The organism is Mucilaginibacter sp. P2_D11 (genome assembly GCF_056404435.1).
The window spans coordinates 173,015-230,685 of sequence record NZ_JBFUEA010000004.1; the positions used below are offsets into that span (position 1 = coordinate 173,015).

50 protein-coding genes (2 of these 50 running past the window's edge) are annotated in these 57,671 nt (G+C 43.1%); 20 read left to right on the forward strand and 30 right to left on the reverse strand.

What is annotated here, in order from left to right; all coding sequences use genetic code 11:
• The 4 genes in view from rfbA to rfbB are tightly spaced (at most 39 nt apart) and all read right to left on the reverse strand, a layout consistent with a single transcriptional unit that may run on beyond the window.
• A protein-coding gene (gene rfbA, locus AC1DXC_RS07395) for a glucose-1-phosphate thymidylyltransferase RfbA (RefSeq protein ID WP_477458504.1) crosses the window boundary here: on the reverse strand, positions 1–772 show its 5' portion. Its footprint begins 89 nt before the window's first position; the window shows 772 of its 861 coding nt (coding positions 1–772); it begins with the start codon at positions 770–772; the stop codon falls past the left edge of the window.
• A gap of 23 nt (positions 773–795) precedes the next feature.
• On the reverse strand, positions 796–1,659 hold the full coding sequence (gene rfbD, locus AC1DXC_RS07400) for a dTDP-4-dehydrorhamnose reductase (protein ID WP_477458505.1): 864 nt from the start codon (positions 1,657–1,659) through the stop codon (positions 796–798).
• Between the two features lie 39 nt (positions 1,660–1,698).
• Positions 1,699–2,253 carry a dTDP-4-dehydrorhamnose 3,5-epimerase gene (gene rfbC / locus AC1DXC_RS07405; protein WP_477458506.1) on the reverse strand — a complete coding sequence of 185 codons (555 nt, stop codon included), beginning with the start codon at positions 2,251–2,253 and terminating at the stop codon, positions 1,699–1,701.
• A gap of 17 nt (positions 2,254–2,270) precedes the next feature.
• Entirely contained in the window at positions 2,271–3,323 is a 1,053-nt protein-coding gene (gene rfbB, locus AC1DXC_RS07410) for a dTDP-glucose 4,6-dehydratase (RefSeq protein WP_477458507.1), read from the reverse strand.
• 339 nt (positions 3,324–3,662) lie between these two features.
• Here rfbB and AC1DXC_RS07415 point away from each other — a divergent pair, with 339 nt between their 5' ends.
• From AC1DXC_RS07415 to AC1DXC_RS07430, 4 genes are read left to right on the forward strand one after another with little or no spacing between them, the layout of a single operon-like run.
• Positions 3,663–4,334, forward strand: coding sequence for a CatB-related O-acetyltransferase (locus AC1DXC_RS07415; protein ID WP_477458508.1), 672 nt, complete (start codon positions 3,663–3,665; stop codon positions 4,332–4,334).
• Positions 4,335–4,384: 50 nt separating this feature from the next.
• A complete protein-coding gene (locus tag AC1DXC_RS07420) occupies positions 4,385–5,662 on the forward strand; it encodes a hypothetical protein (RefSeq protein ID WP_477458509.1) in 1,278 nt (425 codons plus the stop codon).
• Positions 5,646–6,512 (forward strand): glycosyltransferase family 2 protein, encoded by an 867-nt coding sequence (locus AC1DXC_RS07425; protein ID WP_477458510.1) that lies wholly within the window; start codon positions 5,646–5,648, stop codon positions 6,510–6,512. The genes AC1DXC_RS07420 and AC1DXC_RS07425 overlap by 17 nt, the downstream gene beginning before the upstream one ends.
• Positions 6,512–7,699 (forward strand): glycosyltransferase, encoded by a 1,188-nt coding sequence (locus AC1DXC_RS07430; protein WP_477458511.1) that lies wholly within the window; start codon positions 6,512–6,514, stop codon positions 7,697–7,699. The genes AC1DXC_RS07425 and AC1DXC_RS07430 overlap by 1 nt, the downstream gene beginning before the upstream one ends.
• Before the next feature lie 2 nt (positions 7,700–7,701).
• On the opposite strand, the gene AC1DXC_RS07435 is transcribed toward AC1DXC_RS07430, so the two are convergent.
• The 15 genes from AC1DXC_RS07435 to AC1DXC_RS07505 form a co-directional block, all read right to left on the reverse strand.
• Positions 7,702–9,102: an undecaprenyl-phosphate glucose phosphotransferase gene (locus AC1DXC_RS07435; protein ID WP_477458512.1), complete on the reverse strand. Its 1,401-nt coding sequence runs from the start codon at positions 9,100–9,102 to the stop codon at positions 7,702–7,704.
• A gap of 636 nt (positions 9,103–9,738) precedes the next feature.
• Positions 9,739–10,599, reverse strand: a complete 861-nt coding sequence (locus AC1DXC_RS07440; RefSeq protein ID WP_477458513.1) for an aldo-keto reductase family protein — start codon at positions 10,597–10,599, stop codon at positions 9,739–9,741.
• A 4-nt stretch (positions 10,600–10,603) separates the two neighbouring features.
• Positions 10,604–11,611: a Gfo/Idh/MocA family protein gene (locus tag AC1DXC_RS07445; protein ID WP_477458514.1), complete on the reverse strand. Its 1,008-nt coding sequence runs from the start codon at positions 11,609–11,611 to the stop codon at positions 10,604–10,606.
• Positions 11,612–11,629: 18 nt separating this feature from the next.
• Positions 11,630–12,715, reverse strand: coding sequence for a DUF1972 domain-containing protein (locus tag AC1DXC_RS07450; protein WP_477458515.1), 1,086 nt, complete (start codon positions 12,713–12,715; stop codon positions 11,630–11,632).
• Position 12,716: 1 nt separating this feature from the next.
• Positions 12,717–13,979: a glycosyltransferase family 4 protein gene (locus AC1DXC_RS07455; protein WP_477458516.1), complete on the reverse strand. Its 1,263-nt coding sequence runs from the start codon at positions 13,977–13,979 to the stop codon at positions 12,717–12,719.
• Between the two features lie 189 nt (positions 13,980–14,168).
• Complete coding sequence (locus AC1DXC_RS07460; protein ID WP_477458517.1) at positions 14,169–14,321, reverse strand: hypothetical protein; 153 nt, start codon at positions 14,319–14,321, stop codon at positions 14,169–14,171.
• 399 nt (positions 14,322–14,720) lie between these two features.
• Positions 14,721–16,220: a glycoside hydrolase family protein gene (locus AC1DXC_RS07465; RefSeq protein WP_477458519.1), complete on the reverse strand. Its 1,500-nt coding sequence runs from the start codon at positions 16,218–16,220 to the stop codon at positions 14,721–14,723.
• An 84-nt stretch (positions 16,221–16,304) separates the two neighbouring features.
• Entirely contained in the window at positions 16,305–17,249 is a 945-nt protein-coding gene (locus AC1DXC_RS07470; protein ID WP_477458520.1) for a glycosyltransferase family A protein, read from the reverse strand.
• Positions 17,250–17,276: 27 nt separating this feature from the next.
• Complete coding sequence (locus AC1DXC_RS07475; protein WP_477458521.1) at positions 17,277–18,491, reverse strand: glycosyltransferase; 1,215 nt, start codon at positions 18,489–18,491, stop codon at positions 17,277–17,279.
• A 6-nt stretch (positions 18,492–18,497) separates the two neighbouring features.
• The gene (locus AC1DXC_RS07480) at positions 18,498–19,841 is read right to left on the reverse strand and encodes an O-antigen ligase family protein (protein WP_477458522.1); all 1,344 of its coding nucleotides are present in this window, start codon (positions 19,839–19,841) and stop codon (positions 18,498–18,500) included.
• 96 nt (positions 19,842–19,937) lie between these two features.
• Positions 19,938–20,846: a polysaccharide pyruvyl transferase family protein gene (locus AC1DXC_RS07485; protein WP_477458523.1), complete on the reverse strand. Its 909-nt coding sequence runs from the start codon at positions 20,844–20,846 to the stop codon at positions 19,938–19,940.
• A gap of 12 nt (positions 20,847–20,858) precedes the next feature.
• The gene (locus AC1DXC_RS07490) at positions 20,859–22,406 is read right to left on the reverse strand and encodes a lipopolysaccharide biosynthesis protein (RefSeq protein WP_477458524.1); all 1,548 of its coding nucleotides are present in this window, start codon (positions 22,404–22,406) and stop codon (positions 20,859–20,861) included.
• A gap of 149 nt (positions 22,407–22,555) precedes the next feature.
• Positions 22,556–23,953 carry a UDP-glucose 6-dehydrogenase gene (locus AC1DXC_RS07495; RefSeq protein WP_477458525.1) on the reverse strand — a complete coding sequence of 466 codons (1,398 nt, stop codon included), beginning with the start codon at positions 23,951–23,953 and terminating at the stop codon, positions 22,556–22,558.
• A gap of 121 nt (positions 23,954–24,074) precedes the next feature.
• Entirely contained in the window at positions 24,075–26,474 is a 2,400-nt protein-coding gene (locus AC1DXC_RS07500; protein ID WP_477458526.1) for a GumC family protein, read from the reverse strand.
• A gap of 9 nt (positions 26,475–26,483) precedes the next feature.
• A complete protein-coding gene (locus AC1DXC_RS07505) occupies positions 26,484–27,260 on the reverse strand; it encodes a polysaccharide biosynthesis/export family protein (RefSeq protein ID WP_477458527.1) in 777 nt (258 codons plus the stop codon).
• Positions 27,261–27,636: 376 nt separating this feature from the next.
• Between AC1DXC_RS07505 and AC1DXC_RS07510 the strand changes: the two genes are divergently transcribed.
• The 4 genes from AC1DXC_RS07510 to AC1DXC_RS07525 all read left to right on the forward strand — a co-directional run bounded on the left by AC1DXC_RS07510 (position 27,637) and on the right by AC1DXC_RS07525 (position 32,169).
• Positions 27,637–28,374: a carbohydrate deacetylase gene (locus AC1DXC_RS07510; protein ID WP_477458528.1), complete on the forward strand. Its 738-nt coding sequence runs from the start codon at positions 27,637–27,639 to the stop codon at positions 28,372–28,374.
• A 419-nt stretch (positions 28,375–28,793) separates the two neighbouring features.
• Positions 28,794–29,561 carry a WecB/TagA/CpsF family glycosyltransferase gene (locus tag AC1DXC_RS07515; RefSeq protein WP_477458529.1) on the forward strand — a complete coding sequence of 256 codons (768 nt, stop codon included), beginning with the start codon at positions 28,794–28,796 and terminating at the stop codon, positions 29,559–29,561.
• A 134-nt stretch (positions 29,562–29,695) separates the two neighbouring features.
• Entirely contained in the window at positions 29,696–30,658 is a 963-nt protein-coding gene (locus AC1DXC_RS07520) for a right-handed parallel beta-helix repeat-containing protein (protein WP_477458530.1), read from the forward strand.
• A gap of 149 nt (positions 30,659–30,807) precedes the next feature.
• Complete coding sequence (locus AC1DXC_RS07525; RefSeq protein WP_477458531.1) at positions 30,808–32,169, forward strand: lipopolysaccharide biosynthesis protein; 1,362 nt, start codon at positions 30,808–30,810, stop codon at positions 32,167–32,169.
• A 34-nt stretch (positions 32,170–32,203) separates the two neighbouring features.
• Here AC1DXC_RS07525 and AC1DXC_RS07530 read toward each other — a convergent pair whose 3' ends face one another.
• From AC1DXC_RS07530 to AC1DXC_RS07545, 4 genes are all read right to left on the reverse strand, one after another.
• Positions 32,204–32,704: a hypothetical protein gene (locus AC1DXC_RS07530; protein WP_477458532.1), complete on the reverse strand. Its 501-nt coding sequence runs from the start codon at positions 32,702–32,704 to the stop codon at positions 32,204–32,206.
• Between the two features lie 118 nt (positions 32,705–32,822).
• Positions 32,823–33,656, reverse strand: coding sequence for an isocitrate lyase/PEP mutase family protein (locus AC1DXC_RS07535; RefSeq protein ID WP_477458533.1), 834 nt, complete (start codon positions 33,654–33,656; stop codon positions 32,823–32,825).
• A 321-nt stretch (positions 33,657–33,977) separates the two neighbouring features.
• Entirely contained in the window at positions 33,978–34,280 is a 303-nt protein-coding gene (locus AC1DXC_RS07540; protein ID WP_477458534.1) for an endonuclease domain-containing protein, read from the reverse strand.
• A 116-nt stretch (positions 34,281–34,396) separates the two neighbouring features.
• Complete coding sequence (locus AC1DXC_RS07545; protein WP_477458535.1) at positions 34,397–35,938, reverse strand: acyl-CoA carboxylase subunit beta; 1,542 nt, start codon at positions 35,936–35,938, stop codon at positions 34,397–34,399.
• A 99-nt stretch (positions 35,939–36,037) separates the two neighbouring features.
• Between AC1DXC_RS07545 and AC1DXC_RS07550 the strand changes: the two genes are divergently transcribed.
• From AC1DXC_RS07550 to can, 5 genes are all read left to right on the forward strand, one after another.
• Positions 36,038–36,370, forward strand: a complete 333-nt coding sequence (locus AC1DXC_RS07550; RefSeq protein ID WP_477458536.1) for a hypothetical protein — start codon at positions 36,038–36,040, stop codon at positions 36,368–36,370.
• A gap of 140 nt (positions 36,371–36,510) precedes the next feature.
• On the forward strand, positions 36,511–38,121 hold the full coding sequence (locus AC1DXC_RS07555; protein ID WP_477458538.1) for a SulP family inorganic anion transporter: 1,611 nt from the start codon (positions 36,511–36,513) through the stop codon (positions 38,119–38,121).
• 14 nt (positions 38,122–38,135) lie between these two features.
• Entirely contained in the window at positions 38,136–38,870 is a 735-nt protein-coding gene (locus tag AC1DXC_RS07560; RefSeq protein ID WP_477458539.1) for a carbonic anhydrase, read from the forward strand.
• A 216-nt stretch (positions 38,871–39,086) separates the two neighbouring features.
• Positions 39,087–39,830, forward strand: coding sequence for a YoaK family protein (locus AC1DXC_RS07565; protein WP_477458540.1), 744 nt, complete (start codon positions 39,087–39,089; stop codon positions 39,828–39,830).
• A gap of 33 nt (positions 39,831–39,863) precedes the next feature.
• Complete coding sequence (can, locus tag AC1DXC_RS07570; RefSeq protein WP_477458541.1) at positions 39,864–40,529, forward strand: carbonate dehydratase; 666 nt, start codon at positions 39,864–39,866, stop codon at positions 40,527–40,529.
• 56 nt (positions 40,530–40,585) lie between these two features.
• On the opposite strand, the gene AC1DXC_RS07575 is transcribed toward can, so the two are convergent.
• Both AC1DXC_RS07575 and pruA read right to left on the reverse strand, forming a co-directional pair.
• The gene (locus AC1DXC_RS07575; RefSeq protein ID WP_477458542.1) at positions 40,586–40,912 is read right to left on the reverse strand and encodes a hypothetical protein; all 327 of its coding nucleotides are present in this window, start codon (positions 40,910–40,912) and stop codon (positions 40,586–40,588) included.
• A gap of 127 nt (positions 40,913–41,039) precedes the next feature.
• Complete coding sequence (gene pruA, locus AC1DXC_RS07580) at positions 41,040–42,677, reverse strand: L-glutamate gamma-semialdehyde dehydrogenase (protein ID WP_477458543.1); 1,638 nt, start codon at positions 42,675–42,677, stop codon at positions 41,040–41,042.
• Between the two features lie 943 nt (positions 42,678–43,620).
• Between pruA and AC1DXC_RS07585 the strand changes: the two genes are divergently transcribed.
• Positions 43,621–43,968, forward strand: coding sequence for an MmcQ/YjbR family DNA-binding protein (locus tag AC1DXC_RS07585; RefSeq protein ID WP_477458544.1), 348 nt, complete (start codon positions 43,621–43,623; stop codon positions 43,966–43,968).
• 140 nt (positions 43,969–44,108) lie between these two features.
• Here AC1DXC_RS07585 and AC1DXC_RS07590 read toward each other — a convergent pair whose 3' ends face one another.
• The 4 genes from AC1DXC_RS07590 to AC1DXC_RS07605 form a co-directional block, all read right to left on the reverse strand.
• Positions 44,109–44,510 carry a hypothetical protein gene (locus AC1DXC_RS07590; protein ID WP_477458545.1) on the reverse strand — a complete coding sequence of 134 codons (402 nt, stop codon included), beginning with the start codon at positions 44,508–44,510 and terminating at the stop codon, positions 44,109–44,111.
• Positions 44,511–44,514: 4 nt separating this feature from the next.
• Entirely contained in the window at positions 44,515–44,874 is a 360-nt protein-coding gene (locus tag AC1DXC_RS07595; RefSeq protein WP_477458546.1) for a helix-turn-helix domain-containing protein, read from the reverse strand.
• Positions 44,875–45,132: 258 nt separating this feature from the next.
• Positions 45,133–46,467: an MBL fold metallo-hydrolase gene (locus AC1DXC_RS07600; protein ID WP_477458547.1), complete on the reverse strand. Its 1,335-nt coding sequence runs from the start codon at positions 46,465–46,467 to the stop codon at positions 45,133–45,135.
• A 119-nt stretch (positions 46,468–46,586) separates the two neighbouring features.
• Positions 46,587–49,217, reverse strand: coding sequence for a T9SS type B sorting domain-containing protein (locus AC1DXC_RS07605; protein WP_477458548.1), 2,631 nt, complete (start codon positions 49,215–49,217; stop codon positions 46,587–46,589).
• A gap of 694 nt (positions 49,218–49,911) precedes the next feature.
• Between AC1DXC_RS07605 and AC1DXC_RS07610 the strand changes: the two genes are divergently transcribed.
• Positions 49,912–52,554 carry a valine--tRNA ligase gene (locus AC1DXC_RS07610; RefSeq protein ID WP_477458549.1) on the forward strand — a complete coding sequence of 881 codons (2,643 nt, stop codon included), beginning with the start codon at positions 49,912–49,914 and terminating at the stop codon, positions 52,552–52,554.
• A 109-nt stretch (positions 52,555–52,663) separates the two neighbouring features.
• Positions 52,664–54,472 carry an ATP-binding protein gene (locus AC1DXC_RS07615; protein ID WP_477458550.1) on the forward strand — a complete coding sequence of 603 codons (1,809 nt, stop codon included), beginning with the start codon at positions 52,664–52,666 and terminating at the stop codon, positions 54,470–54,472.
• 4 nt (positions 54,473–54,476) lie between these two features.
• Here AC1DXC_RS07615 and AC1DXC_RS07620 read toward each other — a convergent pair whose 3' ends face one another.
• Positions 54,477–54,935 carry a type I restriction enzyme HsdR N-terminal domain-containing protein gene (locus AC1DXC_RS07620; RefSeq protein ID WP_477458551.1) on the reverse strand — a complete coding sequence of 153 codons (459 nt, stop codon included), beginning with the start codon at positions 54,933–54,935 and terminating at the stop codon, positions 54,477–54,479.
• A 162-nt stretch (positions 54,936–55,097) separates the two neighbouring features.
• Between AC1DXC_RS07620 and holA the strand changes: the two genes are divergently transcribed.
• The 4 genes from holA to AC1DXC_RS07640 form a co-directional block, all read left to right on the forward strand.
• Positions 55,098–56,120: a DNA polymerase III subunit delta gene (gene holA / locus AC1DXC_RS07625; protein WP_477458552.1), complete on the forward strand. Its 1,023-nt coding sequence runs from the start codon at positions 55,098–55,100 to the stop codon at positions 56,118–56,120.
• A 22-nt stretch (positions 56,121–56,142) separates the two neighbouring features.
• A complete protein-coding gene (locus tag AC1DXC_RS07630) occupies positions 56,143–57,273 on the forward strand; it encodes an acyltransferase family protein (protein WP_477458553.1) in 1,131 nt (376 codons plus the stop codon).
• 122 nt (positions 57,274–57,395) lie between these two features.
• Positions 57,396–57,587 carry a hypothetical protein gene (locus tag AC1DXC_RS07635; protein WP_477458554.1) on the forward strand — a complete coding sequence of 64 codons (192 nt, stop codon included), beginning with the start codon at positions 57,396–57,398 and terminating at the stop codon, positions 57,585–57,587.
• 73 nt (positions 57,588–57,660) lie between these two features.
• Positions 57,661–57,671, forward strand: partial view of an EVE domain-containing protein gene (locus AC1DXC_RS07640; RefSeq protein ID WP_477458555.1) — the beginning only. It continues 397 nt past the right edge of the window; the window shows 11 of its 408 coding nt (coding positions 1–11); it begins with the start codon at positions 57,661–57,663; its stop codon lies off the right edge, out of view.

Here is a 57,671-nt window from a genome sequence, read left to right on the forward strand (position 1 = left end):
CCATCCGGTAAGCAACTTCTTCTATACATCCAATTTTTGTATCCTGCCGTTTTTCGATAACCCTTACAAATTCCGTTGCATCGCTCAAAGAGTCGAAAGTGCCTGTATCCAGCCATGCCGTGCCCCTGTCAATTACGCCTACCTGCAATTCGGCTTTTTCCAGGTACACTTTATTTACATCAGTTATTTCGTATTCGCCGCGCGGAGATGCCGGGATATTTTTGGCAATTTCAACCACCTGGTTATCATAAAAGTATAAGCCCGGTACGGCGTAATTAGATTTTGGCTTTAGGGGTTTTTCTTCTATCGAAAGCGCCTTAAAATCTTTATCAAACTCCACAACACCATATCGTTCCGGATCTGCCACCGGGTATGCAAATATAGCAGCACCGCTTACGTTGCTGAAGCTTTGAATTAAGGTGCTGAAGCCTGATCCATAAAATATGTTATCGCCTAAAATTAAAGCTACTTTGTCTTTACCAATAAAATCGGCGCCTATTACAAAAGCCTGGGCAAGGCCGTTCGGCACTTCTTGTACCGCAAATTCAAAGCGGCAGCCCAAATCGCTGCCATCTCCTAATAGCCTTATAAAGCCCGCCTGATCATCGGGTGTTGTGATGATCAATATTTCATTTATGCCCGCTAACATAAGTACCGATAGCGGATAGTATATCATCGGCTTATCGTATATCGGCATTAATTGTTTACTTATAGCTTTGGTAATAGGATATAAACGAGTGCCAGAACCACCGGCGAGAATAATTCCTTTCATAATAATATTTGTAATGATTTAATTTAACTGATAGTATCAAGCGCTTTTATACAATCAACTAAGCTGTCGCGCCAGTAAGGTATTTGCAAACCAAATGTCTTTTTAATTTTAGCCTTATCCATTGCCGAAAAAGCTGGCCTGGTGGCCCTGGTGGGATATTCACTTGTACGGATAGGGTAGAGTTTTACAGCCGTATTAGAAATATCAAATATCCCTTTAGCAAAATCGTACCATGACGTTACACCTTCGTTGCTGTAGTGATAGGTTCCATATTCTCCTGTGCTCAACGTAATAATATCTAATATCGCGTTGGCCAGGTCAATAGCGTAAGTAGGGGTGCCAATCTGGTCGGCAATTATTTTAAGCTCATCTCTATCGCTGCCCAACTTTAACATGGTTTTTACAAAATTGTTAGCAAACTCCGAGTATAGCCAGCTAGTACGTAATATATAGTGTTGAGGCAATATCGCAATTATATCTTGTTCCCCTTCAAGCTTGGTGAGGCCATAAACGCTTATAGGGTGGGTAGGGTCATCTTCGGTTAAAAGGGAGGTAGAGTTGCCCTCAAACACAAAATCAGTTGATACGTGCACTAACGCGGCTCCGTATGCTTTGCATTGAACGGCTAAATTTTGGGCGCCTGTTTTGTTTATTTTTCTTGCAAGGTCAATGTCATCTTCAGCTTTATCAACAGCCGTATACGCTGCGCAATTAATAGCGTAAGCGGGTTTATATTGCTCAAATACCTTGCTCAGTGCCTCTGCATCAAGTATATTAGCTTCTGATTCGGGCGGGAAAAATATCGATGTTATATTTTTTAGTCCAGCTGTTTTTTTTAAGCACTGCCCCAACTGACCGGAAGCTCCAAATACTACTATATTTTGCATATTGAGTTTTCCTATGTTTAAGTATTAATATTACTGTTTTTAAAAACCGAAATCACCGGCATCTTTTAGCAAGGGCAATTCCAAATCTTTTTCTGAAACTAACAATTCGTTTGCAGGCATTCCCCAATCGATATTTAAATCAGGGTCTGAATACAGTAGACCGCCTTCTGATGCTTTATGATAGTAATTATCACATTTATACTGAAAAATTGCAACATCGCTCAGTACTATAAAGCCGTGTGCAAACCCACGGGGAATAAAAAACTGCTTGTGATTTTCCGCAGATAATTTAACAGAAACATACCGGCCAAAAGTAGGAGAGGACTTCCTCACATCTACCGCTACATCTAATACTTCGCCCAGCGTTACTCTTACCAGTTTAGACTGCGCATGCTCGCCTTTTTGCAAATGCAGGCCCCTAAATACGCCTTTTGTTGAAAATGATTGATTATCCTGTATGAAATTAACGTCGTAACCAACGGCCTCATTAAAATTCTTTTGGCTGTACGATTCGAAAAAGTATCCTCTATCGTCATTAAATATCCGTGGAGTTATTATTAAACATCCCTCGAGTGCTGTAGGTGTAATTGTCATGTTTTAGTACTTATGGGCTAATTACTGGCGTATTGTTTATCATAGTAGCTTGCGTAGTTGCCGCTTGTAACATTATTTAACCAGGTTTCGTTGGCCAGGAACCAGTCTATCGTTTCGGAAAGCCCCTCTTCAAAAGTTACTGATGGTTTCCAGCCAAGTTCTTTGTTTATTTTACTCGCATCGATGGCGTACCGTCTGTCGTGCCCGGGGCGATCTTTTACGTAAGTAATCAATTTGTTACTGGTGCCTGGTTCACGGCCCAATTTTTCATCCATTTGCTTGCAAAGTAACAGTACCAAATCAATATTCTTCCACTCATTAAAGCCGCCGATGTTATAGGTATCGCCTACTGTACCCTTGTGAAATAGTAGATCGATAGCAATAGCGTGGTCTTTGACGTATAACCAGTCGCGTGTGTAATTTCCATCACCATAAATCGGTAGAGGCTTACCATTAATGATATTATTTATCATAAGTGGAATAAGTTTTTCTGGAAAATGGTACGGCCCGTAGTTATTTGAGCAATTTGAAACGAGCACTTTAATACCATAAGTATCGTGATAGGCCCGCACAAAATGATCTGAAGCGGCCTTGCTTGCACTGTAAGGCGAATGCGGATCATAACGGGTTTCTTCTGTAAACAGCCCTTCTGCACCCAACGCCCCGTATACCTCGTCTGTTGAAATGTGGTAAAACATATGCTCAGCATAATTTGCTTTCCACTTTTCTTTGGCAGCTTCTAAAAGGGTTACCGTACCTATAACGTTGGTAAGTACAAAGTCAAGCGGATTGGTTATAGACCTGTCGACATGTGATTCTGCAGCCAAGTGAACAACATCGGTGATGTCGTATTTGTCAAAAATTGCATTTATTTCTTCCTTGTTCCTAATGTCGGCTTTCTCAAACCGATAGTTCGGAAAGTCTTCAATATCAATCAGGTTTTGCAAATTCCCGGCATAGGTTAATGCGTCTAAGTTAATAATTAAGTAGTCGGGATGTTGTGTTACAAATCTGCGCACTACGCATGAGCCAATGAAACCCGCACCTCCGGTAATTAATATTTTTTTCATAGATAATGATATTTGTAAATTGTGGTGTTAAATTTATTAACATTGCAATAAAAGTAAGCTAGCGATGCAAGTATAGTTATATTTTTTGTGATTTTATAAAATTTATGTGCAATAAGCCCTGATTGAATATCAGAGCAGGAGTGGGCCTGGGCCTTAATGAAAAAGAGTTCTCATAAATAATAAGTGCATTGGTTTTAAAGTAAATAGCTTTATGCGGTTATTGTATTAATTAACAAATATTTTGCAGCACCGTTAACGCAACGAAAAAAAATCTACGACTTGCTATCTTTAGCGACCTTTAATGCACTAAAATATTTATGTTTACCGTACAAAATGAGGATGAGGAATTGGCTCAAGCGGAACTATTACAGGTTGCTTAACTTCAATAACAATGTAAAAATTGGCAGCGGCGTGGTATTTAACATGCATAACGCTTTCGAAGGGTTTAATGTTATAGGCAACCAGGTAGTTGTGGGTACATCGCATATAGGACGGGGCACTTATATATCAGATGGCTGTGTTATAAAAAACACGTTCATTGGCAGGTTTTGTTCAATAGGCAGCAACATACAAACGGGTCTCGGCACACACCCCTCGAGGATATTCGTATCAACGCATCCGGCTTTTTTTTCGGTTGAAAAGCAGGCGGGGTTTAGTTTTGTTGATGAAAATTGTTTTGAAGAGTTTTTGTACGCCGATGCTGAAAAAAAGCTGATTGCGATAATAGGAAACGATGTTTGGATTGGCAATAACGCAATTATTACCGATGGCATCAAAATTGGCGATGGAGCTATAGTGGCCGCAGGGGCTGTGGTTACCAAAGATGTGCCGCCTTACGCCATTGTTGCCGGCGTGCCCGCAAAAGTATTGAGGTACCGTTTCGAACCTGCTGAAATAGAACACCTCTTGCATATAAAATGGTGGGACTGGGGCCTGGAAAAACTTAAGCACAACAATGCTTCTTTTAAAGATATAAAACAGTTTATCAACGCAACTCAAAATATAACTTAATTGCCTTTTTGGCCGCACTTTAAATATTCTTTCAAAAAAAGCTCATCTGCATGGCGCGTAAACAAAAGAAAATAGACATCAATTATTTTATAATGCTGGTTTTTTTGCTGTTATCGGCAAATGCCAACATCATTTCATCCACAGCGATAGCATGGGCGGCCATAATAGCGTCATTGCTTTTTTACGCCATAATCAACAAAATGATTAGCCGTAAGGACGTTAACAGTTTCGGCATATTCTCTGGCGTCTATGTGTTGTTTGTAACCGTCCGGTTTTTTCTTTTTAACGATCTGGAGACCGATTATTTGTATAGCGATTACCTGTTCCTTTTCAAATATTTACTGGTTAGTTTTCTGGTATGCGTTGTGTTGAAAGAGAAGCTGCTGGCTTATTTTGTTAAAGTGATGGTGCATTTAACCATCATATCACTAGTTTTCTATGCTTTACAGCTGCTGTCGGCTCCAACCATGTACAAATTATTTACTACGGTAAATTTCCCAACAGGCAACAACATACCGGGTTATACTAACGCTTTGGTTTTTACCTACACGCAAGGCTTTCACGAGTTGACCAACTCTGGCTTTGTTTGGGAACCCGGCGCATTCGGCTGTTTCCTGGTAATTACACTGATGTTCCATTTCTACTTAAATAAATTCAAGTATGATAATATAACCGTGTTGCTTATCATTGCCAATATCACCACATTTTCTACAACAAACTATCTGGGTTTGCTAGTGCTGATATTCCTTTCGTACAGGTATAAGGTCCCCAAAATCAATATCTACGTTTTGATATTGGTGCCCGCCATTATCGTGGCACTTATTTTTATCCCCTTTTTGGGCGATAAGATAATCGAAACTTACAATGAAGATATGCGCGACCTTAACCGGCTTGGGGTGCTCAAAACATATTATCACCGCATCCACATGGATATCCCTCTAAACCGTTTCTCCAGCTTGTGGCACATCATCAATAGTTTTGGCGATAAACTTATATTAGGCGTAAGCAACAGGTATAACGATGTGCTTAACAAGCAATACCCGATAAATATCTCAAACGGCGTGGGCGATTTTATTGCCAAATTTGGCCTTGTGGGCCTAATATTTTTATTGTACAAATACGGCAAATTTTGCTGGCAATATGTGCTTACTGCAGAAAACGTTGTGTACTGTGTGCTTATTTTGCTGATACTGAGCTTTGGCGAACCAATATTGTTTTTACCTATCGTAATGATATTCTTGTTTTTAAAGGACAAGCAAAAGGCGTTTAACAGATATGGCCGCGACGAAGAAGATGAAGCCCCGAACCGTTATGCAACAAAATATTAATTGTGCAGTATTAATTGCCTGCTATAACCGTAAACAAAAAACACTCAGTTTCCTTAAGAGCTTAACCACGCAACTGGGTTTCGATAGCCTGGATCCGGATATTTATTTGCTGGACGATGCCTCTACCGATGGTACCGCGCAAGCGGTGGCAGCTGCTTTCCCCAAAGTGAAATTAATCACCGGCACGGGCAGTCTGTTTTGGGCAGGGGGCATGCGTACCCTATGGCAGCATGCCATAACGCAAAAAAAATACGACGTGTTTTTGCTTTATAACGACGATGTTGTTTTGCTGGCGGGTTCCTTGGCTCGGTTGATTGATTGCTATAAAGCGCAGCCAGCTACAGGCACAGTGCTGGTAGGCTCAACGCTGAGCCCAAACAGCAATAGAATTAGTTATGGCGGGCACGCACTATATCAGCTTAACCATGCAGCCTATTACGCCCTTAAACCGCTTGATAACGGCACGCTGCCATGCCAGCTGGGCAATGCCAACGTTTTTTTGGTAGATGCTGCAGTAGTAGAGAAAATTGGCATCTTCTGCGATGCCTACACGCATTATCTGGCCGATTACGACTACACCCTTACTGCATTCAAGGCTGGCCTGCATGTTTTAGTTGCCCCGGGGTTTTACGGTTATTGCGAAGACGACCATGGGGTTAATTGGTTATCGGGTAAATACTCCCTTAAAAAGCGCATAAGTTACTTATACAGCCCCAAAGGACTGGCTTATAAAGAATACCTTTTTTACATAAAAAAGCATTTCCCAGCCGATTATTTTGGTGCATTCGCTAAATTATGGATGAAAACTTTGTTCCCTGTGATATGGGATAAGTTTAAAAAAGCCACCTAATGAAAGTAGTGATATTAAATAATGATTTTAGGGTTTACTGGAAAGGCCGTTTGGTTTATTTACGCACCTATCTGGCAACGCAAGGCATCGAACTGAACGCTATAGAGTTGTTTGGCAAGGGGTCGCCATACGCTTTCGACACCGTTGACAGTGCCCACAGTTGGTGGAGTTGCCTTTACCTGGATAAAAGCGCGGGCGATATCCAAAAACAGGAGCTGAAAAGAGATCTGTTTGCCCAACTGGATAAACTTGTGCCCGATGTAATCATAGGCCCATCTATTGTTTTTTTTGCGGGTGCCCTGGGCATAGCCTGGGCAAAAACCAACAAGAAAAAATTCATCATGTTTGATGATGCCCGCCCTGCTCAGGTAAAACGCAACGCCGTGGTACAATGGGTGAAAAATCTTATTACCAGCCGTGCCGATGCGCTTTGGTTGCCAGCAAAAAGCTATGATACCGATTATGCCGTGTTTAAGGCCCAGGGCGTACATTTTTTCTATGGTTTTGCGTGTATAGACAACGACCTTTTTAAAACAGACAGGGCAACCCGTATTGCTGATAAAACCATTATATGCGTGGCCCGGCTAGTACCCATAAAGAACCTTCACGGGCTATTGCATGCCTGGTACGATATAGAAAAGCAGGATACGGGCTATCGCCTGATGATTATTGGCAACGGCCCAGAGGAGGAATTGCTGAAAGACGATGTGCGGAGGATGGGCCTGGCAAGCGTTCTGTTTGTCGATGCAGTAGGCAATGATGAGTTGCCAGCTTATTTTGGCCGGGCAGAAGCATTCATACTGCCCAGCTTTTCTGAAACCTGGGGCTTGGTAGTGAACGAAGCTATGGCTTCGGGCTTGCCTGTGCTGCTTAGCCGTGCGGTAAATGCAGCTAACGATTTGCTGATAGAAGGCGTAAACGGCTTTGGCTTCGATGCCTTCGATATAAAGGATATAGCAACTGTTATCTTACGATACATCAACCTGCCGGGTGACGAAAAAAGGCTGATGGGCGAAAAATCGCTGGAAATCATAGATAACATGAACTACCAAAAAATGGGGCGGCAGCTTAAAGACACACTGCGGCACATTACCGGCAAGCCATACAAAAAACCGGGTTTAGTAGCTGCGGTTATTATAAGCCGTTGGCATGGCCGGTACAACACGGCAGGCTGGGATAAATTGTAGGCCTAAAAAGCATTTTCTTCGCCTTTAAGGGCATTCCAAACGGTAAGGAAAATTATCTTCATATCAAACAGAAACGACCAATTCTCCAGGTACCATACATCGGCTTCTACACGTTGTAGCATAGCTTCGGTAGTGCGGGTTTCGCCACGCAGGCCTTTTACCTGTGCCCAGCCGGTAATGCCCGGTTTTAGGAAATGCCTCACCATAAACCGATCTATCAGTTGCGAGTACTGTATAGTGTGGCTCAGCATGTGGGGCCTCGGGCCAACCACGCTCATATTGCCTTTTAGTACGTTGAAGAATTGTGGTAGCTCGTCAATGCTGGTGCGGCGCATAATGGCGCCCAACCTTGTTACACGCCTATCGTTACGCACGGCCTGCACGCTGTCGCTATCGTTATTTACACGCATGCTGCGGAATTTATAGCACCAAAACGGGTTGTTATCGCGGCCGGAACGCAGCTGTTTAAACAGCACAGGCCCTTTAGATTCCAGCTTTATCAATATGGCCAGTATAGGGAAAAGCCAGCTGAAAAAGAATACGATGATGAATATAGAAAAGCAAATATCAAACAAGCGTTTTACAAACCGGTTGAGCATATTCTCCAGCGGCTCCGCCCTTACGGATATTACTGGTATGTGGCCAAAACTTTGTATAAGCACTGGCTTTATGCCGTAATCGTAATACTCGGGGATGATGCGGAAACGTATCAGATTTTTTTCTGCATCTGATAAAAGTTTCTCTATCTTTTGGCTTTCGGCAACGGGCAGCGTGCAAAATATCTCATCTATTTTGTTGTTAAGTACATAATCTATACAATCGTCGGTAGAGCCAAGGTGTTTATCTACATCGCCTACCGAATCGGGATTATCGTCAAAAAAACCTACCAGTTTATAGCCCCTGTCGGGGTTGCCTCTAAAAAAATCATGTAAATCATTGCTTATGCGCCCACTCCCTACGATGATAACCTTGCGAGAATCATAAAGGGAGGCTCTGTCGCTTTTACGGATGCTCAGGAATATCAGCTTCCATATCCATAAGATTACGCCAAACAGCGCGCAGGAATACACGAGGTAGCCCCGTGTTATGTAATAAGCTTTTATGCCTATTATGGTTACGATCATGCAGATCAGCGCAATAAAAATCAGGTATGTTTTTATTACGTTGCGGTAGGTGTTTACGGCATCGCGGTTAAGTACCTTATCGTACAATCGGGTTAAATTTGCCGAAAGTAGCCACGTGAGGTTAAATACTAAAACAATGGGGAGGTAGTTTTTATTGGTTGCCCACAGTATGTGCACTTTATCAACAATGTAATAAGCTATAACCATACTTGCGTTTAAAACTAGATAATCAAAAGTAAGATTGATAGTTTTAATGAAGGTAGCGTAGCGGTGAACCATGTTATAAATGCTTGTTAATTAACTGAAAATATCAGTTTCTTAAGTCTTAAAATACTTCTGTTTAAAATATGCACTAAACAAAATTATGCAATAATATTATATGCGATAAACTTATTCGGTGTTAAAACAATAACGATTGTTGATTGCCCAAGGTACCCTGCTTGCCGTGTCTATAATATTTGAAAGCTGCGAGGGAAATAGCTTATTAGTAAATATTCTATTCAAATTATATTAAATTAAACACTTAACAAACAATGTCGCTAAATTATACAAATTTCTCAAATTATCGGTCAATTGTTAGTTTATTATCGTAAAAAGTAAAAGTACTTTAAGAGTTACCCCAGCTGTTAATAATGTATATTATTAATCAATAGGAAATTAACAATTTCCTCCCAAATGATATTAATTGCGCAAAAATAAGTTTATTATTTAATAGTTTAGCAAGGTTGCCTAGAACGCATTTTTAGCTGATGCCGGATGATTAAGATGGTTTAGGTATTAGCGTAAGTCTCGCGCAGTTATGAAGCGTGCAAAACGAAACAGCCTTTGCAATTTTTATAATATAAAAGCTGATTGTTGGGTTTAACCAATAGTCAGCTTTTATATATGCAGCAACGTGCGTACGGTGCTTATCTGTTATTTTTTATCGAACAGGTGAATATTTTCAACAGTGTTTGCAATGTTGGCTTTTGACGATGCACCAAATAATATCGATTCGATATTTGGCAGCCCGCAAACGTATTCAATTGCTTCCTTAGGCGAAATAGCACCACCACCCAATACTTGCATCGCTATCGCCCTTACTTCGCGCGTACGCAAAGTTTCTTCATAAATTTCTTTGCCACCACTCATACGGAACCCTACTTTGTTGATGGATGAGCAAATGATTGGGTTTTTAATTCCCTGGCCCTCCAGCGCATCAAGCAGTTTAGGCATATTCATCGTTATAAAACCAGCGTCCGCGTTGTATTTTTTCTTTACATAATGCTGAAAAGCCGCCAAAACCTCGTAAGCACGCAAGCCAAGGAAAAGATCGGTAATAACGTTTTGTAAAAAGATTACCGGAGTATTAATACCTTTAAACATTTTCATTTCGGCATCCACTAAAAGCTCCATGATAGAAAGGTAATCTTTTGACAAAAATGCCATGCCCCCTTTAAACATCGATCCGAAGAAATTGCCCGGTACGTATTGCTTTAATGTGCCGGCTATACCTAATTCGGTTACTGCATTGGCATATTTATGTGCATACGGCATACAAGGGAATATTTTAAAATCCTTGTATTTTTCAGGCTCTGCACGTATAGTGTTGCAAATGCTGGCAATCCTGTCATGCGTAGTGCACATAAAGGTATTAATCCCTACAGAACGGGCTTCGTCCAGAGTTTTAATAATTGCACTATCTTCTCTGAATTTAATGGACTGTGCCCGTGATTTTTCGTCAGAAATATGGTTTACCGCAAAGAATTGATTATCTCCAAATAAAATTCGTTCCATAATATTAAATAGCGCTTTGTTTTATCATTTCAATTGCTCTATCTGTATTCCAGGCAGAATGAAATGTGTTTATAGTATTAGGCACCTTGCCTAAGGCTGCTTTTATAAAATAATCTAATTGTGCCGAATACTCTTCTCCGCGTAGGTAGAAATCAACTTCTTCAGTCAAATCGGTAATGTATTTTACCGTCCAGCCTTTTGTGTACCCATCAATCGGGTTGTCTTTTAAATAAACCTTAAGCTCGTTGGCATCAGAAACAATTTTGCCGTTTGTGCCAACAATCGTAAGTGAGGTCGTCATTTTACGATGGGTTTCATCGCTCCAGTTAACAGATAACACGCCGCTAATTTTGTTCTCCAGCTCTAACGTAGAATAAACCGCATCTTCAACCGTGGTAGAAAATACCTTTTTTAACAAACTTGCCTTTGCGGCAGCTACCGGTGAAAGAATATCGTTTACTAAATCAATAACGTGTGATGCGTAATCCATTAAACAGCCACCACCTTCAGAGGGGTCAGACCGCCAAGTATCCTGCTGGGGCCTAATTACCACGGGGCCGTAGCTTTCCGCAACAAAATGGTATATTTTACCCAATACGCCGTTTTTTACAAGGCGTTTTACTTCTCCAAAGGTGCCTATGAACTTGTTGTGATAGCCAATTTGGTTTACGATGCCTTGTTGTTTGGCCAGATTTACTAATTCTTCGCCCTGCGAAGCGGTAAGGCAAAAGGGCTTTTCGGCAAAAATGTGGACCTTACTTAGCAGCAGTTCCTTGATCATGCTGTAATGAAACTTGGTAGGCACGGCAACTACTACGGCATCAGGCTTTGTTTCGCTCATCATTTTTTTAAAATCAGTGAAAACATTGAATTTACCGTATTTAGATAGAAAGTCGTTAACCATTTTAGAGGTGTCGCATACCCCTACAACATCAACATCGGGATGAGCACCCAAAATTGACAAATGAGATATTCCCATTTTCCCGGCACCTATAATTGCAACTTTAAGCATATGTATAGTGTATATAAGTTATTTTAAAATTATTTTTTTATATTTTGCAGCAATATCACTCCATCTATACTCTTTGTCTGCAATCATTTTTAAATCTAAACCTATCTTTTTCAATTCTAGGTTCTTATAATTGCGAATCAAATCAGTTAATTCTTCTGAGCTTTTAAAATATGACGCTTTAAAACCTGTGGTGTTTTCATTGTAGCCAGATGCATAAGCAAAAACCGGCAAGCCTAAATACATCGCTTCAGCAAGTGAGGGATTGGTACCACCGGCCGAATGCCCATGTATGTATATTGAACAATTGCTGCGCAATACGTCTAATATTTCTCGATCATAAATTGCATCCAGCAATATTAAGTTGTGCGTGCTAATATACTCTTCTTTAATATCTTCGCCAAATTTAGAATTCTGCCAATTGCCAACCATTACTAATGGGAGTTCGTTTTGTTGGCTGAATGCGTCTAAAATCATGCGAATATTATTGTCTGACTGTATTCTGGTGACAATAAATGCATATTTATCCTTTAAAAAGGGATAGATATTAATTAAATCTTCTGTAATCGGGCGATATTCAGCCTGATCTCCTCCGTAGGCAATCAAGTCGCTATTTTTATTATATTCTTGCTTAATATAAGTTTGTATTCCAACATTATCAGAAATAATTTGCCCGCAATTTAATATTAATAGCTTTTCGGCGGCTTTTATTACCTTTTGAGCATTTTTTGACCACTTATCGCGTTGCCAATCTAACCCACCTATATTTAAGGTGATTTTTGATTTGACTTTCTTAGTTAAAAAAGGCATCATAAAACCTGCGCCAAACCCTAAAAATAAAATCTTATCAAATTTATAGACAGCTTTTAGCAATGATACGCTGTCATATAAAATACCTAATGCCCCATGCGAGGTGATAGGAACGTACTTTAGCCTGGCGCCCTTATAGTCCGATTGTTTGTTGGGCATGTCTGTAGAAGAACAGAATACAGTTATGTCAAAATCATTGGCTAAATATTCAACCAGGTATTCTGCAAGTGTTTCAAAACCACCATAATTGTTTGGCAAGCCTCTTATTCCTACAATAGCTAATGTTGTTTTATGCATATTATGATAATTGCCTTATCGGTAGCTTTTCTATTATATTTTCAAGTATCTCCCAATGTGTATCGAAATTTACTTTGTTGTAAGCATACTCTCTTCCGTTGGCACCAAATTCTACTGCTAATTCGGGGTTTTGCCAAAGGGTTAACAGCTTATCCTTCAATTCTACGGCGTTACCCGGTTCAAACAAAAAGCCGGTTTGGTTATCTATCACTAATTCTGGTATCCCGCCTATGCTTGCTCCAACAACAGCTTTGTGTAACAGCATGCTTTCTATCACCGAAAAAGGATAATTTTCATACCATTCGGACGGGCAAACAACACACAGCGCATCTTTGGTTAGGCGATATACGTCTCTTTTGTTTTGTAGCCCCAAAAACTCGATATTGTCAAGTTTTTGATTTCTTACGTAGTCGGTAACTTCCTCAAATAAGTTGCCGGTGCCTGCTATTTTTAGTAAAATATCGGTCCCGGCAACGGCCTCTATAAGCGTTATGATACCTTTAACTTTTTCTATTCTCCCAACGTAAAGTATATACTTTGATGGAGGCGATGGATACTCTAATTGTAATTCCTGTAATTGCCTATCTAATGAAGCAATGTCATAACAGTAATTAGTAAGCAATAACTTCGATTCAGGAAAATTAAATTGCTTATACTTTTCAAGCAAAAATTGCGATGGGCACAAAAAGTAATTAACCTTACTGTATGTTTTTGTAAAATGATAAACATAAGCATCAATACTGGCTAGCAAACTTGCCAGGAATGATTGTTTTTTGCATTTATTTAAAGCACAATTATAAAATTTATGATCATAACATTTTTCACAAACAACACCATTAGATACAAATGTATTTTCCGGGCATATTAGTTTATACTCATGCAATGTCCAAATAATCGGGATGCCCGCTTTTTTTAATTTCCAGATAATAGCGGGTGTAACATAATGCTGTATAATATGAAAGTGTGCAAAATCAATTTGATGGTCTTTTATTAACTGTTCAATTTTGTCCAGTGCATCAAAAGAAACCACGGAGTTTTTTACAGCTCTGACGCCGTTTAATAAACTCTTTTTTTGATTTAATTCTTTATAGTTAAAAGTAGAAACAAAATATTTATCGTACTCGGTCTCTAAATTATTTTCACTGTGGGTACTGAAGGGTATTACTTCATGTCCTTTATCTTCATAAAGCCTCTTAACATTCTCAACATAAGTCCAATCACCACCGATGGGATACCACGTCCAGGTGGCCAATAATATTTTCATTTGCAGAAGTAACAGTGAGTATATTAATGTTTAATTGAAAATTCACAAAGAAAACACACAATAATTAGTTATTTAGTATTGATTGTTTGTTTGCGTTGCTAAAGTACAATTTTTACTCCAAATTTATATAACAATTAACGCAACTCTTAATTATTTTTAGCCGGCTGTTTTTAGCGCAATGAGTTATTACTAATACGGAACATTTTTTTTATAAAGCAATAACTGAACAATCGCCAAGGAAATCGCTTTTAAAAATCCGCGATCAAAATTTTCAACAACATAGTGAATGAGGGCCGGGCCTGCTTTGATAATTGTTATTATAGCGATGGGTTTGAAACTCATCGCTATGAAAAAAGCCTCCAAAAAGTTTAAAAGAGATTTTCCTGAACAATCGCTGATTGCAATTAGCAGGTGGGAAAAATATAGCCTTTGGAAATTACCACTTTAATTCAAATTTGCGGCTAATAGCAGATTGCTGTTTAGTTAATGGTTTTTCGCACAGGCGATAAAACAAATTTCTGGTAATGATAGAAGTTATAACACTAAGAAAAACCGACACTCAAAATGAGTTATGGTGGTTTATTTTCATTGGCGTTGATTCGACTAGGCAAATATAAAGTATAAAAAATCAGAAGAAGATCCTGCACTAACAAACGACAATGAGTGGCTACAGTGAATTTACGTATCGCAAACACATTGCCAACGCAGGTTTAAACACCTTTTAATCGAGCTTTGCTACTGCTATTTAACTGTCAAATTTTTTATGCTTTTCACATTAACAATTGAACTGTCGCTCAAATTTCTTGAGCTTTTTATGTGATTAAAATATATGTTTTCGAACGTGAAATTTAATAGAGGGTTCTGGGCGCGCTGCCCGTGTAAAAAGAACAAAGGATGCTTGCTGGCCGTTTGAACGAAGTAGATATTTGAAAACCGGAAATTCTTATAAACCCAATTCATAGGTGCTGAAGCTGCCGAGTAGCTCGAAACATATTTTCTGTCGCCCCTGATATCAATGAAACGGAGAATAGGGGTGTCGAAATAGATATTGCTGACGGTAACATTATCAATAATTGCCGGTTGGCTTGCCTGCATATAATTCATAGCGTTTATGAAGCCAACGTTCCCCTCCGAGTCGGTATTTTTGTCGTGCAGCACGTCGCAATTTGAAATGTTAATGTCGTGCATCGTGTGCGGCGTCCAGCCCAATTGAAACACGCTGCCTTGCAGTTGCCAAAAAACGCAGCCTGTAACCGTTAAATTCGTAGCTGTAGTTAACACAATAGCATCATCGTTGGACCGTACAAAACAATCAATAATTTTATCTCCGTCACCAATCAGGGCAATACCGTCGTTATTATACCTAAAACCGTTTATTTTAACATTCTTAATAGTGATGTTGTTCCCCATAGCGAGTATATTAAAGCCGGTGGCTTCTATTATAGTAATACCTTCTATGAGGTGGTTTTGGCCCTTCTTAATTGTTATACAACGGTACCAGTCTTTAGCATCGTTGTTGTGAAGGTTCCCCGTCATGGGGTAGTGGTAAGGGTAACCCTCATTAGATAATATGCCCCGGCCATTTATAATTATGCTATTGGGTGATTGTCTGTTTAAGTACCCCTTTACGTAAGCCCCTCCCGCCAGGTAAACATGGTTAACATTAGCCGGGATGGTCCAAAAACCAATTTTATAAATGCCCGGTTTAAAGTAAACCGTTTGGGCCGTTATCGGTACGTTATAAAGGCCTGCGGAATCTTTCACCACGTATGTACTTGCAGCAAAGGAGTCTGGTACATTCTTTTTGTTTTCTAAACTATCGGCGAATAATACAAGGGCGTTCCTGTTGCCTTTATCATCACTAAATTCAACAGAAACTTTAGCGGGCTTAGTTAAAGTGAAGTTCACTTTCCTGTTTGCGTTGCCCAAGGTAGTCCTGAGCGCCCCAATACCCAATCTCGTAGGGCGTATAATGGCTGTATCGGCAGTTGAGTTTAGTTTTTCAACTTCAACAGATACACTGCCAGAGAATGAAAAATTGGTAAAATGAAAACTGTTGTTTTGCTCCTGGCCCCATTCGCGCAAGGTGCCGTTTTGGGCGGAGGTTTTATAGACAATACTTTTCTTTACCGTGTTATTCTGTTTAATTGTGACAATAAACTTGTCAGATATTTTATTGAAATTTTTGTCGGGGCTTGGATAAACAATAATTTGCTGCGCGATACAATTATTAATTAGCATTAATAATTGGCATAATAAAACGACTTTTTTCATGGCGACGATTTTTTACCTGTACGCCTATATAACTATTTATATCTACAATTGTTATCCGGTAATTCTTTTTTTCAGGTACGCCAACCTAAAAATTAACCTGTTCATGCGTTCTTTATTAAAAAACGAAAGAAAATAATGAGATGAAAAACCGGCAGGGTAGGCTTTCAGCAAGGCTGTTTTCTTCAGCAGATCCACATCTTTAGCGTAATAGAATTTCTGCATGGTATGTGCCACCTTAATATCTTCGGCATTGGTTTTATTTAATTGGGTTTTTTGCTGCAGGTAGTCTAATACGGCAATGGAAGAGTTTATCATTTCGCCTTTATTGTTACTGTAATTGGTGGAATGCAGGCAATATACAAACAGTGGAGTACTAATATATTTTTGCGACACGGAATCGTTTAAGTCGATCAATAAATTCAAGTATGCAGCCCAATCATCACAACCTTTATATTGTTCAGACGTATCGATAAATAAATTGTTAGGAGCAACAAATTTAGAATTCAAAATAAGCAACCCAGGGGTATAAATAAATGTGTTCTTCAAAATCAGGCTTCGGAAACTGAACTTGGGAGCAAAGAAATAAATTGGTACCTCAATATTGTTGCCTATGTACAAAATTGTACCGTTTATTATATGAATGGCTGTGTTACTATCCAGTTCTTTTTCTAAAACTGAAAAATAATCCTCCTTCACATAGTCGTCCTGGTCTATAACTGTATAAAACTGATATCTTATTTCATTTAATGCAACATTACGCGATGCGGAAACCCCTAAGTTTTTCGCGTTTTTTAAAATACGCAAGGGGCGCGCATCGTATTTTTCTTTTAATAAACCTTCAATCCGTTCGGCATCGCCCATAGAATCTATAATAAGGACAACCTCGTTTTGCAAAATCTTGTTAGACTTATCGTAAGATTGAAAAATAGAGTCAAGGCATTTAAAAATAAAACTTTCGCCTTTATAGTAAGTAACAATTATTGAAAGTCCATCCATAATATCCGGTAATATAAATTACAGCTTTTAAGAAGTATATATTTTCTCGCGAATGTGCATCAACTTATCATAAGACGAATTTTCGCGTATTAACGATTGCGAGTTGCTTATAAACGTTTTCTGCAGGTTTTCAGAATTTACCAATTCGAGGGTTTTGGCTGTGAACTCCTCAGGAGAATCTGCAATGAAACAATCCGTATCGGTTTTAAAATCCAGGCCCTCTACACCAATTGTTGTGGTTACAAACGGCACGCCATAGTTTACGGCATCAATTATTTTCATCCGCATACCGCTGCCAATTCTCATTGGTACAACCAATATCCCGTTTTTAAACACTGTTTTTAAATCGTCTACAAAACCCAAAAACTCAATGCCGCTTTTACCAGTCGCTGCGGTGGCTTTCTTAATATCCCAGGAACCTATCACAATAAGTTTAAGATCCTTTTTAGCTGAAGATAGTGCCGGCCAACAGTTCTCTAAAAACCAGTTTAACGCATTTACGTTAGGGGAGTGGTCTGAGCCACCCAAAAAAAACAGAGAATTTTGAAAGTTGTAATTGATGTTATCAGCCCCCGCTGATTTTATTACCAATGGCGAAGAGTAAAGTTTTAACGGATCGATGTATTCCGACAATATGGTTTTATCGGTATCTGATACCGTGACAACTTTTTTATAGCGCTTTAACAGTTCAATTTCCTGCCCTTTACCCGATGCTAAAATGAAATTTGTTAAGATGGAGTTATCGCCCGAGGCCTCAACACCGCGTTGATTGCGGACGTAACGTATTTCGTGATGAATAAAAATACTGTTGATTGTCCCAGGCAAAAAGCAAACAAGTGGCAGGTATTCATAAAATTCTACCTGCACATAATCAAAGCTATCGGCGTTTATTATGCCATTAACAAACCCTATAAAATCGGCGCTAATTTCAAAAAAATAATTGCTGCTGAGGTCTACGCTGCTGCTGGCTGTTTTATATAACGAACTGTATAATTTTTGAAAAGCGTTTAAGGTAAGTATTGATATCTTTTTTATCACCTTAGTTTGCACGGCTGGCGTAAAGGGGTGTATAACAACATCAGGCCAAATTTTACCAAGTTCGTTTAAAGCCTGGCCTTGAGGAACTATAATTGAAATTTGGAACTTGCTGCGCAAGTAGTTTATCATTTCGAAAACAGCTATTTGGCCGCCCGACTGTAATGGATAGGGCACGTACGGTAATATGATCAATATTTTTTTCATCAAAAATTAAGCCCTGGCTTTTATTGCAAAAAAGGTAAAGAAGAAAAAAAATGGTAATATCTCTAAGGAAAACGGGGACCACCCCGTTAGGCCGTAAAACGAAATTGTTACAAGTACCCCAATAAAACTTAGCGAGAGTATTTGATTCCTGCTTGATTTTATTTGACGGGCGCTGAGGTATATGTTCCTTAAAATAAAGGTGATCCAGGCGATAAACCCTAAGAGACCGGTTTCGGCAAGTATTATTAAATGGATATTATGTATGGGATTCTTTTTATAAAAATCGCTTTTCGCATCGTAAAGAAATGGCCCCAGAATTGCAGGATGTTTGTTGATGTATGCCACATGTGCGTTTAAACCAACTCCTACTACAGGGGAAGTTTGAAATATTTTATACCCTATTTTATAGTGAATAGTGCGGTTTAATACTTGTGTTTGCGAATCACCTTTTAGAAATATATCGCTCATAGGAGAAAGGAAGATGACATATCCTATAAGTAAACTGCTGGGTAACATGAATTTTAATATGTTTTGAAGCGCGAAAACATTTTTATGTTCATTTTTTTTGATAAATCCCAGAAGTACAACAAGTATTACAATGCCAACGTAGGATGTTCTGGAATAAGTAAGAAAAAGGGTTATTGCATTAATTATCAATAAAATTAAACTAATTTGCTTTTTGTAATTATAAAGATACGTTGACAGAAAATAACTGGACGCAATAAGAGTAAAGATGGCCAGGCGGCCCGGGTGATTAAAGAAGCCTACTGCACCTTCCCTTGTACCCGCCCTGGTAGCCCCGATAGCTGCATCTGCAGCGTGGAACATAGAGGTTACTTGTACAATATTAAGTACGGGGAAACATATAGCTAAACCAAGCTGAATGATGCAAAGGACCGCCAAGCCATCGAATAATCCCTTAAGCAGTTGTATTGCGCTTATATAGCTACCTATAACGATCAAAAATAAAATGTTGGATACGAAGAAGATTCCATAAGAAATGGATGCGGCATAATCTTCGTTATAAGGGTTAAATACTGATATAATTATAAATAATGATGTTATGACCATCCAATTTTTAAAACTGAATTTAAACACATTTTTAAAGTTACTTTTAAAAACCAGCAACGCAGCTAACAACAATGGGATGGTAAACCTGAATGATGCCGGTAATGTACCGGTTGCCGCTATATCTGCTTCGTTACCGATTACCTTTGAAAACGTTAATGGCGTTGTTATTAAATAGAAACTTACCCATAAATATGTTATATCTCGACCTTTTAAGTAAACAAAAAGACCTCTCGCCGTTTGAAATGCAACTATTACTGCTATAATAATTAAAAGATTCATGGAGATATATTAAGTAATATTTACAGAAAAATTAAGCTTGGTGTTAAAGCTGTTGCAATGCATAAAATATCTGTTAGATATCCTGTTATAATTAAACTATTTATTAACAGCTAATTCATTTTTTAAAATTTGAATTTCGTTGCCGATCTCGTCATCAATTTCTTTTACAATATTGTCGTCAGAAAGAAAGAAATTATTTATTGCAGAAAGCGACTTGAGAATTTCCTTTTTTACAACATTTTTAATTAAAAATTCCGCATTGATGACACTTGAGCTAAATTTTAAAATGTATTCGTTAAGAAATGATTTCCGGTAGAACTTTATGAATGTGGTATCTATATTGCCTAATTGTACGGAATGCAACCAATCCATCCACTTAAATTCGGAAACCATCGAACCCTCCGTAAATGGGGTGGATAACACGTATCGATTCCATGGCACCCTCAATATATCAGCAACTATAGCACCGTGCATCGCTTCGGTAATTAAAACTTTACATGAAGCTATCTCATCTATGGTATGTTGTACACCTAATTCGGAATGCGGGGATATAAAATGAAAACCGAGCTCGGAACATATGCTTTTCCAATCGAAATAATCCATTGATTTAAAGTAAGGCATAAGCCCAACTTCGTGTTTTTTGGGTGTATTTACGCTTGCATTAAAGCCGGTGGTTAAGCGCATAGCATAGGCCGCATCGGCAATATATTTAAACTTGTTTTTTAAAGTAGCGGATGATAAGGGGCCTCTTAAAAATCGTATATCCCAAGTATCATCAACTTTGAAATTATTGTAACTTGGTCTAACACCAGAACCGAAAACGATTTTTTTTTGGTTTTTTTGAAGCGATTGTATTAATGGAATATCGTTATGCAATATTGAGCCTATCCCTAAAAATGCAATTGAATCATTTTCATTATTTTCACCAAAGAACTGCTTCCAAAGCCACGGGTTTAAATCGTCACCAAAATTTCCCCTGACGGACTCATAGTAAATATACTTCATTGCGTGATGATATTAGGTTAATACAACGTCCTTTTTTTTGAACTTATTAATTATTGATGATAATGCGGTAGTAACTAAGCTCTTTTCATCTCTATCTATTCCTGTTAGATATATACCTAAACAAAAAATAAATACAGAACTGATGATTGTAAACACAAATCTGAAATTAAATGTTAAATAATGGGTACAGATGAAACAGTAAACTACTACGATAAGCGTTGGAGCAATTTCACGTAAGATCACGTTTTTAAAATACAGGTTAATGGATAGACCTGCTATTTTGTTTGTGAAATATAGCCGGAATATACACGCAATAAGTTCTACTACAGAAAAGGTAATAATAGCAGTGTAAGCGGGGTAGCCAAGCTTTAATATAATATAGGCGATGGGGATGTTGAGCAGTATAATTGTACCAACCACTATTTGATACGATTTAATTTTCCCGGTGGCTTGTATTGCCGATTGCAGGCCAATAGTTAATTGATTGATAAGGATACCGACTAATATAAGATCACAGAATATAATAGTATGGTTAGGTACTTCTTTTAACCAAAATTTCAAAATAGCCGGCATCTCAAAAATGCATGGGATAGATACCATGGCCATCAGGAAAAAGCTAAACTTACTTGCTATCATTGATAAGCGCAGCATTCTTTCGGTATCACCGCCCCCCTGGCTTTTCATAATTTGAGGATTGATCGCCTGTAATAACGCAGCAGACAAAAAATTTAACTGTGCGGCTACTTGGTTGGCGATACCGTATGCAGCATTTATAATTGTGCCAAAAAATAAATTTAGTATAACGGCAATTCCTTGTGTTTTACCCAAAACGCATAAGGAACCAAACAAATTCCAACCTGCAAATGATGCCAATTGCTGTATTAACGATTTGTTTGCTAATTTCCAGTTCTTTAAAGATGCTTCATTGTATTTAACTAAGCAATAGGAAGCATAAAGCAAAAAGCTAAATACAGTTATACAGGGGTTCATAATGCCGTACAGTATTAATTTATCGTAGGCGGTTGCATGCGCAATAAATATTGCAAGGCATAATTTTAAAATAACCTCTATTATGCCTACAATAGCCAACCACAATATATTTTCATTGGAATTTAACGTGCCTGTAAACGGGGCTTCAAGTATGGTAAAAAAGACGGTGGCCGCCATAAAATGATATACCGCTTTTGCTGCATCCAACCTGTCGGCAGGGATTTTTAAAAACCCCTTAAAAAGAAATTGCCCTGCGGTTTCTAGGGCGAGCACAATTGAAAACCCAATTATAAGGTGTAATATTAAGCTATTAGTAAAAACAGTTTTCTGCATTGTCAGATCCTTCTTACCCTGGTAAACGGACAAAAACCGCTGAGTAGAAGTACTCATTGCTGCATTTAGGAACGACAGCATGGCTATTATGCCAGCTATTAAATTAAATATACCATAATCTCTACTACCCAAACCATTTAATACAAGCCTCGTGGAATACAAGGTAATACCCATAGTTAATATTATTCTGCCATAAAGAATAATTGTATTTAAGAGTACACGCTTAGATGAATTCATTAGGAATTAAAGTAAAAATAGGTAAAGTCTTTTTCGAATTATAGGTTATTGCTCTCCTATAGTATATTATAGTACACAAAATAATTCATCAGAATACTTCTAATGAATTATTTTGTGTATAGTTAAGATGCAGCAAATATTTGTACAATTTACTTTCCAATAGTGTACACCTTGAACCCAATCGCCGTTAGCTTTTTTCTGTCTACCACATTCCTGCCGTCAAATAAAAAGGCTGGTTTAATCATATTAACAAAAATCTGCTCCCAATCGTAGGTTTTAAATTCATCCCACTCAGTCATAATAGCTATGGCATGGGCGCCTTTGCAACAGTCGTAAGCATTTTCAGTAACGCTTACTAACTCAGCATTTTTAGTTTCGGGACGAGTGTGCAGGTAATTAAGATCACCAAGTATTTGTTGCTCAGATACCTTAGGGTCATATACGGCAACCATTGCCTCTTCATTCAGCAAATCATCAGCAACAAATATTGCCGGCGATTCGCGCGTATCATTGGTGTCTTTTTTAAACGCCCAACCTAAAAACGCTATTTTTTTCCCGGATACGGTGTTGTAAAGTGTTTTTACGATTTTATTGCCGAAGCGCCTTTTCTGATGGTCGTTCATGATAATCACCTGTTCCCAATAATCTGCAACTTGCTGTAATCCATAAGAACGTGCTATATAAACCAGGTTAAGAATATCTTTCTGAAAGCATGAACCACCAAACCCAACCGAGGCATTTAAGAATTTAGGGCCAATGCGGCTATCGGTGCCAATAGAGCGGGCAACTTCTGATATATCTGCGCCTGTATGCTCACACAGTTCAGATAAAGCATTGATGGACGACACCCGTTGCGCTAAAAATGCGTTTGCTGTAAGTTTTGACAACTCTGACGACCACAGGTTAGTAGTTAATATTCTTTCTTTGGGCACCCAGTTGGCGTAAACGTCAACCAGGGCTTGCAGTGCTTCCTGCCCTTCCTCAGTAGGGTCGCCACCTATAAGTATCCTATCGGGGGCATGCAAATCTGCTACGGCGGTACCCTCCGCTAAAAATTCCGGGTTTGATAATATTTGAAATTGGACTCCGTTACCGGTGTTTTGCAATATGTTTTTTACAGCTTCAGCGGTTCTTACCGGTAGCGTGGATTTTTCAACAATAATCTTGTCTGTGGTTGATACCCTTGCAATTTGGCGGGCGCATAATTCAATATACTTTAAGTCGGCCGCCATACCTTTGCCCGTACCATATGTTTTAGTGGGGGTGTTAACCGATATGAAGATCATTTCAGCATCGGCGATGGCTTCGTCAACTTTTGTGGAAAAAAACAAATTCCTACCCCGTGCTTCTGCCACTACCTCCGGCAAGCCGGGCTCGTAAACAGGTATATTATTGGTATCTGGGTCGTTCCATGCATCAATCCTGGCCTGGTTCAAATCAACCACCGTCACTGTAATTCCAGGGCATTTTTGCGCTATTACAGACATAGTAGGCCCGCCAACGTATCCTGCGCCAATACAACAAATTTTAGTTATTTTTTTACTCATTATATTTTACTTTTTAACCTATACGGATTTTTAGCCTATATAGAAATTCGCTATTATATGTTCTATACAAAGGTTTTAAGTGCGCAATATTTAATATAAATTGTAACCCAATTTATATTCACTAAAACCTCCGTAAGAACGTACGGATTTTTGAGCCTATCGTTTCTTTTTCTTTATCGGTGTAAGTGTTGTAAGAACTATAATAGCTATTTGTATAGCCATAGCCATAGTTAAATTGATCGCGCTTTATACCGTTAAATACCAATGTGAATTTAGGGAAACGTTTAGCTTCATCAACGCCATTAATAAATTCAAGCTCATCTTTAAGCGTATGCCCTTGCCTTATCATGTAAACAACTGCGCCAGCGGTTCGTGCAATAATATAGGCATCGGTTACCAGGTGTATTGGCGGCGAATCGATGAGAACATCATCATAGGTTTCTTTCAACGTATTTATTAATTCGTCCAGTTTGTTTTTCTCAAGTAACTCCGACGGGTTGGGTTGTATCGGGCCGCAGCCTAATACATCGAGCCCTGGTATGCCCGAAGGCTGTATCAGTTTCGAGATATCCTTATGGGTTTCTACGAGGTAATCGCTGATGCCGGGGTGCTCCGGCGATAAATTAAATACGCCTGATATCTTCGGCTTGCGAAGGTCCATTTCCAAAATGATGGTTTTTCTGGATGCGTAAGCGAGTGTAACGGCGAGGTTAGAGCTTACAAAGCTTTTGCCCTCACTGCCAATGCTTGATGTAAACAACGTTACGCGGCCCTTATCGCTATTGCCATGCAAATGCGATAAGTTGGTACGTAAAACCCTGAACTGCTCTCCGATAGCGAATTTTCCGCGGCCCTGTGTAACTACAATAGGGGTGGTGTCTTCCTGGTAAGAAAGCTCTCCCAAGATTGGTACGTTCACGGCGTCCTCAATTTGTTTACGGTTGCTTATGCGCTCATTCATGCTTTCACGTGCATACAGCAACCCTATCGGCGAGGCTAAACCTAGCAGTAATGCGATAGCATAAACTATAGCGGGTTTTGGCCATTTTGCTTTGCCTGCATGGGCATCATCCACTATTTCAGAATCTGAAACGGTAGAAGCGTACCGTAATGATATTTGCTCGCGTTTTTCAAGTAAAAAAGTATATATCTTTTCTTTACTTTCCTGTTTTCGTTTCATCGAGGTGTACAAACGGTCTTGCTCAGGTATCTTTTTCAGGCCTGTTTGAATTCCCGATTGAAATTTAGCTATCTGATCTTTAATAGCAAGTTGCGACGCTTTCATCGCTGAAATTTTATCTTTGAACGCCTTTTGCAATGCGGCTAACTGTTGGTTTACAGGATCGAACATCGGGTTAGTTTCCGGCGTAGTGGCTAGCAATTGCGCCTTTTGCAACTGAACAGCGGTAAGTTTCTCATACAAAGCCATTAAACTCGGGTCTTCCAAATGCGCGCTTGTTGGCGGTAAGGCCCCGGCATTTTTGGGATTGTTCATGGTTTTTTCTATGTCATTCAGGATTTTTAACTGCACATCAGCTTCGTTCGTAGCTTTTATATTGGCTTGGCTGATATCCCTGAAACCCTGGCTTTGCGAGTTGATGTCTGTCATGCTTTGAGCGCTTTTGAACTGCTCTATTTGCCTTTCATCAATATTTAGATCATTGTCGAGCGAATCAAGCCTCACAGTAATAAAATCGATGGCCTTTTGCGCGTCCCTGTTTTTGGATGACATTGCGTCTTCTTTATATTGCGCCATCAACTCGTTCAGTATGTCTTTGCCGCGGCTAGGCACTTGATCGGAAGTAGAAATATTTACGAACGGTGCGTCTTTATTTTCAAGTTCGACTTTTACTCTGGTTTGGTAATCATCGGCAACCTGATCGGGATCGTTAACCGTTATATCAATGGTTTTGGATTTAAACGAATTAAAATTAGCTGCGGTAGTTAATTTCCATGTTCCGAATGGGCTTTTAATCACGCTGCCATAAGCATAGTCTTTATCGCCGTTTTCATTGTCAACAAGGGTGAAGGAGTTTGCGTCTTTTAAGATTACCTCTATTTTTTCGCCTTTGCCGTCAATTGTACCTAAAGCTTTTACAAATTCAAATTTTACAGGTGTTTCTTTATAAAGGTCTTTCCCGCTCTCCTTTGCTTTATAAGTAACCCAAAGTTGAAGATCGTTTACAACTTTGTACATTAACTTTTTAGATTGCATTACCTCTATTTCGTTTTCCACGATAACGGGGGTACTTATAGGGTCTAAGTTCTGGTCCTGTCCGTTTTTGCCGATTACAGTACCTTCAGAGCTTGTTGGCCCCTTAAATTCAAGTGTAGCTAATATTGGGTAAGTAGGTTTTGTTACCTGTAGATAAAAAAAAGCCAGAATAATAAACAGGATTACCCCCAATACAAACAAGGGCCAGTGGAAAAGATATTTCTTTATGACATCTGATGATGCAGACGATTCGGCATCTCCTGTAGGTAAAGTAAACGTTGTTAATTGAGATTTTTGCTTGCTCATACGAAATAATTATCTGGTTAAAAGGACAGCAATAATTGATAAAACAGAAATGACTAAACTAGCTCTTTGAAACGTCGAGCCATCATTTGCTGCGCGTTGCTCATTGGGCTGCACATAAATAAGATCGTTTTTTCTAACGTAGTAATACGGCGAACTAAATATTTTTTTGGAGGTAAGGTCTATTGGGATATACTGGCGCTTTCCATCAATTTCTCTTACCAATATCACATTTCTTATGCCGGTAATATTTAAATCTCCAGACATGCTTAGTACTTCAGTTAAGGTAGTCCTTTCGTTATATATGTTAAATACATTGGGGCTCCTTACGTCGCCCAGAACCGATACTTTAAAATTTTGATACCTTACATTTACAGTTGGCTTACTTAAATAAGGCTGCACTTTGGCTTCAATCACTCTCGCTAATTCGGTTGTAGTATAGCCTTGTGCTTTAACAACGCCTACAAGTGGTAACGTAATGTTGCCGTCTGTATCTACATAATAACCCACTACAGCGTTTTGCTCGCTCCTGTCTAAGTTACCACCGCCGGCCGGCCGTTCTAGATTGTAATTAAATATAGCAGATGCCTCAACATTTAAACTGGTAAAATGAATACCCAGCTGATCGCCCGGTTGCACAGTTAACGGCGTGTAATTTGTGATATCTTCCGTGGTGATACTGTCTCTTCTTAAATCCTGGAAATATGGGATGTTTTTGTAAGGAGTACAAGACAGATTGAAAAGAACTAAAGCAGCAATAAAGATGGCGAATAAGTGTTTCAATTTCATATTTAGTAATTTAACGATAGATTTAAACGGTAGTAATCTGTTTGCATAAGGAAGGTGGTATGGGTGGTTGTTTTTGCGCTGAACATATTAAAATTAAGGGCGATGAAAGATATGATTTTTAACGGAACCAAATATAATGGGGCTAATTTAAAGGTGTGGGGGGGGTAAATCTCTTTAAAACAGCCAGCCATTCTTGTTGCTTATAAATTTCCTATGTCGTCGATATAATTAATGCGAAAATAACAAAAAATATGAAAAGGTGAATTTTAAAAGATTTTTTTTGCTTAAATTATAGTTTATGTACCTATATGTTTACGAATTTTTAATTTTAGCTGTTTTTTTGATCCCTGCTTTTCTTCAGTAAATATATAATTTTATGCCTTTAGACTCAAGTATCATTGCCAACGCCGACGATTTTGGCCTCAATGCCTCGGTAAACAAAGCTATATTATTTTGCTTCGAAAAAGAATATATAAATAGCGCCACCTTGTTAACCAATACTCCCGGTTTTGAGGAGGCTGTACAAATAATTAAAGAAAATGTCTGCATCAGCAATATTGGGGTGCACGTTAACCTGGCCGAAGGCCGACCGTTAACCAACGTGCCCAAGCGCCTGTTGAATGAAGATGGAACCTGGTGCCTGGGCCAAACGAACAATATACTTGCGCGATTTACCAGGCACGAACAACAGGCGCTGCTACAGGAGATACATGCACAAATAAATAAAGCTTTGCAGTATGGCGTGCCGGTAAGCCATATCGATTCGCATTATCACCTCCACACCTTGCCCTGGCTAAGCAGGTTGTTTTTGCAGATTGCCCGTCATTATAATTTAAGGGTAAGGCTGGCGCAAACCTACCGCGAAGGGAGCTACCTTAAATACTGGTATCGCAGGTATATCAATCAAAGGCTTATAGATGGCCATTTAAATTATACCGATAAATTCGAAACCGTGGGCTATTTTTTAGGCAATAGGCAAACCCGCCCTGGCCATGAAACCGTAGAAGTGATGCTGCACCCCGATTTCGACGCTGCCGGCGCCCTTACCGATCACTACGATAAGCCAACTATGGAAAATTGGATAAATTATATAAAGCAACTGCAAAACGCTTAATTTCGTAAATATATTCGAAGGCCAATTTATCGTATTTAAAGATTTGCGTTTTTAACTTATTATTTGAGGGCATAGTAAATTTATATTAAATTGTTACATTAACTGTGCGATAAAACGCCATTAATGTAAGCTATTGATTGATAATCTATTAAAAATAAATAATGTTAAATTAAAAATGAAAATTCATTTTTGTTATAAAATTTATAATTTTAACGCCGTATAAGCTGTTAATTTTAATTAATATCTTGCGGGAGGTTGATAAAAATCAAATATTTGATAATTGCCAGGCAATAAGCTGGGTGTTAATTTAAGTTTATTAGGGATATATAAAGCATTTTTCATATGTTTATCGGATGTGTTTTATATGAAAGGTATTAAACTCCATTGCATCTCAGATTTATTTACTTTTTAATGAAATAATGGATAAATACCGCACTTTAAAATTATTCGACTACAATATTTTTACCTCGAGCTTAAGCGATTTAGATCTTAAACAAGAGTCTAAGTGTGTTATTAATACGCTAAACCAATATTCTTACGTAATTGCAGAGAAAGACCCGGAGTTCAAAACGGTTCTTACAGCATCAACTCTGTTGCTCCCTGATGGGGTTGGCATAGTTGGCGCCGTAAAAATATTAGTTGGCGCAAATATCAAGAAAATAGCCGGGGCAGATTTGCACAACCATCTCCTTAAATCGTTACAGCAAGTTGGCGGCAGGTGCTTTTATCTGGGTTCTTCCCATGAAACGCTTGCCGGCATACGCGAGCGGCTGTCTATCGAGTACCCGGCTATAAAGGTTGGTGTTTATTCGCCCCCTTTCAAGGAAAAATTCAGCGATGCCGATAATGCCGATATGGTAAAGCACATCAACGAGTTTAAGCCCGATGTGCTTTTTGTGGGCATGACCGCGCCAAAGCAGGAGAAATGGGTGTACGAGCACAAAGAAGAGCTAAACGTTGATATAATTTGTTCCATCGGCGCCGTTTTCGATTTCTACTCAGAAACGGTTAAGCGCCCGGGCAAGTTCTGGATAAACCTTGGCTTGGAATGGTTCATCCGCTTATTGCACGAACCCAACCACTTATGGCGCAGGTACCTGGTTTATGGCCCGGTGTTTCTTTACCTGGTGTTCAAAGAAAAAATCGGCCTGATGACCAAAGGACAAAAGTATTTATCTGATAAATGACTGATCCTGGCCCTGGTTGGATCTTGTGTTTAAACAGGCAGGCCGCCCCCCTCGGCCATTAGCCTAAAAGCCCGCACTGTTGGGTTTATCCCCAAGCATTGTTGTACCTTCGGTTATAAATAAACGCACCTACTATGTATATTATTTGCAGATTTAAGGCGGCGTATAGTTTTGCCGCAACCTTGTTGATGATATCCTTATTGCTTGCCTGCAACGGCGCTACGCCCCCATTGGTAAGCTACCGCCCCTCAAAACCTATTAAGTTGAACGGCGCACATGATAGGGTGATAAGCGGGTTGGATATAAAAGGCGATACGCTTGATTGCCTGGAGCTGAACAACTGCTATAACATCACCGTAAAAAATTGCCGCTTCCGTTTTTCCAAAAAAAATGGCATCATACTGCTTAGTTCCCGCAATATAAAGGTGGTGAATTGTTATTTCGAGAAGCTGGCATCGGGCGTGTACGCAGTAGAGTGCCATCAGATAGATGTAAGCTACAATAATTTCAGGAATATGCAGGGGCCCTTTCCGCGTGGCCAGATGGTACAGTTTGAGGAGGTAACCGGCCCCGGCAGCAAAATAGACTACAACAATGGCGAAAATCTGCCCGGCCAAAGCGCCCCCGAAGATGCCATAAACGTATTCAAAAGCTCGGGCACTGCCGCCAGCCCTATACAAGTTATAGGCAACAGAATAAGGGGCGGCGGCCCTAGTACCATAGGCGGCGGCATTATGCTGGGCGATAACGGTGGCGCATACATCGTGGCCAAAAACAATATCCTGGTAGATCCGGGGCAGTACGGCATGGCCATAGCGGGGGGCACCCATATCAGCATCATCAACAATACCATATATGGTAAGCAGCAAAAGTTTACCAATGTGGGGCTTTATATATGGAACCAGCACACCTCCGGCTGCTCATTAAATACCATTACCAATAACAAGGTTAATTTTACCAACGCCGCAGGTGAGCCAAACGCTGGCTGGAACCAGGGCAACTGCGGTAAAGTGGCCGGTTGGGATACCAATATTTTCAATGCCAAAATCAATGCTTCCGTGTTGCCGAAAGAGATTATCCCTGCGCAACCCCAATAATTTGTGGCCGCCGGATGATGGACTTATCCAAATGGAGCCAAATAATACGCACTTTAAAGCCATAATGTTATCTGTTTATATAAATTTGCGGGAGCGGCAAACAGCTATGCAAACAAAAAAAAGCATCCGAATAAATTATCCCCTATAAAATGCTCTCCTTTATCAAAAATAAGGCGCAGGCATTCTGGAGCGCGGGCAGCGAGCGCAGCCTGAAGGTTAAAAGGAATATCGTATATACTTTCATGATACGCGGGCTAAGCGTGCTTATCGGTTTTATGCTGCTGCCCTTAACTATCAACTACCTCAACGCCACGCAGTATGGCATTTGGGTAACCATAGCATCGTTGGTGGCCTGGATAAACACCTTCGATATAGGGTTGAGCAACGGCCTGCGCAATAAGCTGGCGCACTCCCTTGCCCTGGGCGAACATGATGCCGTGCAGCACGACATCAGCACCACTTATGCCTTGCTTTGCGGCATTGCTGCCGCAGTATTTGTGGTGTTTTACGGCGTCGGCCTGTTTTTCAACTGGAACTGGATGCTGCGGGTGCCTGCTACCGTGCAATTCGATATTTGGCCGGTGCTGGTTATAACCCTCGCATCGTTCTGCATACAATTTATACTGCAGCCTGTAAACAGCATCCTTATTGCCATGCACCAGCCCTTTAAGGCATCGTTGATACTGCTGTTCGGGCAGGTGCTTACTTATGTGTTGATATGGGTGCTCTCTATTTTCACGAAGGGTAGCTTGTACCTGCTGGTGCTTGTAGCTTCGGGCTCGCCGGTGCTGGTGTTGTTGCTGGCAAATATTTACCTGTTTGCTACCAGTCTCAAGGCTTTTGTACCCCGGCTTAAGAACGTGTTGCTGCAAAATGCCAAAAGCCTGATGAACGTGAGCGCAGCGTTCTTCTTTATACAGATAGGCGCGCTGATTTTGTACGAAACAGATAATATTGTCATCAGCCGTATACTTGGCCCGCACGAGGTTACTACCTTTAATATACCGTTCAAATATTTCTCGGTTATCAATATCGTATTCTACATTATCATCACCCCGTATTGGAGCGCGTTTACAGATGCTTATGCCCGTGAAGATTTTGGGTGGATACGCGGCTCTATCCGCAAGATGCGCAAGCTTTGGGCCGCTGCTGCTGTATTGGCTTTTGTGCTGTACCTGTTTTCGGACATGGTTTACAGGCTTTGGATAGGCAAAGGTATAGTAGTACCCAACATGCTATCGTTAAGTATGGCGGTGTATGCCATATTGCAAACCTGGATGGTGATACACGCCTACCTGCTCAACGGCGTAGGCAAGCTGCGCGTTCAGCTGATTTTGGTAATTGCAACCGGTATTATCAACGTGCCCTTGTCTATATTCCTTATTAAACAGGTAGGTTTACCAGGCACCGTGCTGGCCAATATCATCGTAATGCTGGTAACCAACGTATTCATCACCTGGCAATGCAAGCTGATAATGGCTAACAAAGCAACCGGTATCTGGGCCAAATAAAGCCCTTGAATAAACTTGGGCTGTAAAGGCAATCTTATGCCACTTCCACGCTTCTCTCTGCTTTGATGTTGCGTATTTGGTAAACTACGCCCATTACGAACGCTATGATGAGCACGGTAAGGCAGCTGATTATGGCCGGAGAACTGGGGTCGGTAGCGATGGGGGAGGAGATGGGCAAGCGCGTTAATGTTTCTACTATAGCCGGTATCATCGAGAAAAAGAGCGTGCCGCTCATGAGCACGGTTTCTACATACCTGGCATTTTTGCCCAGTATGCGGAACGATTTTGCATAAATAGCCAGCGGCAGCATAATCAATATCATCACCCCCAAACCATGCGCCCCAGTGAAATGCCCCGTCTTCATGATAGGGAAGGCTGTAAGGCAGGTGAGTACCGTTAATATAGTGTACCATTTGCCCACGCCCTTAAGCGGGTTGATTTTTCCGTAACGGAACGACGTGTAGAACCCGGTAATCAAAGCTAATACACTAATAGACGTGTGGATGATGCCCAGCGTGGTAAGATGGTTTGACATGGTTGTGATGTTTAAGGTGGATGATGTAGTTAATTAATTATAGCTAAGATAGTTATAATTAATTCTATATATTAAATATATAACCACAACCCCGCTTAATCTCCGGTACGGCAATCCTTTACCTCAACAGCGCATTAAAATCGCCATAAGGGACGGTGCTGTTTGCGAAACCAAATGTGCCGCTGCCTTGTACTTCTGCCGCAGCCTTGATAAAAGCCCCATAAGCCGCCCTTGCTAAGGACGATCCCAGGCTCACTCTTTTCACGCCCAGATCCTCCAGTTGGTTGAGCGAAAAACCGCTGCCCGAAAGCCCCATTACCACATTAAGCGGCTTTGGCGATACCGCTTTTACAACCGTCGCTATATCTTCGGCCGTTTTCAGTCCCGGGGCGAAAAGCACATCGGCCCCGGCTTCGGCATAAGCTTGCAGGCGTTTGATAGTATCGTTAAGGTCTACAGCACCACGTATCAGGTTCTCGGCCCTTGCGGTAAGCATAAAAGGGAAAGGGAGGCTTCGGGCCGCTTCAACCGCCGCGCGGATGCGTTCTACAGATAATTCGAAAGGGTAGATAGGCGCATCGGCTTTGCCGGTAGCGTCTTCTATAGAGCCGCCTACCACACCGGCTTTTGCAGCAAGCAGGATGGCGTTTGCACAACCTTCCGGCGCATCGCTATAGCCGTTCTCAAGATCGGCGGCAACAGGTAGGTTAACCGCTGCGCTGATGGCCGCGCAGTTGGCCAGCGTATCATCCAAAGTCACCGCGCCCTCGCCATCTGGTTTAGCCAGGGAATAGGCAAGCCCGGCGCTTGTGGTAGCCAGTGCCTCAAAACCTAAGTTGGCCAGCATCCGTGCCGATCCCGCATCCCAGGGGTTGGGCACTACGAATATCCCGCTGCGGCTGTGCAGGGCTTTAAAGGTTTCGGCTTTTTGGTGTTGGGTGGCTGGGGACATATTTTTCTTCTTTTTGATATACATTATATATAAAGCGATATATAAAGCGGTGGCCTGTGCGACTCCGTGCCATTGGGAGGAAATTCGCGCCTTGCCCCTGCTTTTTTCGAATTTAAAACTCCCTCCCAGCGGGAGGGGTGCGGCTGGCTGAGCGTAAAGGCGGGGAGGGGTTCACGAACTATGCCTCACAAACTCAATAATCAACTATCCAAAACTTCCAAAGGAAAATTCTTCGGAAGCCTTATTGATTTGTCTTTTTTGATAATGTCGATAATAATCCCTTCTATTCCACGCAAAACATTCTGCATATCGTATTTTATTTCAGCCTCGCTGAACCGTAGAAAAGTACCCCGAACCTTCCAGTTTTTTCTGCCTTATTTCGTCCTTGTTAAAAGCTTCCTCGCCATTATGCGACATGCCGTCGATTTCTACAGCCAGCATTAGTTCCTTACAATAAAAATCTACAATGTAATTATCTATACATCGTTGCCTATCGAAATCCAAACCCCATAATTTATCTTCTCTTAGCTCGTTCCAAAGCAAAGCCTCGCCGAAAGTGATATTCTTCCTTAGCTTCCGAGCCAGGATTTTTAAGTTTGGATTGTATGGGATAATTTTAGCCATTTAATGGAGTACTTTACTTACTGCGTCGCGAAACCCCTCCCTGCACCCTCCCGTTGGGAGGGAATCGCACGAGGCCGCCGCTTTTTTGTTTGTCATCAATTCCCAAATCCGAAATCCTACAACGGAATATTCCCATGCTTTTTCCTGGGGTTGTTTACTACCTTATTCTCCAGCATCTTAAAGGCCTGGATAAGCTTGATGCGGGTTTCGGCGGGCTCAATTACTTCATCTATAAAACCACGTTCGGCGGCGCGATAAGGGTTGGCGAAAATCTCGGCGTATTGCTGCTCTTTTTCGCGCCATTTGGCTTCGGGGTCCTCAGCCGTGGTTATTTCGCGTTTAAAGATGATTTCGGCCGCGCCTTTGGCACCCATTACGGCAATCTCGGCCGTTGGCCACGCAAAGTTCATATCGGCACCAATGTGCTTGGAGTTCATTACATCGTAAGCACCGCCATAGGCTTTGCGTGTGATAACGGTAATACGCGGCACGGTGGCCTCGCAAAAGGCGTAAAGCAGTTTGGCGCCGTTGGTGATAATGGCGTTCCACTCCTGGTCGGTACCCGGCAAAAAGCCCGGCACATCTTCAAAAACCAGCAGGGGGATATTGAAGCTATCGCAAAAGCGCACGAAACGGGCCGCTTTTTGCGAAGAGTGGATATCCAACACGCCTGCAAGGAACGCAGGCTGATTAGCAACAATGCCGATACTGCGCCCGCCCAGCCGACCAAAGCCAACAACGATATTCTCGGCAAAACTTTTATGTACTTCTAAAAACGAGCTGCCGTCTATCACTTCTTCAATCACCTCGCGAATATCGTAAGGTTGCGAGTTATTCTCGGGCAGTAGGGTGGTTAGCTTGGGGCGGCTTTCGTTGCCTATGTCATACGGTAGGGCAGGAGCCTTTTCTTCGCAGTTTTGCGGCATATAGCTCAGTAGCTTTTTTACGTGCTGTATGGCATCTATCTCGTTGCTGCAGGCAAAGTGGGTTACGCCGCTTTTGGTTGCGTGGGTATTTGCCCCGCCAAGCTCCTCGGAAGTTACTACTTCGTGCGTTACGGTCTTCACTACGTTGGGGCCGGTTACAAACATGTAACTGGTATGCTCTACCATCAAGATGAAATCGGTAATAGCGGGTGAGTAAACCGCGCCGCCCGCGCAGGGGCCCATGATGGCAGATATTTGCGGAACCACGCCGCTGGCCATGGTGTTGCGGTAAAATATATCGGCATAGCCGCCAAGTGAAACCACACCTTCCTGTATACGCGCCCCGCCCGAATCGTTAAGGCCTATGACAGGGGCGCCGTTCTTAAGTGCCAGATCCATTATCTTGCATATTTTTTCGGCATGGGTTTCTGATAAGGAGCCGCCGAACACGGTAAAATCCTGCGAGAAAACGTACACCAGCCTGCCGTTTACCGTGCCGTAGCCGGTAACCACGCCATCGCCCGGGTACTTTTCTTTTTCCATCCCAAAATCGGTTGAGCGGTGCGAAACCAGCATGCCGATCTCCTGGAAGCTACCTTCATCAAGCAAAAAGTGAAGCCGCTCGCGTGCAGTGAGTTTGCCTTTTTTATGCTGGCTTTCTATACGGGCAAGGCCACCGCCTTCCATGGCCTTTTCGCGTTTTTGCTGTAAAATTTCTAACTTTTTATTCACTACGAGGGTTTATTAGGTGTGGCGTTAAAATTAGTAATTAAAATGTAAGATTGTGATCGGCTTGTTTTCGGTATCCATATTTTACTATATTTGCAACGCATGAAAGCAAGAGAGTTTAAACTTTCGGTAGTAATTTTGTTTATGAGCATCTTTGTTGCAAAGATGGCCATATCCATAGCGCCTGCTTTTTTGTGCCTGGATAATAAAGCAGTGAACGCGGTTATTATGCAGCTGGAGCACGAATCCAAGACCGAAAAAGAGGATCCGGAAAAGGACACCTTTAAAGAGAAAAAGGTTTTTGACGAAAGCTTTATGCATTTTGTGGCACACAAAACCTTTGTTGTTGAAACCAATGTGCTGCACAACCAGGAAAATACCCTTTACACGCAGGTTTATCACCCGGTAGTACCTACCCCTCCTCCCAACGCATAATTCTTTTCGCCGGTTAGCCATGCTGACCGGGTAAATAGCTGTATGCTTTTACGCATACGCTCAATTGGCATGCCCTGTACGCATTGGCTCCGGCTTGGCTACATGGCTGTTTAGTCCCCAACACATCTAAAAATTCTATTATGCAAATTAATCAAGGAGGCATCGCCGGCGGCGATCTTAACCTGAAAAAGTATTTCCTGTCTAAAAATCTAAAAAAAGACCTACCCGCAAGTATCGTGGTATTCCTGGTGGCATTGCCCTTATGTTTGGGCATAGCGCTGGCATCGGGTGCACCGCTTTTCTCCGGCTTATTGGCTGGCATCGTAGGCGGGGTGGTAGTTGGTATGCTTAGCGGCTCGCAACTGAGCGTGGCCGGCCCGGCAGCGGGCTTAACCGTTATCGTATTGAATTCTATAACCAAATTAGGCTCTTTCGAGGCTTTTTTGCTGGCGCTGATTATTGCTGGTGCCTTGCAAATGATTTTAGGCATAATTAAAGCCGGTACCATCGCTAATTACTTCCCTTCCTCTGTAATAGAGGGGATGTTAGCGGCCATCGGTATTATATTGATTATGAAGCAGCTGCCCCATGCTGTTGGTTACGATAAGGACTTTGAAGGCGATGAAGGTTTTGCGCAGCTAGACACCCACAACACCTTTTCTGGTGTGTACAGGGCCCTCGCGAGGGTGAATTATGGTGCCATCATCATCAGTACTGTATCGTTGCTATTGCTTATTTACTGGCCGAAAATTAAAAAGCTGGCCGTTGTACCTGCGCCCTTATTGGTGGTAGTAACCGGGGTGTTGCTGGCCGTTGCCTTTAAAGGCACCAGCCTTGCCCTGGATGCCGACCAATTGGTAAACATTCCGGTGGTAGCCAGCGGTGGCGACTTCTTTGGGTTGTTCAAAACGCCCGACTTCTCTATGCTTAGCAAGATTGACCTTGTGCAGCTACTAATAACCGCCGGTACTATTGCTGTAGTGGCAAGTTTAGAGACATTGCTCAGCTTAGAAGCTGTCGACAAAATAGATCCTATTAAAAGAATATCACCTACAAACCGCGAGCTGGTTGCTCAGGGGGCTGGCAATTTAGTGAGCGGTTTGCTTGGTGGTTTACCTATGACGGCGGTTATCGTGCGATCATCGGCAAACGTTAACGCGGGTGCGCGCACCAAGGTGAGCGCTGTTGTGCATGGCGTATTGTTATTACTGAGTTTGCTATTCATACCCAAACTCATCAATTTAATACCATACTCCTCGCTTGCTGCAATCTTATTATTAACCGGTTATAAGTTAACCCGCATAAGTTTGTTCAAGCAAATGTGGCATAAAGGGTTGAACCAGTTTATACCCTTCGTGGTAACTATCATAGCGGTGTACTTTACCGATTTGCTGATAGGCGTGGGCATAGGGATGCTGGTAGGCGTATTTTATATACTGCGCACCAACCTGCGCAACCCATACTTTTACCAGATAACCACCCGGGGCGATAAGAAAACAATCAACATCAGGCTTGCCGAAGAGGTTTCTTTTCTGAACAAGGCCGCCATACAGGTAACATTAACCAGCCTGCCCAAGGGCAGCGATGTTATTATAGATGGCTCTAACTCCAGGTATATAGACCCCGACGTGCTGGAAACTATCCACAATTATAAACACAATGCTTACACCAAGGGCATCATCGTTCAGCTGATTGATATTAAAGACAGGTACGATGTGCCGCCCTTCGAAGAATTGATTTACAAACCTTAATTAAAAACATCAATATGTCAACCATAGAAAACAAAAACGGCAACGGCCAAAGCCTGAAGCCAACCATAGATGTAAGCCAGATAAAGCTTGCGCAAAAACATAGCTACGAAAAATTGAAAGAGGGTAACGCCAAATGGGTAGATGCGCGCCTGCAGGAAGACCCTGAGTACTTCACCAACCTGGCGAAGGGCCAAAGCCCCGAGGTATTATGGATAGGCTGCTCAGACAGCCGCGTGCCTGCCAACGAAGTTACCGGCACCAAGCCCGGACAAGTGTTTGTGCACCGCAACATTGCCAACGTATGCAACCATACCGATATGAACATGCTGAGCGTGCTTGATTATGCCGTAAACGTGTTGAAGGTAAAGCATGTAATTGTTGCCGGCCACTATGGCTGCGGCGGCGTTGCAGCAGCGCTTACCCACAAGCAATTCGGTATTATTGATAACTGGCTGCGCCACATTAAAGATGTGTACCGCCTGCACAGCAACGAACTTGACCGTATTACCGATCAAACCCAAAAGGTGAACCGCCTGGTAGAGCTGAACGTAACCGAGCAGGTTTACAACCTGTGCAAAACATCTATCATACAAAACGCCTGGATGGAACGCCATGACCTGGAAGTACACGGTTGGGTGATAGATTTAGGCAGCGGCAAGGTTAAAGACCTGGGCCTAAGCAGCAGCAGCCCCAATAACCTGGGCTATGTTTACGAGTTTGACAGCGCAGAAGCAATTGCCGCGCATTAACGATTCTCATTGTGAGAGGTTTAAGTTTAACCCCTGGATTGCGCGATGCAACCGGGGGTTTTTTGTTTGTCTGTGACATGAATAATAGATTTTGAGATTACGCCGATTATTGCGCATCACGTAATCCTTTCATCAGGAAAATCAAGGTTCAGATATCCGGCATAATTTATATATGTTTATGGGGCACAATGCTTACTAGTCAATAGCCCTCAAAACATGCTCCGCCAATCGAAAACAGAACGTACCCTGCGCGGGAATTTGTTGCTAGCTTCGTCCACAGCAATGGTGTCGGGCATTACCAATGTGGCCGGCGTAGTAGCCTTTTTGGCTTTTACCTCCAATATTACCGGGCATGTGGCCAATTTGGCAAGGCACATGGTAGAGCAGAATTTTTGGGAGATACTCATCTTCGCCATCTGGCTGGGGATGTTCTTCTTCGGTGCATTTTTGGCCACCTATATAGTGCGTACCTATGAGGGTAAAAGCTATTATAGAGCGCATTCTATCCCCATCATCATCGAAACTGTTATCCTGCTTTTCGTGGCCATTTATGGGCATAACTTTTATAAGGAAACGCAAACCGAGCGCGAAATTGTAATAGCGGCCATCCTGTTTGCTATGGGTTTGCAGAATAGTTTGGTATCTACCATATCGGGCGGGCTCATCAAATCATCGCACCTCACCGGGTTGTTTACCGACCTTGGCGGCGACATTGCCGACTGGGTGCATGCCCGGAAAAACGTTACCGAAACTACCCGCCACAAGGTGTACATCCGCACTACGGTGCTGGGGTTTTATTTTGTGGGATGCCTGGCAGGCGGCTACCTGTTCGACTTGTTTGATTTTGCTATATTTTATTTTTTACCTGCAATACTTTTAACAATTTTGTACTACGATCTTTCGCCTATCGCGCTGCATAAACTGATGCGGCTATTTTCGCGAAGCAAAGCATCGGCATAAATAAAAACAAAAAACTACCTATTATATCATACTATGTGCGCTAAAAACCTGATACACGATACCAGCCATATCACCTACGAAAGCCTGCTGGAGGGCAACCGCCGCTTTGTTGAAGAAACCCTGCAGGAAGACCCTGATTATTTTACTACCCTGGCCAATGGCCAAAAGCCGCCAATTTTGTGGATTGGCTGCGCAGATAGCCGCGTACCGGCCAACCAGATAACCAATACCAATCCGGGTGAGATATTCGTGCACCGCAATATTGCCAATATGGTGATACATACCGATATGAACATGCTGAGCGTATTGGATTATGCCGTTAACGTATTGCAGGTGCGCCACGTAATTGTAACCGGGCACTACGGCTGCGGCGGCGTTATCGCCAGCATGAGCAACAAACAATTTGGACTTATAGACAACTGGTTGCGGCACATTAAGGATGTTTACCGCGTGCACGCCCGCGAATTAGATGCTATTAAAGACGAAACCGACCGTGCCGACCGCCTGGTTGAGCTGAACGTAATAGAAAACGTAAGTAATCTCTGCAAAACCTCCATCGTGCAAAACGCCTGGCAAAACGGGCAGGAGTTGAACGTGCATGGTTGGGTGTATAGCCTGGCTACCGGTATCATCACCGACATGAAAGTTAGCGCCAACAACAACTCAAAGCTGGATGAGGTGTTTAGGTTCGAGAAGTAGAAGCAAGAGTCAAGAGATAAGAATCAAGAGACAAGAAATAATAATCAAGACTGATTTTATTTATTGAAGATATCTTTGCTCCAGCCCCTGAATTCGTAGTATTTGGCTTTGGGTTCGCCCGTCCAGCCGTTGATGCCTTTTTTGGGGAGGACTATGCCATGAATATAAATAACCGGTATTAATGCCAATCCCATTAGTCCGAAAGCATAAATTCGCCCGGCATAATTGGAAATACAAATGATGATGGCTAAAGTGATAATATACTTTAGCAGCTTACGCCACTTGGGGCTGCGCTCTTCAAAATGCCCGAAATAAATATGCCCGAGGAGGAAAAATGTAGTCACAACGGCTACTTCTACCCAAAGTGTATCTGTATTCCACATAATTAAGGTTTGGCTTTTATGTGGTAAAGATAAATATGTTTAAAGCCAAAAGCCCAATTCCTTACCAGAATTGGGCTTTTGGTTTTTATCTTGTCTCTTGATTCTTGACCTCTTGTCTCTATGAAGACTAAACTTCTTTTTCCAAAAACGGATACCTGTAATCCTTCGGCGAATCAAAGGTTTCTTTAATCGTCCTCGGTGATACCCAGCGCAACAGGTTGATCATCGAGCCTGCTTTATCATTAGTACCGCTTCCGCGGGCACCGCCGAATGGCTGCTGGCCTACTACGGCACCGGTTGGCTTATCGTTGATGTAGAAGTTACCCGCAGCATTGCGCAGCTTGTAGGTAGCATCGGCAGTGGCATAACGATCTTGCGACAACACTGCACCGGTAAGGGCGTAGATGGATGTTTTATCGATGATGCTCAGCGTCTCGTCCCATTTGTCATCTTCGTAAACGTAGATGGTGAGTACCGGGCCGAAGAGTTCTTCGCACATGGTCACATAAAACGGGTCCTGTACCTGCAGCACGGTTGGCTGCACGAACCAGCCCTGGCTCTTATCGTAACTGCCGCCGGCGATAATTTCTACGCCATCGTCCTTTTTGGCAGCGTCGATGTATTTAGCCAGCTTATCAAAGCTTGCTTCGCTGATAACGGCATTGATGAAATTCTCAAAATCTTCGGTAGGGCCCATTTTAAAGGTGGCCATTTCGCGCTGCATGTGCTCTTTTACCGCTGGCCAAATGCTTGCCGGGATGTAAGCACGGGATGCGGCCGAGCATTTCTGTCCCTGGTATTCGAACGCGCCGCGTAACAGCGCAACGGCAACCGCATCGGCATTGGCGCTGGGGTGAGCCAGCACAAAATCTTTACCGCCGGTTTCGCCTACTATCCGCGGGTAAGTTTTGTATTTGTGGATATTGGTACCGATAGTTTGCCAGATATGCTGGAAAACCTTTGTAGAACCGGTGAAGTGGATGCCCGCAAAATCGGGGTGGTTGAATACTACCTCACCTACTTCGGGGCCGTCAGCATAAATGAGGTTGATCACACCATCCGGCACACCGGCTTCTTTAAAAATCTGCATAATAACGTTGGCTGCGTACACCTGCGTATCGGCAGGTTTCCAAACCACAACGTTACCCATCATGGCGGCACTGGCCGGCAGGTTGCCCGCAATAGCCGTAAAGTTGAACGGCGTAAGCGCAAAAACAAAGCCCTCCAAAGGCCTTTGCTCCAAGCGGTTCCAAACGCCTTTGCCCGATACGGGGGGCTGCTGAGCGTAAATCTCCGTCATGTATTGCACGTTGAAGCGCAGGAAATCTATCAGTTCGCAAGCCGAATCAATCTCTGCCTGGTAAGCATTCTTGCTTTGGCCAAGCATGGTGGCGGCGTTCAGTTTATAGCGGTAGGGGCCGCCAATCAGGTCGGCGGCTTTTAAAAATATAGCAGCACGCTGCTCCCATGGCAGTTTTTCCCAGTCGGCTTTAGCGGCAAGGGCTGCATCGATAGCGGCGGTAACGTGTGTTTTATCACCATAGTGGAACACGCCCAAAAGGTGTTTATGATCATGCGGCGGGCGAAGCTCTACCAGTTTCCCGGTGCGCACTTCATTCGCGCCAATGTACATAGGTATATCCAGTTGCTGTGCGCGGGCATCGGCAAGGGCGGCTTTAAGCGCCGCACGTTCCACGCTGCGCGGGCCGTAGTTCAAAACAGGCTCGTTTACCGGCGCCGGAACATTAAAAAATCCTTTTAACATAGGTAATAATTTAAAGGTGCAAAGATAGGGGGAAATGTGCAGATGTGCGAATATGTGCCAAATGTTCGCGTAGCAGAAAGCTTTTGTGACGGGCGAATGATAGGAACAGTTTTGCCGTAAGTGTTCCACTTCGCAAGTGGGACACTTATTTTCAAATTAGTGTTGATAATCAGATAGTTGCAGTTTTTCGTGGAACACTTTGGAACACCCCTATTGTTGATATAAACCTTGTAATTTGTTTATTATTAATAGGTTAAGCAAATGCTGCTTTGTTCGCTTTTTTGAGGTGGAACACCTTTTTGGAACAGGTAACTGTATCGTCCTGAAATAAGTTGACCCTTTTGATGAATAATCCTGATAAGGGTTTACACTTTAAATTTAGTCCGGCATTGGGTTTACAGTGTTCTACATGGACGCAACGCTCAGCACATCGTTCATTGCGGGCGATAGCGCGGCAACCGCGAATAGGATAAGTGGCCGTAAGGCGCAGTGTCTGAACCTTGATTCGCATGATTATTTGATTCCCTTGATGGCGGTACATCAGGCTAATCCTTAAATCAGGCTCATCAACGTTCAGACGTTTAGAAAAGCAAGGGCTGTGGTTCTTTTGATGCGCCGGCCCCGCTATCCACTCCAAGCCGCTGATAGAAGCGGGCTTTCCGCTGCTATCGGGTTTAGGTAACGCGGGCTTGTGCTCAGAAATCCTTGTCATGCTGAGGAACGAAGCATCTATTCGCCGCAATGCTCACCATATCGTCTTTGCAAGGCACGAAGCAATCATCGGCAAGCCAAGCCTTGCAATTGGCAAGCTTGCATACGGACCACAAAGCGGGAATTGAGAAAATCCTCCACAGTTAGGGAGAATCGGCCTATGCTCGGCGTTATCATTTCCATCACCCCTCAGAAATTTTTCCCTACCTTGCATCAACCAATCCGCCCTGTTATGGATATCGAAACCCTGCAAACTATTTGCCATAGCCTGCCCGGCGTAACCGAAGATATTAAGCTGGAAAACCACCTGTGTTTTAACGTTGGTGATAAAACCTTCCTGTTCACCTCGCCGGATAGTTCTCCGCCCTCGGCATCGTTTAAAGTACCCGATGAAGATTTTGAAGCCATTATTGCTAAGGACGGACTGGAGCCACAGCCCTACATTGCCCGCTATAAATGGGTGCTGGCAAAAGATATCAGCACGCTGAGCCACCAGGAATGGGAGCATTATATCAAACAATCGTACAGGCTGATAGCGGCGAAGCTTCCGGCAAAAATAAAAAAGGGGCTGGGTTTATAAAACACCCCGCAGCAGCGGCCAAGCCAACTCTGCCGTGTAAACCTACAGCAGGATTAATCATTAAAAGTGTAAACCGATAGCCGGATTTTGTTTCTCACTCGCGAAGCGAAACACTTACAGCAGCCCGGAGGTAGCGATTACTACTCACGGAGTTTCCGCTCCCATTCTTCTAAGGGCAAAAATGTCAAGATGAAGTTAGCCAGGCATATAACTACCCCCCAGGGCCGTGTGCGGAGTTCAGTGTCTTTATCAAATACGTAATCTTTCCGCTCCGAATAGTAAAGATTTGGTAAAATGCCCTTATCTATCTTATCATAATTAGCAGGTAGGAGGCCAACCAGATACACACTATCCTTATAGAGGATCTTCACGTCGGTGTGGTGGCCCCTGCCAGCATTCAGTACTTTTGTTACGAACGTATAGGATATCCTTTTAGATATGCTGTCTGATGATGCCCTTAACTCTAAATACGCTATGATACAATAAATAGTGCCTGCTACTGCAACCAGCCTCAAAGCCCATGTGAGCGTTTTTTTTCCCATAGGTTTATCCCGCCGCCTTTTGCTGCCCGGCAACCTGTTTAATTTCCTGCAGTTCCAGTTCATAGGCGCGCATGCGGGCGTGGAGGATATCTACCTCGGTGCGTAGCATCTGTATTTCGGTGATGAGCTTGGCCGATTCGGGCTTGTGGATATTTTTTTCGCCGGTACCCAGGATGAGCCACTCGGGAGAGTATTTAAGTTGGAAACACAGTTTGCGGATGAGGTAGTAGCTGATGTCCTGCTTTTTGTTGATTACCTTGCTGATGAACCCTTGGTCGACTCCAATAGCGTTTGCAAGTGCAAGCTGCCCGCCATGCTCCTTCACAATAACCTTAATCCGTTTTACAACTGCGTCGTCCGACATAATCTTCGGCTGCAATTATAGTAAATAGTCCATAGTCTATGGTCAATAGTCCATAGAAAAATAAAAATTGATGTTTGGCTATCGCGAAGTCCATAGTCTATGGTCGATAGTCCATGGAAAAATGAAAATTGATGTTTGGTTATAGTATAGTCCATAGTCTATGGTCGATAGTCCATGGAAAAATGAAAATTGATGTTTGGCTACAATAAACAGTCCATAGCGGAAAATGGTTTTTTGCTATGGACTATGGACCATCGACTAAATAAACTCCTTCACCGCTTCGCTTAAATCATAAACCGGTACGGCCTTTATTTTGGCGGCGATGATGCTGGCTGCGGCGGCAGAGCGATAGCCGGCGGCGCAATGCACCACGATGGGTTTGCCGGTCGGGATTTCGCTTAGCCGTTCGCGTAATTCGGGCAGGGGAATGGTCAGCGCATCGGCAAACAGCATGCCTGCATTAATCTCGGCGCGGTTGCGGGCATCGATAATGGTGTATTTAGAGGTGTCGGCCTTAAATGCTGCTTCGTCGAAAGAAGCAGATTTCTCAATAGCATCCTCCGGCATGAGCAGGGCCGCTTTGATGTTTCGTTCGTAGCCTATCTTTGCCGCCTTGCGGATCATCGTATCCAGGTCCTCATCCGTATTGGCAATCAGGTAAAAAGGTTCGTTCGGCGCAACTATGGAGCCCAGCCAGGTCTCGAATTTTTCGCCATCCTGCAGGTTGATGCTGCCTTTTACATGGCGCTTGCGGAACAATGCGTTAGCGCGGGTATCTATGATGACGATGCCTTTCTCTAATTCGGTATTGCTGTCCACCTTTTTAACATGATTTATGCTCTCCTCAAAGCCTGGTGCGCCGGTTTTGTTCAACTCAACGTCGTAACCGAAGTATTTGGGCATAAAAGGCTGGTCGGCCAAAAGGGTCTGCACAAATTTCAGTTCGTCCATCAGTTGCAGGGCGTAGTTTTCGCGCAGCTCCTTGCCAATGGTGGTCTGCAGATCAGGACTCATGCTTTTGCCGCAGAGCGAGCCGGGGCCGTGCGCCGGGTAAACGGTAACGTCTTTGGGTAGCACCATAAGCTTTTCGCGGGTGCTGTGGTACATATCGCGGGCAAGTTCTTCTTTTTTGGCGGTGATGTTGCCTGCGGTCTCGCGCAGGTCGGGGCGACCGACATCGCCGGCAAAGAGGGTGTCGCCGGTAAATACGGCGCAGTCGCGGCCTTTCTCATCCTCCAGCAAAATGCAGATAGAATCGGGTGAGTGGCCGGGGGTGTTGATGGCCTTCAGCTTGATATCGTCCAGTTGTATTACGTCGCCATCGTCGAAAGTTTGGTGCGGAAAAGTGCCGCCTGCCAGCTTGCTTACGTAGATAACCGCGCCGGTGGTTTGGTGAATCTCCAGGTGCGAGCTCACGAAATCGGCATGGGGGTGGGTTTCTATCACGCCCAAAATATCGGCGCCGTGTATGCTGGCAAAATCGTAGTAAGGCTGCGGATCGCGGGCAGGGTCTATCACCACCATGCGGCCATTGCGTATGATGGCGTATGATGCATGGGCCAAACCCTTATCGTAAAACTGGTTAACTATCATAGCGAATAATGGCCGCAAAGATAATGTTTAGCGCGAAATGATAGGGGAGGGGAATGTTGGATGGAGGTAAAGATATTTGTTACAGCAAGGCAATTCAATGGCAAAAGCGTACGATGTTGCTAATAGAGGATACTTACATACCCGCTTAGCAACTGCTTGCTATCTTTGATATTGATAACGTAATAATAAACGCCGGCCGGCAGCTTTTTGCCTTTATAGGTGCCATTCCAGGGCGTTACATAAGAATTTTGTTCAAAAACGGTACTGCCCAGGCGATTGTAAACCCTTACTGATATGGCTAAATAGCCCTCCAGTCCTGCTATTGTCCAGGCATCGTTTGTTCCGTCGCCATTGGGTGTGAAGGTGTTTGGAATATGTATATCGGTACAATTGCTGCTGATATTGATGGTTTGCGTGGCCTGGCAGCCGTTATTATCGGTTACCGTTAGGGTTACCGGCCCCAGTTTATTGGTAGAAAAAGTGCCGGTACCGGGTTGGCCATTCCAGTTATAAGTGGAAAAACCCGCCGGGGCGGTAAGCGTAACACTTTTATCAGTAAACTGGCAAAATGCGGCATCGGGCACAGAAAGCTCCGGAAGCGGAAAAAATTGGACAGGGAACAAAGCCGTGTTTGTGCAACCTGCTGCGGTTGTAGTAGTAGCCGTGTAGGTACCGCTTTGGGTAACGCTTATCTTATCGGTGGTTTGCCCGCTTGCCCAGGTAATTTTGCTGCCGGAATAGCTCGCCTGTAGTGTAACGGTTTGGCCGGAGCAAAGAGACGATCCCGATATCTGCCTGATGGTTATTGCAGGAGGCTGCTCAAATGCTAAGTTGAAAATACCTGAAGTTTTGCTGCAGGTAGTCAAATTACTGCTTATCCCAACAGTATAGTTGCCGGCTTCGGAAACTATAATAGCGGTTTTGTTGGTACTGGCGCTTATCGGTACGCCATCCTTGTACCATTGTATGGTGTAATTACCGTCGTTATTGAAATTGATGGAGAGGGTAGCATTATCGCCCGCACAGTATACAGGTTTATTGGCTGTTATCACCGGCTGGGCTATGGTAATAAAATTCACTTCCACCTCGTTGGTGCCCACCCAGTTATTGTTGCAGGCGCTTACCTCCAGTTTGTATTTACCGTTTTGGGTTACATTTAAAATAGCGGTTTGGTTGCCGTTTAATGTACCGTTGGTGTACCAGCGGTATTGATAAACCGGGTTATCATCAGTTTTTAGCGTAGCTGTGTTGCCTTCGCAAAAATCGATATGGTTGGCATAGTTAAATGCAAAAACAGGCGACGATACTACTTTTACCTTTAGCCGGTTACTTTCAAAATGTACGGTCGAGCATGGGTCGTACAAAACGGCATAGTACTCGCCGGATTGCGTTATTGTTAATTTGTTATGGCTCTCATTTGGTAGTTCCTGCCCGTTTCTGTACCACTGGAGCGCTTCACCGCTAAAGGTGTAGGGGGCTATATAGGCGGTTATAGTTGTATTATCGCATATTTCCATTTCATGCACTTGAAACGATTGCCCCTCAAACTGTGCGGCGTTTAATGTTGTAGCCGGATCTACGTAAGGGCCAAAATCGGGCGTTAATAAGTACAGTCCGTTTACGGCTGCAACCCAAATGCCATCTTCGCAAACCGGTTTTGTGTAAGAGGTAGCATTAACACATATATCGTTTATAACAGTGTTGCCCAGCGCATCGTAATGAAAAAAGGAATATTTGTTTAGCGGCCCCGGCGTAAATTTTTGATACCCGGAATTACTAAAGTACAAGCCCTCATCGGTACCTACCAATAAGTTTTCTTTAATCAAGCCGGCATCATAGCTGGTACCAAAGGCGCGCAAACCTAAAATAGAAGTTATCTTATTGGTTTTGATGCCATCCAGGTAATGCATCTGCGCCATAGAGGAATGCCTTGAATACACCCTGTTGTTTTGAAAAAGCCCATTCTCGGTACCCCAGTATTGGTTTATGAAAATCCCTATGAGGGAAGTGTATAGCTGATCATCTTTTACAACGCCGTCGGTATAATAGGCTGCGTAAAGGTTGTTGCCGTAATTGTTGTGCGGGCCGTACCATAGAAAGCCCCCGTAGGTATTGTCAGTGAGCTCAATAGCCGGGTATTGTATGGCATCATCGTCATAAGTGCCAAATTCCAGATCGCTAAACATCTCTGACCGGTAGGTGGTTTCGAAAACCCGGGCGGGCACATGCGAAGAGTAAGGCAACATCAGGCCTGTTTTATAATCGTAATGGCACATGCCGTTGTTAGTGCCTATTAATAAGGAATTTGCCTCCCATCTTCCGCCCATACCCACACTGTTATCAGCCAGATAACTTCCGGTATAATCTATACCTATCGAATTAACAATGCCGGGTACCCCATCGGCCGGGCCAATTTTTCTGAATACGCCCTTTTTATATTCTATAATATCCGGCGAGTTGGTTGCAATATAAACGGTATCGGCGCTGCGCCCTGCAATATCTATAAACTGGTATGCGTTGTAAGCGCTAAACGTGCTTGTGAAATCATCTACCGTTTTAGTGATGCTATTAATCCGATACACCTCGTTATGTTCGGCCAGCACCCACAAATACGGATCGTAGAAATTGCGCTTTACCTTGATTATATTTTTGCCGGATAAAAAAGTAGAGGTTAGGTGCAGATCCATATCCTGCTGCCCGCGCACATCAAAAAAAGAGATAAGGCATATAGCCAATAAAAGATAGCGCAACACGGGTGATAAAGTTTGTGCGCCGAATTTAAACAATTAATAGAACATAATGTGGAATTTCGACGGTTTTAGACAGCCCCCAGGAAGCGGAAATTACTTATTAAACCACCTCACCACTACCGATAACCTCGATAATTTAAGCAAAGCTGCCAGGAAACGATTTAACGGGATTGTTTTCATATCTGTGCTGCGGTATATTTTATAAACTGCCTTGCAGGTAAATTATTATCGCTGAGGTTTATAAATACTCATTCTTAATAGTGATGAGCGCCGAATGTCGAGTGTTTCAAACCATTAAAAAGCGCGGGAGTGTGCGATTCCCCTCTTGAGAGGGGTGGCTGTTGCACAACTCGACCAAGTGGGAACGGATAGCATTTTGTGAGTATTTGACCCGCTGAGATTAGCATATAGACGAACAAGCCTTCGTTGATTTTTGCATATCCAAACCTCAGGGAGTTGATCCGCATTTTTTTGAACTTTATAATTTACTCCATTAGTTGTGCAACAGCCACAGGGGTGGAGGGGTGTGTTTTACGCTATGCATTAAGCCGTTTGCATGGTGGCGAACACACCCCTGCTCTCGCTCAACCCCGCCCGCCCCCTCTCGAGAGGGGAATTAAAACCTAAAAGCCCCCTCAAACTCAATCTGCATTAAGCCCTAACAATTTGGCGCAAATACGTATTTTTGCGGGCTATGATTATTGCTAAAACATACTCCCCAAAAGAAGCCGAAGAAAAGTGGTACAGTTACTGGTTGCAACACAATTTTTTCCGCTCGGTGCCCGATGAGCGCGAGCCGTACACCATTGTGATACCGCCGCCAAATGTTACCGGCGTGCTGCACATGGGGCATATGCTAAACAATACCATACAGGATGTACTCATCCGCCGCGCCCGTATGAAGGGCAAGAATGCTTGCTGGGTACCGGGTACGGATCACGCCAGCATCGCTACCGAAGCTAAAGTGGTAGCCATGCTGAAAGAGCGCGGCATCAACAAAAAAGACATCACCCGCGAGGAGTTCCTGAAATATGCCTGGGAATGGAAAGATAAATACGGCGGCATCATACTGGAGCAGTTGAAGAAACTCGGCGCATCCTGCGATTGGGAACGTACCAGGTTTACCATGGACGATGACATGAGCGAAGCTGTTATCGATTACTTCATCCGCCTGCACAAACAGGGTTTGATATACCGCGGCGTGCGCATGATCAACTGGGACCCGCAAGGCAAAACCGCCGTTAGCGACGAGGAAGTTATCCGTAAGGAGGTAAATCAGAAGCTTTATTATATACGATATTATCTTGCCGGAGTCGAGTCTGAATATCTCACTATCGCCACCACCCGCCCCGAAACCATTATGGCGGATGCGGCTATCTGCGTAAACCCTAACGACGAGCGTTACACGCACCTGCATGGCAAAACGGTATTCATTCCGCTCATCAACCGCGAGATACCGGTGATACTGGACGAATACGTTACCATGGATTTTGGTACCGGCTGTTTAAAGGTTACCCCCGCGCACGATCTGAACGACTACGCCCTGGGCCAAAAGCATAACCTGCCTATCATCGATATTTTGAATGATGATGGCACCCTGAACGAAAAAGCGCAGATACTTATAGGCGAGGACCGCTTTGCCGCCCGCAAAAAAATTGCGGTATTGCTGGAAGATGCCGGCGCCTTAGCCAAAACCGAGGATTACACCTCGCAGATTGGCGTGAGCGAGCGCACCAGCGCGGTAATAGAACCTAAGCTGAGCATGCAATGGTTCTGCAAGATGCAGGAGATGGCAAAGCCCGCGTTGGATTACGTTTTGGATGGCGATGTAAAACTCATCCCCGAGAAATTCATCAACACCTACCGCCATTGGATGGAGAACGTGCGCGACTGGAACATCAGCCGCCAGCTTTGGTGGGGTCAGCAAATACCGGCCTACTACCTGCCCACCGGCGAGTACGTTGTGGCTAAAACTATTGAGGAGGCTTTGGAGGAGGCTAAATTAAAGAACCCTGCTTACACCCTTGCCGATTTGCGTCAGGAAGATGACGTACTGGATACCTGGTTCTCATCGGGCCTATGGCCTATTTCGGTGTTCGATGGCGTGCGCAACCCTGATAATGCCGAGATAAACTATTACTACCCAACCAACGACCTGGTTACCGCGCCGGAGATATTATTCTTCTGGGTGGCCAGGATGATTATGTCGGGCCACGAATTGAGGGGGCAAAAGCCTTTCAGCAACGTGTACCTAACGGGCATTGTAAGGGATAAGCTGGGCCGCAAAATGTCCAAATCCCTGGGCAACTCGCCCGATCCTTTGGAGCTGATGGCTAAATACGGTGCCGATGGCGTGCGCGTGGGTATGCTGCTTTGCTCGCCCGCAGGTAACGATTTGATGTTCGACGAAAGCTATTGCGAACAGGGCCGCAACTTCGCCAATAAAATATGGAACTCGTTTAAACTGATACAAGGTTGGGCGGTAGATACAAGCCTGCCGAATAAAAATCAGATTGCCATAGAATGGTTCGAGAGCCGCTTTAACCAGGCCCTGGTACAGATAGAAGACGACTTTAAGCAATACCGCCTGTCTGAAGCGTTGATGGCTACCTACAAATTGGTTTGGGACGATTACTGCGCTTGGTACCTGGAGATGGTGAAACCTGTTTACCAACCCGGTGCCGAAAAGCAAAGCATCGATGCCGAAACGTACGCAGCTACTATCAATTTTTTCCAAAACATCCTAAAGGTGCTTCACCCTTTTATGCCTTTCTTGACCGAGGAGCTATGGCATGATGAGCTTTTTGGCGAACGCGAGGCTTTAGATTGCTGTATTGTGGCGCAATTACCCAGCATTGGGGAAATAAATACGCAGCTGGTTGCCGAGATAGAAGTAATCCAGCAGGCAATTGCACAAATACGTAACGTGCGCAACGCTAAACAGCTTTCGCCAAAAGAAGCTTTGCCGCTTGCGGTTAAAATTAATTCGGCAATCGATTATAAAAAATACGAGCCGGTTATTAAGCATTTAGGGAATATCGTAGAACTATCGGTTGTAAATGAGGCCTTGGCCGGAGCCGTAAACTTCATTGCAGGTACTGATGAGTTTTACGTTGCTTTGAATATAGAAATAGATGTTGAGGCAGAAAAAGAACGCCTCGAAAAGGAGCGGGAATACCTTATCGGTTTCTTAAAATCGGTAAACGCCAAACTAAGTAACGAACGTTTCATGGCGAACGCCAAACCAGAGATAATAGAAAATGAATTGAAAAAGAAAGCGGATGCAGAATCGAAACTGAAAACGGTGGAAGATAACTTGCGCGGATTGGCAGGTTAATTGTATGAAGTTAAGGCTGTTTATGATTTATGATTGGAATATTTCGTATCTTAAAACGCCGAAAATCTAACATCAATTAATTGAGCCAAACGCCCGTAAAGTATTGAATGTGAATTTCTTTAATTTCTCTATTGATAAAATACTTACACGAGACCTGTCGATCCTCGATCAGGCGCGTATCCGTTTGCTTTATTATGGTTTTATTTTAGTGTTCGTAGCGCTTTGCGCCTTGTTCCTGAGCGTGTACCTGCAGGGCTTGCCGCTCCTAAGCGCAACATCGGGCATATTGATGTTCTGCGTGGCGGCTTTATTTAAATACCTCACCTTTAAGCCCCATTGGCAGCGGATATCGCACATACTGCTTATCCTGGGCACCATCGTAAATTTATCTACGGTATTTGTGGTGATGCAGGAGGTAAACATCATCGTTATCCAGATTATCATCCTGGTGGTTGTGTTTAGCTTTTATATGCTGGGACAAAACTGGGGCATGTTTTATTCGCTGCTTAACCTGTTGCCGGTGCTTATTTTCCTGGTAATGGTTTACGATCATAACTATTACATCGATTTTAAACCCGAAAAGGTAGACGAGGCCACCATCATCATCGGTGTTTTTGCCAACTTCATCCTCATTATATTTATACAGAGCCACTTTTATACGGCCTTCCTCAAGAATATCCAGGAGCTTAAAGCCACGGGCGAGGAGCAGGCGGCACTGAACATCAAATTCGAGAAAGCGATAGAGAAGGCCGAGAAATCAAGCCAGGTGCAGTCGGATTTCCTCTCCACCATGTCGCATGAGATACGCACGCCGCTTAACGCCGTTATTGGCATGAGCAACCTGCTGATGATGAATAACCCGCGGCCAGATCAGGGCGAGAACCTGGATATATTGAAATTTTCGGCCAATAATCTGCTCGCCATCGTAAACGACGTGCTCGATTTCAACAAGATTGAATCGGGAAAAATCGTATTCGAGAAGATAAAGTTCAACCTGGTAGATCTGTTGCATAACATCTGCGGCGGCCAGATTATGAAGGCCGAAGAAAAAGGCTTGCTGTTTAAGCTGGATATAGATAGCGCGCTGCGCCGCAAGGTGGTTTTTGGCGACCCTACCCGGCTAACGCAAATCATCTTCAACCTTACCAGCAATGCCATCAAGTTTACTTCTGCAGGCAGTGTATGGGTTAGGGTAACCTGCATAGAAGACCGCCACAACAACATTACCGTAAGCTTTTCGGTAAAAGATACAGGCATAGGCATCAAGAAAGAAAACCTCCAGAGCATCTTCGAGCCCTTTACGCAGGAATCTATCACCACTACCCGTCAATATGGAGGTACCGGCCTGGGTCTGGCTATCGTCAAACGTCTGCTGGAACTGCAGGGCGTTAAAATGCATGTGCATAGTGTAATTAACCAGGGCTCGGAATTTTCATTCAATATAGAATTCCCGGTATCTACCGAAGCGATTGCAGCACCGGTGCAAAAACAACAAATAACGCAGGCAGCAATAGATGGCGATACGTTTGAATATGAAAGCCTGCGCGTGCTGATAGCCGAAGACAACCCGGTTAACGTAATGTTGATGAAGAAGCTGTTCAGCAAGTGGAAGATAGTACCCACTATTGCCGAGAATGGCGAACGCGCCGTAGAGATTATGCAATACGGCAACTTCGATATCATCCTGATGGATTTGCAGATGCCTATAATGAACGGCTTCGATGCAACTATAGAGATACGCAAAATGCCCGATCCTACTAAGGCAAATATCCCTATCATCGCGCTTACCGCATCGGCCCTGTTCGATATTAAGGACCAGGTAACCGCCGCAGGTATGGATGATTATGTAGCCAAGCCGTTTAAGCCCGATGAACTGATGGAAAAAATACAGAACCTGGTTGCCAAAACAGCCGTGTAATCCCCTATAATTCTTTATAAGAAGGCAACTCCTCTAAAAAACGGTAAGATTGGTTTTCACGATCGATACGGCAATAATAGTGGCTGAGGCCATTGGTTACCACCAATAAACCTACCTTATGCACCATATTATATCGCGCCGCCTGGTCGAACGTGGCCTGGCTAATAGCTACCGAAGGTGCCTTGCATTCTACCAGTAAAATTTTCTCGCCCGATGAATTGTGCACCACGATGTCCGATCGTTTGGCCATGCCATGCAATTTTAGGCCCCCCTCCAGTTTGATAAGCGATTTTGGGTACAGCTTATGCTTGATAAGGTATTGCACAAAATGTTGCCGCACCCACTCTTCGGGCGTGAGGACGATGCTGCGCTTGCGCAACTCGTCGAAAACGCTCAGTTGCCCCGCATGTTCGGTAAGCTTAAAGGGGTAGGGCGGCAGATTGAGCGGTAGCAGCAATTCCATAGGAAAGTTAAACGTCAAAATTAAAAAGTAAAAATTTAAAAGGTGATTGGTGGCCTGTTTATCTTTCCACAAACAAGGGCTTTTAAATTTTTCGCTTATTATTATTTTCGTTTTGGTGCTCAAGAGTGCTTCGCAGTTTTTACTTTTGACTTTTAACTTAGAATGACTGCTCCCGAAATTATAAAAGACCTTAAGGCCCGCAAATTTAAGCCGCTGTACCTGCTGCACGGCGAGGAGCCGTATTTTATAGACCTGGTGAGCAACTACATCGAGCATCATGTACTATCTGATGGGGAGAAAGGTTTTAACCAAACCGTATTGTATGGCAAGGATACCGATGTGATGACCGCCATCAACGCTGCCAAGCGTTACCCCATGATGAGCGATTACCAGGTGGTGATGGTGAAAGAGGCCCAGGATATGAAATGGGGCCGGGATGACGATGACAAAAAGAGTATAAACCCCTTGCTGGCCTATCTGGAGAATCCGCTGCCAAGCACCATATTGGTTTTTTGCTACAAATACGGCAAATTCGACAAACGCAAGAAGACTTATAAAGCCATAGATAAAAAGGGGCTGATATTCGAATCTGCTGCTTTGTATGATAACAAAATACCGGGCTGGATAGAGGGTTACATTGCGGATAGGAAATACCGCATCAACACGCAGGCTTCGGCCATGCTGGCAGAGTACCTGGGCAACGACCTATCTAAAATAGCCAACGAACTGGATAAGCTGATGCTGAACATCGCCGCGGGCGATGAGATTACCCTAAAACACATCCACGATAACATCGGCATTAGTAAGGAGTATAACGTATTCGAGCTGCAGGCGGCACTCACCAAAAAGGATGCCTACAAGGTAAACCAAATTGTAAACTACTTTGAGGCCAACCCCAAAGCCAACCCCATAGTACTGGTTTTAGGCAACCTCAACAACTTTTTCAGCAAGGTGCTGGCCTATCATTACGTAAAAGATAAATCGCCGCAGAACCTTGCACGCGAGCTTGGCGTAAACCCTTATTTTTTAAAAGACTATGAACAGGCCGCCCGTGGCTACAACCTCGGCAAAACCTTTCAGGTGATTAGCTACCTGCGCGAGTACGACCTCAAGAGTAAAGGGGTAGAATCTAACACCGGCGCCGGCGGGCTGATGAAAGAACTAATGTTTAAGATATTGCATTAACCTGCTTCACCAATTATTAAATATGACCGAGGCAAAACCGACCGCAGCACCCGATCCATTGAAGCTGAAATATGTAGATGCGCTGCGTGGCCTGGCCATTTTGGGGGTGATAATGGTACATTGCGGGCAAAACGGCAATAATCAGCATTTAACTACATTCGTAAAATACGTCATCCTGAACGGCAGCAGCGGCGTGGCCCTGTTTTACTTTGTGAGCGCTTATACACTAATGCATTCCATGCACGCGCGCGCAAGGGCGCAGCATGAGCCGTTGAGTAATTTTTACCTGAGACGCTTTTTTAGGATTGCCCCCATGTTTTACGTGGCCATTATATATTACCTGTGGCAAGATACCGACGGCCACCTGGGCAACAGTTTGCAGGCATACACCCCGGGCAACATCATCTCGCATTTCGCATTGTTGCATGGCTTTCATTCCTGGTGGATGAACACGTTGGTGCCCGGCGGCTGGTCCGTTGCCAACGAGGTGCTGTTCTACGCCTTGTTGCCGCTGTTGTTCCGCCTGATAAACAGTACGCAAAAAGCCGCCTGGTTTTTCCTGATAACGCTATACCTGAGGTACGTGCTTGATTTTGCCCTGCGGAAATATGTTGTTGGGCACGATGATATACTGCTGGAGTACACCCGCCTTTATTTGCCGACTCAAATGCCTGTTTTTGCCCTCGGGATATTATACTATTTCGTAATAAACGATGGCTATAAACTTAAGGTTAGCCCGGCAGTTATTTTGGCGATGGCAATCACCTTGCTCATGAATATTTTAGGCGTGGTTATACTGCCGGGTAACGTATTGTGTACCATTGCTTTTTTTGTATTGGCTATAGCCCTAAGCAAAAAAGAGTTTAGGTTTATAGTGAACCCGGTAATTATCTACCTGGGCAAGGTAAGCTATAGCGTGTATCTGTGCCACTTTGCAGTGCTGTACTGGCTTGGGAAATATAACCTTGTAGATTATTTTGCCGCCACCAACCTGCCCAGCGCGCTGGCCAATTTTGCGGTGCGGTACGTTGTGGTGGGCCTGTTGGCAGTGGCAATATCATCCATAACCTATAAACTGATAGAGGTGCCCATGCAACGGCTAGGTTATCGCATCATCAAAAACCGTAAAAAATCATCAGCTGAACTGCTTTGACAGCAAACTATACGAATGGTGTAAGTAATAAGCAAAAAATCCTGCACTATTATGCAACTACTTTTTTGTTTATTCGTATAAAGAATAAGTATTATATTAGAGAAATCATCATAGCAGTAATCATGAGCGCAGGAGTTACCATCATCATAATTTTATTTTCGCTTGCAGCGTTGCTGATATTAGGCGTAATATTCTTCAGCATCCTTAAATACATTAAGCGGCAGTATTACCCCAACTGGAAATTCCCCGATTATTTCAGCGTGGGGTACGCCGAATACTTATATCATAAGTTTATCAAAAAAGACCTGAAATAAGGGCTTTTAAGGCCGCTCGCATTTCCGTTTATCGGGCCTTTTTAGCATTTTTACTGCATAATACTTCTACGATATGCAGTACTG

What these genes read in the sequence shown, in the direction of transcription:
- rfbD (WP_477458505.1), bottom strand. Translation starts at nt 1,659, where the DNA reads ATGCAAAATATAGTAGTATTTGGAGCTTCCGGTCAGTTGGGGCAGTGC.
- rfbC (WP_477458506.1), bottom strand. Translation starts at nt 2,253, where the DNA reads ATGACAATTACACCTACAGCACTCGAGGGATGTTTAATAATAACTCCA.
- rfbB (WP_477458507.1), bottom strand. Translation starts at nt 3,323, where the DNA reads ATGAAAAAAATATTAATTACCGGAGGTGCGGGTTTCATTGGCTCATGC.
- AC1DXC_RS07415 (WP_477458508.1), top strand. Translation starts at nt 3,663, where the DNA reads ATGAGGAATTGGCTCAAGCGGAACTATTACAGGTTGCTTAACTTCAAT.
- AC1DXC_RS07420 (WP_477458509.1), top strand. Translation starts at nt 4,385, where the DNA reads ATGGCGCGTAAACAAAAGAAAATAGACATCAATTATTTTATAATGCTG.
- AC1DXC_RS07425 (WP_477458510.1), top strand. Translation starts at nt 5,646, where the DNA reads ATGCAACAAAATATTAATTGTGCAGTATTAATTGCCTGCTATAACCGT.
- AC1DXC_RS07430 (WP_477458511.1), top strand. Translation starts at nt 6,512, where the DNA reads ATGAAAGTAGTGATATTAAATAATGATTTTAGGGTTTACTGGAAAGGC.
- AC1DXC_RS07435 (WP_477458512.1), bottom strand. Translation starts at nt 9,102, where the DNA reads ATGGTTCACCGCTACGCTACCTTCATTAAAACTATCAATCTTACTTTT.
- AC1DXC_RS07440 (WP_477458513.1), bottom strand. Translation starts at nt 10,599, where the DNA reads ATGGAACGAATTTTATTTGGAGATAATCAATTCTTTGCGGTAAACCAT.
- AC1DXC_RS07445 (WP_477458514.1), bottom strand. Translation starts at nt 11,611, where the DNA reads ATGCTTAAAGTTGCAATTATAGGTGCCGGGAAAATGGGAATATCTCAT.
- AC1DXC_RS07450 (WP_477458515.1), bottom strand. Translation starts at nt 12,715, where the DNA reads ATGCATAAAACAACATTAGCTATTGTAGGAATAAGAGGCTTGCCAAAC.
- AC1DXC_RS07455 (WP_477458516.1), bottom strand. Translation starts at nt 13,979, where the DNA reads ATGAAAATATTATTGGCCACCTGGACGTGGTATCCCATCGGTGGTGAT.
- AC1DXC_RS07460 (WP_477458517.1), bottom strand. Translation starts at nt 14,321, where the DNA reads ATGAGTTTCAAACCCATCGCTATAATAACAATTATCAAAGCAGGCCCG.
- AC1DXC_RS07465 (WP_477458519.1), bottom strand. Translation starts at nt 16,220, where the DNA reads ATGCTAATTAATAATTGTATCGCGCAGCAAATTATTGTTTATCCAAGC.
- AC1DXC_RS07470 (WP_477458520.1), bottom strand. Translation starts at nt 17,249, where the DNA reads ATGGATGGACTTTCAATAATTGTTACTTACTATAAAGGCGAAAGTTTT.
- AC1DXC_RS07475 (WP_477458521.1), bottom strand. Translation starts at nt 18,491, where the DNA reads ATGAAAAAAATATTGATCATATTACCGTACGTGCCCTATCCATTACAG.
- AC1DXC_RS07480 (WP_477458522.1), bottom strand. Translation starts at nt 19,841, where the DNA reads ATGAATCTTTTAATTATTATAGCAGTAATAGTTGCATTTCAAACGGCG.
- AC1DXC_RS07485 (WP_477458523.1), bottom strand. Translation starts at nt 20,846, where the DNA reads ATGAAGTATATTTACTATGAGTCCGTCAGGGGAAATTTTGGTGACGAT.
- AC1DXC_RS07490 (WP_477458524.1), bottom strand. Translation starts at nt 22,406, where the DNA reads ATGAATTCATCTAAGCGTGTACTCTTAAATACAATTATTCTTTATGGC.
- AC1DXC_RS07495 (WP_477458525.1), bottom strand. Translation starts at nt 23,953, where the DNA reads ATGAGTAAAAAAATAACTAAAATTTGTTGTATTGGCGCAGGATACGTT.
- AC1DXC_RS07500 (WP_477458526.1), bottom strand. Translation starts at nt 26,474, where the DNA reads ATGAGCAAGCAAAAATCTCAATTAACAACGTTTACTTTACCTACAGGA.
- AC1DXC_RS07505 (WP_477458527.1), bottom strand. Translation starts at nt 27,260, where the DNA reads ATGAAATTGAAACACTTATTCGCCATCTTTATTGCTGCTTTAGTTCTT.
- AC1DXC_RS07510 (WP_477458528.1), top strand. Translation starts at nt 27,637, where the DNA reads ATGCCTTTAGACTCAAGTATCATTGCCAACGCCGACGATTTTGGCCTC.
- AC1DXC_RS07515 (WP_477458529.1), top strand. Translation starts at nt 28,794, where the DNA reads ATGGATAAATACCGCACTTTAAAATTATTCGACTACAATATTTTTACC.
- AC1DXC_RS07520 (WP_477458530.1), top strand. Translation starts at nt 29,696, where the DNA reads ATGTATATTATTTGCAGATTTAAGGCGGCGTATAGTTTTGCCGCAACC.
- AC1DXC_RS07525 (WP_477458531.1), top strand. Translation starts at nt 30,808, where the DNA reads ATGCTCTCCTTTATCAAAAATAAGGCGCAGGCATTCTGGAGCGCGGGC.
- AC1DXC_RS07530 (WP_477458532.1), bottom strand. Translation starts at nt 32,704, where the DNA reads ATGTCAAACCATCTTACCACGCTGGGCATCATCCACACGTCTATTAGT.
- AC1DXC_RS07535 (WP_477458533.1), bottom strand. Translation starts at nt 33,656, where the DNA reads ATGTCCCCAGCCACCCAACACCAAAAAGCCGAAACCTTTAAAGCCCTG.
- AC1DXC_RS07540 (WP_477458534.1), bottom strand. Translation starts at nt 34,280, where the DNA reads ATGGCTAAAATTATCCCATACAATCCAAACTTAAAAATCCTGGCTCGG.
- AC1DXC_RS07550 (WP_477458536.1), top strand. Translation starts at nt 36,038, where the DNA reads ATGAAAGCAAGAGAGTTTAAACTTTCGGTAGTAATTTTGTTTATGAGC.
- AC1DXC_RS07555 (WP_477458538.1), top strand. Translation starts at nt 36,511, where the DNA reads ATGCAAATTAATCAAGGAGGCATCGCCGGCGGCGATCTTAACCTGAAA.
- AC1DXC_RS07560 (WP_477458539.1), top strand. Translation starts at nt 38,136, where the DNA reads ATGTCAACCATAGAAAACAAAAACGGCAACGGCCAAAGCCTGAAGCCA.
- AC1DXC_RS07565 (WP_477458540.1), top strand. Translation starts at nt 39,087, where the DNA reads ATGCTCCGCCAATCGAAAACAGAACGTACCCTGCGCGGGAATTTGTTG.
- can (WP_477458541.1), top strand. Translation starts at nt 39,864, where the DNA reads ATGTGCGCTAAAAACCTGATACACGATACCAGCCATATCACCTACGAA.
- AC1DXC_RS07575 (WP_477458542.1), bottom strand. Translation starts at nt 40,912, where the DNA reads ATGTGGAATACAGATACACTTTGGGTAGAAGTAGCCGTTGTGACTACA.
- pruA (WP_477458543.1), bottom strand. Translation starts at nt 42,677, where the DNA reads ATGTTAAAAGGATTTTTTAATGTTCCGGCGCCGGTAAACGAGCCTGTT.
- AC1DXC_RS07585 (WP_477458544.1), top strand. Translation starts at nt 43,621, where the DNA reads ATGGATATCGAAACCCTGCAAACTATTTGCCATAGCCTGCCCGGCGTA.
- AC1DXC_RS07590 (WP_477458545.1), bottom strand. Translation starts at nt 44,510, where the DNA reads ATGGGAAAAAAAACGCTCACATGGGCTTTGAGGCTGGTTGCAGTAGCA.
- AC1DXC_RS07595 (WP_477458546.1), bottom strand. Translation starts at nt 44,874, where the DNA reads ATGTCGGACGACGCAGTTGTAAAACGGATTAAGGTTATTGTGAAGGAG.
- AC1DXC_RS07600 (WP_477458547.1), bottom strand. Translation starts at nt 46,467, where the DNA reads ATGATAGTTAACCAGTTTTACGATAAGGGTTTGGCCCATGCATCATAC.
- AC1DXC_RS07610 (WP_477458549.1), top strand. Translation starts at nt 49,912, where the DNA reads ATGATTATTGCTAAAACATACTCCCCAAAAGAAGCCGAAGAAAAGTGG.
- AC1DXC_RS07620 (WP_477458551.1), bottom strand. Translation starts at nt 54,935, where the DNA reads ATGGAATTGCTGCTACCGCTCAATCTGCCGCCCTACCCCTTTAAGCTT.
- holA (WP_477458552.1), top strand. Translation starts at nt 55,098, where the DNA reads ATGACTGCTCCCGAAATTATAAAAGACCTTAAGGCCCGCAAATTTAAG.
- AC1DXC_RS07630 (WP_477458553.1), top strand. Translation starts at nt 56,143, where the DNA reads ATGACCGAGGCAAAACCGACCGCAGCACCCGATCCATTGAAGCTGAAA.
- AC1DXC_RS07635 (WP_477458554.1), top strand. Translation starts at nt 57,396, where the DNA reads ATGAGCGCAGGAGTTACCATCATCATAATTTTATTTTCGCTTGCAGCG.